Origin of the sequence: Virgibacillus proomii (genome assembly GCF_018916875.1) — a bacterium.
In the GTDB taxonomy this organism is placed as follows: domain Bacteria; phylum Bacillota; class Bacilli; order Bacillales; family Amphibacillaceae; genus Virgibacillus; species Virgibacillus proomii_B.
In genome coordinates, this window is sequence record NZ_JAHLNO010000012.1 from 1 (window position 1) to 54,576 (window position 54,576).

A 54,576-nucleotide genomic window follows, 5' to 3' on the forward strand; every position below is an offset into this window, starting at 1 on the left:
GGTTCGAGGTAGAAGCGTGGTGACACGTGAAGCTGACGAATACTAATCGATCGAGGACTTAACTAAATCAAAATGGGAAGATAGTCGTTGAATGATCTCTTATTTAGTTTTTAAGGTATCATCCACATTTTTTGATAAAAAGACTTGCTTTTTTTACGAAAACAATTATAATAAGGCTTGTGCCTATTTTTTAGAAACTCACAAAGACAGACAAAATCATAAGCATGTCTGGTAGCAATAGCGGAGAGGCCACACCTGTTTCCATACCGAACACAGAAGTTAAGCTCTCCAGCGCCGATGGTAGTTGGGGCTTTGCTCCTGCAAGAGTAGGACGCCGCCAGGCATTGTGATTCTTATTGGAATATTCCACAGTAGCTCAGTGGTAGAGCAATCGGCTGTTAACCGATCGGTCGTAGGTTCGAATCCTACCTGTGGAGCCAATGGAGAGCTGTCCGAGTTGGTCGAAGGAGCACGATTGGAAATCGTGTAGGCCGTTACCGCGGCCTCGAGGGTTCGAATCCCTCGCTCTCCGCCACTTGAAAAATATTTTCTCTGGCCCGTTGGTCAAGCGGTTAAGACACCGCCCTTTCACGGCGGTAACACGGGTTCGAATCCCGTACGGGTCACCAAATAAGGAGGATTAGCTCAGCTGGGAGAGCACTTGCCTTACAAGCAAGGGGTCGCAGGTTCGAGCCCTGCATCCTCCACCAGTAACGGTCACTTATATAACTTGAATGATAACTCATTTTTATGTAGACTAGTAGACAGAGACTTAAGAAATATCTCTTTTATAACATAGCAAAGCTATTTCATATCGCGGGGTGGAGCAGTCTGGTAGCTCGTTGGGCTCATAACCCAAAGGTCGCAGGTTCAAATCCTGTCCCCGCAACCAAATAAATTAGTATAAAATCATTACCACTATATTTAATTGGTCCGGTAGTTCAGTTGGTTAGAATGCCTGCCTGTCACGCAGGAGGTCGCGGGTTCGAGTCCCGTCCGGACCGCCACTATAAAGATGAATTGGTTTTCATACATAAAAGTTAATGGCTCGATAGCTCAGTCGGTAGAGCAAGGGACTGAAAATCCCTGTGTCGGCGGTTCGATTCCGTCTCGAGCCACCATTTGTATTTTATTATTTACACGGAGGGGTAGCGAAGTGGCTAAACGCGGCGGACTGTAAATCCGCTCCCTCAGGGTTCGGGAGTTCGAATCTCTCCCCCTCCACCATTTTGTTTTTAATATGTAGGGGTATAGTTTAATGGTAAAACGAAGGTCTCCAAAACCTTTGATGTGGGTTCGATTCCTACTACCCCTGCCATATATATACATGGCGGCCGTGGCGAAGTGGTTAACGCACCGGATTGTGGCTCCGGCATCCGTGGGTTCGATCCCCACCGGTCGCCCTTAGGGTAGATTGGGCCATAGCCAAGCGGTAAGGCATCGGGTTTTGATCCCGTGTATCCTAGGTTCGAATCCTAGTGGCCCAGCCATTTTGCGGAAGTAGTTCAGTGGTAGAACACCACCTTGCCAAGGTGGGGGTCGCGGGTTCGAATCCCGTCTTCCGCTCCAATTTTATATTTAATGGCGGTATAGCCAAGTGGTAAGGCAGAGGTCTGCAAAACCTTTATCACCGGTTCAAATCCGGTTACCGCCTCCAATCCGATTTGCCGGTGTGGCGGAATTGGCAGACGCGCGGGACTCAAAATCGTCGTTTGCATTCCGTTTACTATAAACGTTGCTATATCGGGCATTGTAGCGGAAATACATCGAAATTAACACATACATTGCGCAGGACTCGTTAGTTCGCACGAACTTTCGACTACCTGCGCTTTATTTTTGTACACAATTTGCGCGCACCCGAATCAAATCCGAGCGAACGGACGGAGGGAAAACCAATCAAATGGGACGTAGAAAAAACGTCATAGACGCGGATTTATTCGAGCGAGAGGTAAATATACCTAAGCAATTAGAAACGGACTATGACGCCTGTTTAAACGCCTTCATTAAGCGATGTAAAATAAGGAATCTTTCGGAAGATACCGTTAAGTATTATTGGCAGAAATTGACGTTATTCCGAGACTTGCTCGAACAACAACGCATTTCAACTGACCCGACGAAAATGTCGCTGGAGATAATTCAGAATAATATTATTTTATACTTAATGGATAACGGAAATTACAAAGCTTCGTCAATAAACGCGTTGTTACGGGCTGTTCGTGCGTTTTACAATTACTTGTACGAAAACGGAATGATCGAACACAATCCGGTACGAAAACTTGCACTCGTAAAGGCGCAAAAGAAGGTCATAGAAACGTTCTCACGCGACCAATTGCTGAGATTATTCGACCAACCGAACACGGCTACATTCACCGGATTTCGTGACTTGACGATGCTTCAATTATTCGTAGAGACAGGTATAAGGTTGCGAGAGATGTCGGACTTAATGGTCCGTGACATTCGATGGGAAGATGCCCAAATTCTCGTCAAAGGAAAAGGTGCAAAAGATCGGTTAGTGCCGTTTCAGCCGAAAATGCGAAGGCAATTAAGGAAATACGTTATGATAAGAGGCGACATTGCTTGCGATCATTTATTCGTTAACATCGACAACCATCCGTTGAGTAGAAGGCAAATTCAAGATCGCGTTAGGAAATACGGACGAATGGCGAACATTAAAAACGTGAGATGCAGTCCGCATACTTTACGACATACTTTCGCGAAGCTTTCCGTGCAAAATGGAGCAGATGTGTTTGCGTTACAGGCGGTGTTAGGACATGAAAGTCTCGACATGGTGCGTAATTACGTAAATTTATTTAGTAACGAGGTTGCGGACGCTCATCGGAAATTTAGTCCGTTAGAAAGTTTAATAAAAAGATAAATTTTGCCCTTGTAGATAATTTCTACGAGGGTTTTACTTTTATATGGAAATATTATCTACTAATTGGTACTATTATATTATAAATATCACATAATAAAGGGGAGTTAAATTTGAAGAGGATTCTAGTCCTATTAATATCGTTTACATTTGTAATCGTTTTAGCAGCTTGCGGTAATAAAGAAGAATCAACCGCAAAAGAGCAACCACCTGAAAAGGCGGAAAAAGTAGAAGTTAAAAATGAAAAGGAAGAAAAGAGCAGTGATACGGCAGAGTCTGAGTTTAATACCATAAAAATAAAAAGTATTGAGCAAATCGAGAGTGAGGACGGGGACTCTCAAATATTAACAATCGAAGTAGACTACACGAATAAGGACGAAGAGCCAGATGACTTGTACATGGCGTCACTGTACACTATTAAAGCTGAACAAGAAACTGATAAAACAGTGGAGGAATTAGAGGACGCATTAATGGAAGTCCCTGAAAGCTACAAACCGGAACTAGTTGAAATGTCACAGAAACAAGTAAAGCCCGGCGAAACTGTAACCGGAGTGCTTGCGTATGAGATATTGTATCCCGGAGAACCTGTTAAATTAACCGATTCGGGATTAGGCTTGGGAGAAAAACCTTTCGAAAAAATCATCGAAACATCTAAGTAGAATTTAAATAAACTAACGAAAAACCCTTGCGGAGAAGAAGTCTGCGAGGGTATTTTTATGTCTAAAATTAAATTCAGAAAATAAAAACATTAATTTAGATGTCCCAAATGTTATCAGCTAACGGGGAATGTATTGGTAGAGAGATGAAAAATTTATATAAAAGTACGCAACTGTGATGCGGGTTTTCGTTTATATAGACGATAGGTTAAAAATTAAATGTCCCAGTTTTTAGTGATTACCGGGCTATATAGAGTAGGGAGGGCAGAAAAAAGTAAAAATAAATGTCCCAAATTTTCATTTTTACGGTCTATATAAAGTAAAGGGATAAAAGATTAAAAAAAATTGTCCCACTTTATGACTTTCGGTAGGGAAGATAATAGTAGACGGAGAAAAATAAAATTAGTTGTCCCTAAATCTACTTTAACATGTATGTATCTTAATAGAGGGAGGTTGATATGCAAAATGACCGAAACAACCGAACAAAACTCCGAAAAGTTAATCGCACTCGAATCTCGTACAGAACACGACATCACTAACGGAAAGTCCGAGACGCAAATTTTTCTTAAGCTGTACGTATCCGCAGTAAAGCACGGACTACTCGCAGACTTAGGCGACAGCAACTGGCGAACTCTCTGCGTCATAGCTTCGTTTATGAACGAGAAAGGCGAATGCTACCCAACGCAAGCACAAATCGCAAAGGGTCTCGGAGTAAGCCGACAAGCTGCCGGAAAGCGAATTCGAAAGTTACTTGAATATCGATGGCAGGGACGTCCATTAGTTACGGCGGTGCAGGATAGAGCAAGAGACGGTACGTGGGATAATACGAGGTATACCGTGTTGCCGATAAGCCAAATTCGAATATTTGACGCTGAGCCGGAGGAGTTAACATAGCTATCCATGCAACCTGTAGTCACGTGGTCTGTAGCCACCATGGATGTAGGTTGCACTAACTAGAACCATGTTTTAACAAGAACTATTCTTTTAACAAGAAAAGATACCAGCGCTAAAAAATAGACGTAATTAAGTACCTTTTCGGAGTAAGTAAAAAAAAAAAGAAAAACCTACGTCCTTGAAAGAAAATCACTTTCAAGTCCGGGTCATGTAATACATTCCGAAAAATAACTACTATAAAGATACTTCGGAAAATGCTAACTAATAAAGGAGTGAGAAAGTTGAACGAAGTAAAGGAACAACCAAAGCAGGAGCTATCTTCTGACATAAACATAATAACAGCCGAAATAAATGCTTATAAACAAGTAGCTGGCGAAGCGATATTTGAAATAGGGAGGCGATTGAAACACGTAAAGGAAAATGACTTGGTTCATGGCGAGTTTAAGAAGTGGGTAGAAGTTAGTGCTGGAATACCTTATAGACAAGCTAACAGGTTTATGAAAGTTACAGATGAGCTTTCAGATTCAAATATGACGACGTCGTCACTTTTGGGCTTAAATGTGTTATACGAAATAGCCACGCTCCCACCTGAAGAACGCGACAAACCGCACACCACGTCAAAAGGCGAAACCAAAACGCCGGCTGAAATGACAGTCCGTGAGCTACGACAACTCAAAGCGGACTTAAAGCGGGCGGAAGAACAACGAAAGCAAGCACAACAACAAGCCGAACTCGAACGCAAGGAACGAGAGCGCCTCGAAGCATTGGCGGAAGAATATGCAACGAGAGAACCCGAAGTACGGACGGAATACGTTGAGCCGCCCGAACTCCGCGACCGTTCATTCGACACACCTTACGGAGTTAAGTTGCTGGACGACTTTTACAACGCTATGGACGAATTATCGGAATGGCAACGTAAATATGCGTGGATTACGTCAGACATTGAGCAGTTAAGGGCATTAGCGGAGGCTGACGAGGATATGCGTGATGAGTTCGAAAAGAATCGAAACATGTGGCGTACTTTAAGCGAGATATTTGACGGAGGTAGGAACAGCGGAATTATTGACGCTGAGATTATAGAAGTAAATTAAATAAGTCTAAGGGAGATGATTCAATGTTTGGTAGAAAGGAAATCGTAGGTGCAGTTAGTGACGTACAAAACGAAGTTATAGGAATGCGCGGGTTTGTCTCGGAAAGAGTTGACGAAAAGTTTTCGGAACTTGAGGAAGGTATTATTAATAAAATGGACGCAAGGTTAAAAGTCATGGAGCAGAGGCTTTTACGTTCAATAGGTAATTCTATAAGATTACAGCCTAGTAACGTTATAAAAGCAATTGACGAACGTGAAGAAAGTAGGGAAAGAATGCAGACTATCGGACAACTCAAACAACGCTTGTCTGAGGTATACTATAACGTTGAAAAATACCCTATGGTCGACAGCTACAATGGAAAATTACCAAAGCTGACAAAAGAAGGAACAAAAACGTATAGATTATTTTCTGATACTGTCGAGGGTATAGCTAAATTTAAAGGAGGGAAAACAGCAGCAAAAATAGCTAGACATGAAGTATATAAAAGATTTGCCAAGAAGTACGGAATAGACACTCCTAAGAAAACTATAGTAATGTTCCATGATGGTAAACAATCAAACTCTGTGTATTCATATTTATTTATAAATAACCATGTTACTAAATTTGTCGAGTTCTTAGAGTCTGAGTATATCGACAATAAGGAGGAACGTTAAATGAGCGAAAAAGTTAAATTACCAAAAGAAGTGGCGGAAGCAATCGAAAATTTACGTAATAAAGGATTTGCTAACAGCGATATTTTCGACGCTACCACATCTGTCCATGACCATATTGACGAAGTAGACGTCCTTTCTATGTACTTTAATGGTAATTCTGAACCATATTCTCAGCGAAGTTACGATGTGTTAATGGAAGCACTAGTCAACGGTTACGTAGTCAAGGAAACTCCGGAAAAGGTAACAATCCCGATCATCAGCGACAGCCATAACACGTACCAACCGAAAGGCTTATCGATTGAGCAGTATACCGAAAAAATCCGCTTATTTATAGAAGGAGATCGAAGTATATTCGTCAACGCCAACCAACTACGCAAAGCACTCGCAGTATTAAAGGAGGACGCATAACATGCCGTTAAATATCCGAATCAACGAAAACTACCGAATTACATCCGACAACTTCAACGTTATTTTACGCAAGCGAAAGCTCGTAGACCCAACGAAAGCACCGAACTGGCAGCAACGCAAAGCCAAAGTCGCTTCCCCGGAAATTACCGTAAAGTGGGAGGACGTCGGCTATTACCCGAAAATAGAGCAGGCGATTAACGCAGTCGTTGATAAAACGATACTCGATTCCGACGCAGAAACAATTCCGCAGTTGCTTGCCGAAATAAGCCAAATTAGACGGCAAATTAACGCAGTTCTAACGCAACATGACGAATAGTATTCAGAGGGAATAAAACGTCTTATGGCACGCCAAATTCAAGCGAAAATAACACGGAATTTATACGAGAGGAGACGAGGTAACTGATGATTTTTACCAGAAGGACTTTCGAAAAGGGTTATAACGAGGGTTATAACGTCGGATACGAAAGGGGAAAGTATGAAGCTGAAATTAAGTATTACCATGCAGGAGTTAAAGCAGGAAAAAGACAAATGTATCACGAAATGCGTAAAAAATATACAACGTATTTTAAGAATCAAGTAATTATGATTACTAGCGTAGAACTAGAATATAATTCAAGAGATAGCATAGAAGACATGTATACGATAGGAGTAGAACAACCTACGTTTCACGTTTACTTTACCGTCAAAGGGACGGAGACAGAAAACAGTATCAAACTTGTTTTCGATAATCCTAACGAAGTTACAATACAGTTGATACAAGACCGAATAGCTACTTATTTTATAACCGGATGAAGGAGCGAAGATGAATGCTAACGAAAAAACAACTCGAAGAGATAACGCAAAGGGCGAACAAGGCTACGGAAGGTAAATGGGATTGGGTTCCGGTAGTTGACGACGAAACGTTGTTTATTACTGGGGAGGACGGTAATGAAGCGGTAGCAGAAAATGTGTACACACCGCAGGACGCAATCTTCATCGCAAACTCCCGACAAGATGTACCTAATTTACTCGAACACATTTCGAAACAAGAGGCGGAGATTGAGCGGTTGATAAAACGAGAACAAGAGGCTACGGAACTACTGAGATTCGATACCGTGCTTATGGATAAATACGTAACGGAAATTAGTAAGTTGCGTGGACTATTGGAGAACGTTATAGAAAACGGACAATGCTCGACAATTGATAATATCATAAAGGAGTTGTAATAATGACGAATAAATATGAAATATGTTAGCGAAGTATTAACGGAGGTGCTACGTGATGGCGAAAAGGTGTACGACTGGATTGACGAAGCAACAGGCAAGGAGAGTGAACGGGTGTGACGAATAAACCAACCACGAAGGACTGGCGCAATTTACCGATAGAACGCTGGAACGTAACGACATTTACCGAATACTTAAAGGGGAAGCACCTCGAAATGTTCGGAATTGAATACGTACCTTACCGCGGTTGGGGCGCTGAACAAGGACAACTCGGAAACTTAATCGGTACGCGAGCGAAGCCACAAACGGAAGATAAAGCGTTAGTAAAACGGTTTATTGACGAATCCTTTGCGGAGTATCGCCCTAATCCGAAATATCCGGGCGTTAGTTTCGGCTGGTGCTGGACGTATAAGAAACCGACATGGCAACGGGTAAAGGCGGAGTATTTGGCGGAACAGAAAGCGGGCGAGCAGGCGGAAGAAGAAACGCGAGGCGACGCAAACAAGCTCGACATGGACGACGTGCTGGACTGGTTATAGGGGACGATATACAAACGAAAAGGGAGCGGGTAGAATGGCGAATAGTTATGCGGAAATGAACGTGAAGGAATTACTCGAATTGAACGAAAAGGTGACGAAGTATATCGCATATAAGGCGTATGAGGCGGGCGCTAAAGGGGACGAAGGTATTGGCGAGTTGTTCAGCGAGTGGAATTCGGAGGAGCGTGCGGTTGAAAAGCGAAGCATATTCGACCAGTGGGACGAAGAAGGCGAGAAAATCGACTATGATACGCAATTTAAACGAATACAGCAGGCGGAAAGAGATAGGATTGTTGCGGAGGCGAAGGCGAATATTCAGGAACTAACGAGATACGAATACGCACAGACCTTACAAGGCAGGAAGGGGATTTCACTAGGAGCACTAGTAGTCCGCGAAGAGTTCGTTATAAATAAAGAAAAGCGGACGGTAGTATGCTTACTTAAAGGTGCTGATTATTCGAAAGTATATGCAAGGGGAATCGCAAAATGCGCGCCCTCCGACTGCTTCAACGTACACATCGGAATGGCAATTGCGTTAAGACGAGCGTTAGGACTTTTCGTACCTGCCGAATACTTAAACGCGCCACAGCCGACGGAGGTGCGCGTGGGCGATAAGATACGGTTAAAACTGCGAAGTAGGTTTTTGAACGGAAATATCGAAACTGTAAGCGGGTTTTATCGTGAAAATAAGCCGTTGACATTAGAATCGCCCGGACATATTTATGAAGATCAGTACGAAATAATCGACGATTCCGACTCAACTCCGCCGGAAGAGGAGGACGAATAAATGCCGAGAAAAGCAAGCTTAAAAGGGATGACGTGGGGTTCGGACGGATTTGTACGTATAGCACAGTACGAAGAAAAGCGAGGAGAAGTTGCGGAAGCACTCGAACAGTTAGACAAAGCAGTTGGCGAGATTATAGGCTTACTGCCGGACATGAGCCACAAGGAACAAATGAAAGTCGGCGAGATTATCGAGCAATTAATATAAATCTAAGCGGAGGTGGATTGAATGAGAGAAATTAAACTAAGAGGTTACGCCGTTGAGGAAATGCTCGGTTCTCAATGGCTATACGGCACAGGAATACATGTAGTAACATTTACTCGACTAGAAAGGAGCGATAAAACTTGCGAAAGAAATGCCTACTAAACGAAGTAACGATGGAAGCCTGCACGCCACACTCCGCCTTGCACGTCGCATTCCACGGCACAAACGGAACGGGCGGACGACTAGGCGCAGCAAACGTGCAGGAAAGATACCGAAACATAACGTTAAACAACTCGCCTGCCCGCAAAGACCAACCCGAGCCTTACCGTTTTTTCGACGTATATGTAACTACATTTGCCCGACAGTTTGCTGAAGGCGATGGCACAATTAAGTCGCTGTATCTTTGGAGCGAAGAGCCGGGAACGGGAAAGACAGCTTCCGCTGTTGCGTTGTTGAATGCGTACCTACTAACGCACTTTGTCGGGAGTATCCAGCGCGGGTTGCAACCGGAACAGAGACCCGCCTATTTTCTCGACGCACACCAGTTGCAGACGGATTACAATATGTTCAACCGCCCGCGCGTACCAGACTCAATCGCCGAGCCTGCAAGTGTAAGGTATTACAACGCTATACAGCACGCTAAGCATACGGAGTTCGTTGTTATCGACGATTTAGCAACGCGTAGTACGAGCGAGGCGTTTGTGGCGGATTTGCATAGCGTGGTCAATGCGAGAGTCACGAGCGGTAAGCCTACGGTATATACATCGAATGTGCCCGTTGAAAAGCTTCCGTTGATTTTCGGAGAGCGGAGACTTGCTGATAGGATTGGCGATAAGAAACTATGCCAGACGGTATTTTTCGAGGGAGAATCGAAGAGAGGGGAGCGCGATTAATTGCGAAACAAACTATCGTTACTAACAGTCGGCAGTATAGTCAGTATAGCCGCAACCATCTATGTACTAGCGAAAGCAGGTAGCAAACGCACCGAAAATGATAATCGAACGAGTTGGACAAAAGAAGCTAGCGTTACAATTAAACGCAGAGGAAACCAGTATTTAATCGATACCCCTACGCCTAGATTTAACGAACCAATGTTCGAAGTCGGAGACGAAGTGTTGATATACAACCCGTACGAAGACGGATATTACGCGCAGTTCGATAACATATCGCCTACTGTATACGAAATAAGTGACGTCAGATTCGACGACAAGGAAGGCGTATATAGATACCGACTAGTAAACGACCCTCTTATCGATATGTACGGTAAGTGGATTTCCGAGGACTGGCTTAGTCTGCCGTTGCATACGACGTTTACCCGTGATCTAGGCGAGAAAACGTCGGAATACAATCACGCCAACCCTACGCCAGAAATGATTGAAGCAGAACGTAAGATTATCGAGAAGGTACTAGACGATCAGGCGTATAAGGGGACGGTCGACATGCTGCTTGATAAACTGAATGGCGGGAACGCGGAGGAAAGAAGCGAAGCTATGCGGAAATTATCGGAACTTACTACGAAGGAGGAAACGGAATGAACGTTAAAGACGAAATTTGCGAAACCCACGGACGGTTAAGATGCTGGGAATGCGCCTATATGTATGAACTCGAAAAAGTTAACCGTAAATACTGGCGGGCATTTCACGGAATTAAGGCGGAATTACTTATCGTAGAGGATAAGCTAAGGCAAGCATTAAACGACGATGAAACGGAAGAATTAATTACATACGAAAGCGGATTACGTAAAGCCATGAGGTTACTAGACGCAAAGGAGGAATAGCCGAATGCCAAACTTCGGAGAACAGTTTTTATCACGAGTACTTGACGATGGTACAACGCAAGCCATTCGCAATTACTCAATTGAACAACAAGACTTTGACACGCAAACGGAACGAGAGGTATTCGAATTTATCTCCAAGTATGCGCACGAAAACGGAGGAAAAGCACCGGACTACCGGACAGTAGTCGAACAGTTTCCCGACTTTTATTATCGGGAGGGGGTAACGGACAGGTATTCGTGGCTGGCTAAGCAAATTAAACAACAGTCGGCTAAGCGACAGTTTATGGAGTATATCAACAGCCCAGCCACACAAAAGAAATTTTCGGAAATGGACGGAAATATTTTCCTAGAGGACTTGCAAAATTTTGTCGAATCCATTAGAATAAGAACAGGTGTTCGTGATAAGGTAGGAACAAGCGTTAAAAAAGACACCGAGAAAATAAAGGAAGAATACTTTCGTAGGAAACGCGGAGAATCCTTTAAAATATGGCAGAGCAACTATTCGATAATCAATGACGTAGGCGGGGGGTATGTCTCGTCTAATATATACGTACCATATGGACGATCAGGACGAGGCAAGTCGGCAGTAACGTTGTACGAAGCGTTGTACCTAGCGGAACAGGGAGCAACTGTACTTATCTGGTCGATGGAAATGGGCTGGTACGAGGTAATGGTGCGGTTGTTCGTGTATATGTCCGCTAAAAAGGGCGTAACTAAAGCGGAAATTGACGGAGAAGTGTTCGAAGCGGGCTTTGAAGCGAGGGGAATACGTCAGGGCTCGCTTTCCGACGAGTTTGAGCGTGAATTCCTCGACTTTATCGACTATATATATACGGAGCTAGACGGCGACTTAATCGTACGTGGCGTAGATGACGAGGACTTTATGCGGAGAGACCTACGTCAATTGGAGTCGGAAATTGCGTTAAACGATGCGGACGTAGTCGTAATAGACCCGTTTTATTATCTCGACTACGAAAAAAATACCTCCCGAAAGACGGGCGGAGACGCCGAGGAAACTTCGAAAAAGTTACGTCGATTAGCCGGTCAAACAAAGACGGTTGTGTTTGCGATTACACAAGCCGAGGAAACAACCGAGGAAAAAGACGAAGATGGTACGCGAGAGGTTTCGTTGCCGGAGAGGGCTCACGTAAAGAAAACGAAGCAACTTCTCGAAGACGCGGCGATGTTAATTCCGATTGATACGAATCATAAAGAAGGACGTGGGCTAGTCGGTATTAACAAAGGACGAGACGGTGGTGAGGGCGAACAGTGCGAAATTACGTACTTGCCACAGATCGGAGTCATTCGGGAGTTGTCGGTAGATAACATAAACGTCAATTCCTTTACAAAACAATTTTAACCGAGGTAAACTCTTCCAAACTTTACCACTAGAAAGGGGTTACATAATGCCGATATTAAAAATAGGCGACGATGTAGCGGATGTGGATATACGTGAGGAACTCGAACAGTTCCCGTGGCATCGTCCGCGCTGGACTTCGGAAAAACTAATCGCAGCCAGCCCGTTTAGGTACGACCGCACGCCGTCCTTTTTCGTCAACCTAGACGGAGAATATGCCGGCACGTGGGCGGATTCAGGCGCTTACGATGCCGATTATGAATCGGGTAACTTCGTTAAGCTTCTGGCATTTTTGCGTGACGAGACCTACGAAGAAACAGCCGAATATTTACTCAGTACATACGGCTTAAATAGCGTAAATGCGGGCGATAATTTACGGTTACCTAAGTTGCACCTACCGAAGCAAAGAAAGCCTGTAGTGCTTGCGGAAACAACGCTAAAACCATACGCCTACAAGCATCCGTATTTAACTAAGCGTGGGATTTCCGAAAAGGTACAGCGCTTTATGGGTGTTGGATTTAGTCGGCAAGCCAACGCAATTACTTTACCGTGGAGGTACGCGAACGGCAAACTGGCTAACGTTAAATACCGTAAAACGCAAGGCAAGGCGTTTTGGTATCGGAAAGGTGCGGAGCCAGTACGACACCTCGTGTACGGCATCGATAAAGTATACCGACATGGCTTGTCGGAGGTATACATATGTGAGGCGGAGATTGACGTTATGTCGGTTTATACGGCGGGTAAGCCTGCGATTGCGATAGGTGGGGCGAGTATTAGCGATAAACAAATCGAGTTGATACGTAAGAGTCCGATTGAGCGGGTGATAATTGCTACAGACAGCGACAAGGCAGGCGAAAAGGTAAAGCGGCAGTTGATAGACGCGTTAAAAGGTGCGGTGGAATTGCGGGAGGTTCTTCCGTTTCCTAGCGGAGTTAAGGACGTTAATGAGGCGTTAGTTAGCGGAAATGTAGAGGCGATAAGAAAGACGAAGCCAGTTGGCTCCGTCCGGATATCGTATATTAATCTTTAATTATTTCGATAATATCGTCCAGAGTTACATTTAAATACTCACATATATTAACTAAATAATTAAGTTGAACACTTTTACCTGCAATTAACTGACGACACGAGTAATCGGTTATCAAACCCAACTCATATAGTTTATTATAAGATAGTCCTTTCTTTTCAAGAATTTTATCTAATTTATTGTAAGAGAAACTCATTTTACACAACCGTCCTTCTTAATAACTTTTAGTCACGGATAACTTCGACTACGTCTTCGATAGGTACGTCGAGGTATCGGCATATTTTTGCGATAGTCCTCAAAGAAACAGGCAGGTCAGACGTCAATTTAGTCCTAATTGTAGACGAGATTTTCAAATCACGGCATAAACTAGTTATGTTAATATCCATATCAACTAACAAATGCCTTAAAGGTTTATAAGAAATTATTTTTTCCAACACAAAGCACCTCCTATATTATAAGTATAATAGCATATATGAATAAATGCAATCTAAATGTTTACAAAAGTAAACTTTTAGATTATAATTAGGTCATGGATAAAAAATTAAAATTTATTGTCCCACTTTTTTAGTTTTTCGGGCGATATATAGTAGGAGGATGAAAAATGAATAATATTTTAGCAGTTTATGAGTGTGCATGGATTATTAATCGCATTTATGAAGTATCAGACAAGATAAGAAATAGGATTGTTGATCAGACGGCTTTTGAGAAAAAATGTATAGATAGGGTTGGGAGTTACATAAATAAAAGAGAAGAAAATAAACACCACCGACGATATATTGATAAAATGATAAGAGAAACAGCTTCATATTCTATTAAAGAACACTTTAAAAAAGAACATTATATGACATTTAGCGAGATTAGTAGAATGCTAAGTGAAGATAATTCAAAGGAAGATATTGAGTTTGAACCGCTGGACACGTTGGCAGATGTTGAGGCGGATGTATTAAATAAAGAGACGATCAACCTTTTGGCAGAAGGTGATCGTCAAAAAAAAGTAATCCTCGAAGCTTGGTCTTTAGGAAACACGAATAACTCTTTAATTTCCCGAGCATTGGCAGATGCTTTGGGAGGAAACCCTGAGAGCTACCGTAAATCCGTTAATCGCTTCAAAAAACGTTGTGCTGATCGGATTACGTATCTATCCGCAGCTATATGAAATTACAGGTCTTATAGTGTATTACTATTTATTTATAGACCTTTCTACATTATAAGACCTACTAATAATAAAGTCAATAAATGTAAAGGAGTTGTAATTTTTTGATAAATAAAACTAAAAACAAGCTCCGAGAAATTACAGTCGCTGACTTATTTATCTGGATATGTTTTCTTGCCATGCTTAGATTTCTTTACTATGCATTAATAATACATTAATAATTATACACTATTTAACATATTAGAACAACAAAAATTTACAAAAAAGAACGGAAATATAACGAAATAAAAGACGAAAGGACGACGAAAAATGAACGCAATAAACGACAGTACCACTGTACTGCCCGTATTACCTTCAATATCCGAACTAATCGCACGCTCTACGCCCGACTACGACTACAACGGAGCACTTAACGCAGACGAGGATGTAATGGACTACGTATTCTTACCGGCAACATTAAAGGCGGTGCGTTGCGGATGAAGGACGTACAAGGAGCTGGCGTACAGACAACGAAGCACGCACGAAAAAGGGCGGAACAACGCTTTGATATTCCATATAAGCAAACAGCAAGGTGGTTACGGCAAAAATTCGAACATGCTACGTACATAACCGATATGATCGACGACAGCGGAAATATAGCGAGATTGTTCGTTTCTAGCGGTGTATTACTGGCGGTAGATAAAGACGTCGATCGAATAATTACGGTAATGACGCCTAACTGGACGGGAGAAACTCGCACGAGGATGCGGAAGTTTGCCCGTCAAGAAATCACGAAAGAACAAACGAAAGAAAGACGTAGACTAAACGCAATCACCCGCCTACAGGCAGAAATTGAGATCGAGATAGGCGAGCTTAGGTTGCGATTACTGAAAACGAGAAGCCTACCGAAGAAACTAGCGATTCAAGGGCGGATAAAGGCGTTGAAAATGCGACTAGATGAATTGCCGCAGGAGGAACACGTGATTAAACGAAAGCGAGTAAGTGCGGTAAAGTCGTTGGCGCGAGTTTGGTAAAGCATACTCGCCCGCCCGTCGGAGGTTACGTAGCCCTGCGTTAGGTAGGCAGTTATATGATAACTGCGCGCTTAGTTGCTGCTTAATCGCCGACTAGGTTTCGCGGAGGAGTACGTAACTTGCGACGGGCGGGAAGCACGTCCGAAACAACGGAATATGCAGCGTTCAATCGGCAGCAAAGCTAGGCGGTTGAACGTATTGTAAGTTCCGGAAATAAAAATAAAATTAAACGAATAAGGAGCGAATGTTGAATGAGCGATATTTTAACGGGAGCAGACGCGTTAGGAGCGCTAAATGACGAAGGTGGAAACGAGAATAATTCGATTGATTTTACTAAGTTTTCGAGTGGTACGACACTGCTCGTAAAAGTAATCGGACAGGAAATAAACGGGACTGTAATCGGTGACTTCGCGATGTACTATAACTACGGAATCTTCAAGAAAGTTAATTCTTTTACTGCAAAGAATCCGAGCAAGAAATCAGCGAAAGGATATCCGATAGAAAACTTGACGCCGTGGGATAAGGCATGGAAATATCACGCAGACAAGTCGAAAGAATTTAACGATGAACACAGCAAAGAGGCGAATAAATACCGCGCCAAACAGAAGTTTATGTTCGGATTCATCGACATAGACTCCGGAAAACCAATCGTAGTTGACTTGACGAAAAATCAAGCCCAAGCCGTAAATAACGCAATTAAGAAATACGGGAACAAGCTCGACAAACTTGCGTTCGAACTTTCGAAAGAAGGAGCAAGCACAAACACGACGGTAAGTTTGACTCCGTACCTTGACGACTTAACAGCCGAACAACAGAAACACTTCGACAATGCACCGGAAAAGTTTGACGCCAAATTGTTCGAAAATATTTTGTATCAAGCGGACGACGATGAAATGATCGAGCTGTTAAAGCAAGCGGGATTTGACGTAAGTTTGATCGGATTAGAGGGCGGAGGAAATACCGACAGCAAGCAAGCGGAAAATGGTGGCGGCGAGCCGTTAGAGATTACAGACGAGGAATTACCCTTCTGACCTTCCGTTTGACGAGCGGAGGTTTCTGAGGAAAAGGAGGAGTCGAAGTTATGAAGGTTAAAGCTCGCATATTACAAGACTACTACCCTACGGAATTTATAGCGGATGGAGTCTGGCAGAAAGGGTATGTTATCGAAATCGATGAAGTTCGCGATCAAGTTAACATCGACTATTTGGTAGATACTGGAGTAATTGAAGTTATAAGAGAGGAGGAGTGGGGAGTTTGATATACGAAGTAGAAATCCATTTCGACAACAACCATATTAGCTATATTAGAATCTCGGATAATGAGCTAGAGGAATTGCAGGAAATTATTAACGACGATGTTTACGCTGATTTTATAGAATTTGACGATAAGTTTAATAAACAAACGTTCGCATTCAACCGCAAAAGAGTGCTTACATATATGTATAAAGAGCTAGAGGAGGAATACAAATAGTGGCGTACATAACCGAAACAGTGGGCGTCTACTCCGAACTGATCGCCGAAGCTGCGTTAATGGCAGCCGGCTATGTCGGAGTTGCTCGCCCAACCACACGAGAATATTACGACTTAATAGCGACCGACCGCATTAGTGGGAAGGACGTTAAATTCCAAGTTAAGACACTGAAGCGACGAGAAGATCGCGGAGATAACCTTGTACTTTTCGCTAAAAAAGGAGACGGGACTTGTTACACATCCGACGAAGCCATCGACTATTACGTTGGTGTGCTGGTGGATGACGGAATTACTCCTCGTGTGTTTCTTATCGAGAATCGGGGAATTAGCGAGTATTGGATGAAGGAAGAACGAGCACAAGAGCGATGGATAGAACTGCCGTTGGCGCTCGATCGTGGAACATTGACGGATGAAATCGTGCAGAGCACGGCATTAGAAATCGACAAGGAATTTCGAAAGGTCGGCGTGTAAAGAGGAGGCGTATAAGATGGCGACAGAAATCCCGAATTATGATCGGTGGAAACTGGCGGACGGAATCGGAATAGACGATCGAAAAGTAGTCGGAGAGTGTGCGAATTGCCTTGACGAGATTTACGAGGGCAGCGAGGTTTGGCGGGATATTAGCGGAGAATATGATGTTTGTTCGCTCGGGTGCTTAGCGCAGTTTACGAGTAAATATGAAATAGACATTGACGAGTTTGATAAAACAATTACGGAGGGAGACGATTAAATGGCGAAACTAGAGGGCGTAAAAGTACTCGACATGAAAGACGGAGAGGTAACGAAGGTTGAATACGAAGGTGCGGAATATGCGAGGGTTGACGGTGACGCAAATGTCGGTGATATTGCGTTATATAAAGGAAACCATATCCTGAATGCAACTACCGGAGCTTATTATCAAGTAATTAAAGGTAGATGGTTTCCGAAGACTGTAGTTCACGATGGGGGAGGTCAAAACTTTAGTATAATAGACCAATCCTACATATTCCGCAAGGTAAATTCCGATTCTTCCTCCACGCTAGACTCCCGCGTAACCAAACTCGAGCAGGACGTGGAAGAAATAAAGGCGAAACAACAAGTGGAAGAAGCCGAAGAAACTAGCCAAGAGGGTACGGAGTTAAAGTATAAGGTTGGCGATAAAGTACGAATTACAGCCGAAGGAACTCACGATTTTACGGAAGGGGATGTCGTTGAAATTTTCGAAGTTGATGACGATGCAGGAAACAGTCGACCATATAAGGCTCGTTATTTAAATGGCATAGAACCGTGGGACGGATGGGTTTTCGAAAATGAGGTCGAGCCTCTAACGCCGAAAGTGGGCGACAAGTTGCGCGTTGTAAATGCTATATATACGGACGGTGCGTATGATAACGGAGATGTACTGACTGTAGTACACATAGACAGTGCCGGAGATATTTACGTAAAAGAACACGACATAGTAATACTTCCGAGAGAAGTTGAAATCATGACGACAGCGGAAATAAAGGTGTGGGAGAAGGAGCAAAACGCAGAGTTCGCAAAGTTTTCGGAAGGTGACAAGGTGCGTTTAGTTTCGGGTGGCGGTAATTTTCCGTTGAAAGGGTACAAAGACGGAGAAGTGTACACAGTATATAAAGCTAAGTTCTACCATGAAAACGGTTATAGAGTACAGATTAAGGACGGAAAGGTAATGTTTGGTTACGCAACTCCCGACCAACTCGAAAAGATTTCGGAAAAAGAGGCAGTGGAAATCGAAAAGTGGGCGTCAATCGGACGTGAAGTTGACGAATTTAAGGCGGGAGATATTGCGGAGGTTGTACATAGCCCAAACGCATCTCCGGTAGGCACATTAGTCTCGATAACAAAAGTTGATGTAGAAGGTATATTAGCGATAGGCTGGTCTGTGCCACTCGGAAAGACACTCGACTATGCATACTATAAAGAGAACTTAAAACTAATCACACCGGTAGAACACCGATTTGACCGCGACTAACCGATAAACCAACTAACAAAACGTCACAACCACGAAAGGAGGTTCGTCCGCATTGGCGGAGAAAAATACGAATATTAAACTTACGTTAAATCTAACGCAGGAAAAAGGCGACGGGGAGAAAGCGCAGGCAAAAGCGAAAGGCAAGGCGCAAGCTAAGGAGGCAGCGAAGCGAAAGGCTTCCGCAAACGAAACAATCGAAGAAGCGTGGCAACGTATATTTGCGATGAAAAACTCGGAGAAGGACACCGAACGCCTGCGCAAAGTTAAGGCGTATATGGACGCAGGAGAGCTAGGACGTGAGCCAGTTCCGCAAGGCAAACGACAAGGCAAGTTTAGCAAGGCGGAGGCTTTGCGGTTGTATAAGACGATTGCGGAGCGGGAAAAGGCGAAGAAATTACGGGATTTAGTCGAGGGTACGCCGGAGAATTACGTACTAGTTACCGACAACGAATCAATATTACGGATGAAGTCGGACATAGAGTCGTCGGAACTGGTCGGATTTGACTGCGAGACTTTCGGGGAAGCGTTAGACCCTTGGCGTGGGGAAATGGCAGGATTTTCCGTAAGTACCGACACCACACACTATTACGTGCCGTTAAATCACGTTAACCACGAAGTAGACGACAAGGCTATCGTTAAATTTATCAAACCAACGTTAGAATCCGTAAAACTAGTAATGCATAACGCTCCGTTTGACTGCAAATGGATGTACGTTAAATACGGCGTCAACTTAATCGACAACCTATATGCAGACACACGAATCATGGCGATGTTGCTTGATGAAAACAGGTCGCACAGGCTAAAGGATTTAATGACGGATTGGTTGAAAGAGCCTTCCGACAACTTTGACGAATTATTCGGCAAGACGCCGTTTAACGAAATTGACTTAGATATTGCGCTAGTATATGCGGCAGGGGATACGGAAAAGACGCTGGAATTATATCGTTGGATGATTGGTCATTTCGAAAGACGAGGGGACTTGCGGAAGCTAAAGCGGTTGTTATTTGAGATAGAAATGCCAGTAGCTAGGACGTTTATTTGGTCGGACTTACGCGGGATTAGCTTCGACGTAGAAAAAGCGAAAGAGTTAGACTATAAGTTTGCAAAAGAAGAAGCACATTACAAGGCCGAAATTGACCGGATATTTGGCGAAGAAATCAACTTAAACTCTCCGGCACAATTGAAGCGCAAGTTGTTCGAGGATTTGAAGTTACCAGATATAGCGAACGGTTCAACAGGCGTTAAGGTACTAAAGAAACTAGAAAATAAGCACGAAGTCATTTCCTACATTTTAGAGTATAGGGGAGTAGGAAAACTACGTCAAGCGTTTACGGAAAAACTACCAAACGAAATTAAGACAGACGGAAAAATACACCCGTGGCACAATACGCTAGGTGCTGCGACGGGAAGGTTTACGTGTAAAGACCCAAACACGCAGCAAATTCCTGCAAAGCGACCGGAAGTACGAAAGCTGTTTGTCGCAGATAAAGGACGTATCCTAGTTTCGATGGACTTTTCGCAAATTGAATTGCGAGTGTTAGCGCACATGGCTGACGAAAAAGTGTTAATACACGCATTTCACGAAGGGCGAGACATTCACTCGACGACAGCAGCGATGATTTCCAACGGTAAATATACATACGAGGACATCGAAACTCACAAGGATGCTGATGGACATCCGTGTCAAAAGTTACGCAAACAGGCAAAGGTAGTTAACTTCGGTATTGTATACGGAATGAGCGCTAAAGGTTTGTCCGATACGTTAGGCATATCGAAAAAAGAGGCGCAGGAAATTATCAATAACTACTTTAAAGGTTATCCAGGAATATCGACATACATGAACGAACAGAAGCGGTTAGCGCGAAAGCAAGGATATGTACCGGACATTTTTGGAAGAAAACGAAGATTGCACGATTTCTATAAATCAAAAAATGACTTTGACCATTTTAGGGCGGATAGACAAGGCGGTAACTTTCCGATTCAAGCGTCTGCTGGTTCAATGCTAAAGAAAGCCATTGTTGACTTAGGTGAAGTGTTGCCGAAATATGATTCACACATTTTACTACAAGTACACGATGAACTACTCTTTGACTGTCCGGAAGACATAAGACGAGAAGCACTTTACGAAATAAGGGATACGATGACAAACGCAGTTGAACTAGTCGTACCAGTTAAATCAGATATTGAAATATATCCGCACAGATGGATGGAAAAAGTAGAAGAAAACGAATGGTTCACGAAACAAAACTTAGCGGAGGGGATTAATTGACAAACGAAACGTTAACAAAACAGCAGTACGCAACTAAAATAGCGAAAGATTTTCACGATTTCATGTCGGAGTTTCACTCGTTCAATCAGCCATATGACGACGCGATGGACGCTGATATTCACGAGAGGTATGCGAAGGTTCTGCGGCAGCAAGCACGTTGGGGGTATTTCGACTTCAAACGAAACCCCGACGGAATAGAGCGTCCATTCTTTGGACCGTCTAGCGCAGGTTATTCAGATAGAGAACTATACGAAAAGGCACGGGGTTCTAAACGAGACCAACCGAATTTTACCGAAAATCAACGTGACTGGATTGGATTAGGTTCACAAGTCGGCGATTACATACAACGGGAGATTTTACTGGCGGAGCGACACTACGAAAAGTTAACCGGCAAAAAGCCGAGATTCCGTTTTGAACGTCACGAAAATGGAAACCCACGTTACGAGCATTTTGACAAGAAAATGCACGAAATCGGACACAACGGACAACACTTCGCCTACTTCGGATTACCAGACGGCATCTTAACGTACACAACGGACGAAGGCGAGCAATTACGAGTAGGGCTTGAAGTAAAGTCGGTACAACAAAACTGGTCGAAGTTTAAGTCGATGGACTCGCCAAAGCCGGGGCACGTAGCGCAGACGGTAGCTTACTCGGATATGTACGACTTTGATTACGTTATTATCCTGTATGTGTTGACATATGGGCGAGGATGGTACGAAGATTTTAGTCGCCTGAAGCCATTCGGCTTGTACGTTTCGGAAACAGAACGACAGCAGCTACGTGACAGATGTGCGAATGCTACTAAACAAGCTAAAGCAGGCACACCGCCGAAAGTCGATTTATCTGAATGGAAATTTAACGACTACAAGACGGTAATCGCTACGAGTCTGTCAGAAAGTGAGCTTGCGGAATTAAAGGAGCAGGCGAAGTTGGCGCAACAATCAAGTTTACCTGCGTGGCAAAAGCGGAGTTATACAGAAGCGATTGACGAGATTATCGAGATTAGAACGAAAGAACTTGGAAAGGCGGGCGGTAAATAATGAAGCTGTTCCCGGATCATTTAGTGAGCGAAGGTTTAGCGGAAAGTCTAGTGATAAATAAAATATACAATATGGACTGCACCGAAGGTATGCGAATGATTCCGGATAACTCTATAGATCTAGTTATAGCTGACCCTCCTTATGGAATTAACTACTATTCTAATTGGTCTAAAGACAGTAACTACCGAAGCAGAGTGAGATCCGTGGGTGGAATAAGTAATGATAAAGAGAACAACACTGATTTTCTTTCGGAAGTGGTACAAGAATTAGATCGCGTACTAAAGCCAAATACACATATATACTGGTTTACTCGTTGGGATCGTGTAATGATACAGCAGCCAGTATTAGAGAATTACTTTAAAATAAAGAATTCAATTATATGGATGAAGAACAACTGGTCAATGGGAGACTTGCGGGGCGCATATGCTGGGCAGTATGAGAATATACTATTTGCACAAAAAGGTCACCGTACATTTAACGAGGTAGCCGGAAAGAAGCGGCACCCCGATATATTACAGTTTAATAGAGTACCTCCTAACAAGTTGAATCATTCGCATGAAAAGCCATTAGATTTAATTTCGTTTTTGATTGAAAAATCTTCTAATAGAGGCGAAACCATCCTAGACCCGTTTGTTGGATCTGGAACGACCGCGGTCGCCGCCTTGCATACGAACCGAAACTTCATCGGATTTGAATTAGACCCGGAATACGCGGTTACGGCTAACGAAAGGATAGCAGAAGCAAAGGCGGAGTTATGCGGAAGCGATAGAGGAAATCAAAGTTATTCGGAAAGGTGGTCGATAATTAATGGCGAAAAGAAAGTATAAAATCCCGTTTTACGAAGGTAATTTACAAAGTTACCCTTATATAGACGATGAATGGCGAGATAACTATGTCTTCGAAGGTACGCTCGAATATAAAACATACCACCGGGGTCGATCAAGCGTAACTATCGAATTTTCTGATTCAAAGGGTAATACATACGGAATGTTTGTTTCTGATTTTGACGACCTTGTGAACCGAAAAGGATTAAACGGAAAGAAAGTACACGGAAAATGGACGTTTGTTAAAAAAGGACAAAACTACGGAATAAGGCTGTGTGAAGATGACGAATAACCTACCCGCCCGAATCCTCGGATTAGACTTGTCGCTATCTCGTCCGGGCGCAGCGATAATCGACGTAGACAAACACGGCAAACCCAAAGTAATAGCTGTATCTAACGTAAAAACAGACGCCAATCAGACGTATGCTTTACGAGGGCGCATGATCGAAGCATGGCTACGATTGTTTGTCGCGGAACACAACACCAAACGTAAGCCCATTGCGGTTGTAGTTCGGGAAAAATACGCAGGTAAGTTCGGCCATGCTTCTATCTTCACCGCACACTCCGCAGCCGACCGAGTGCTTTCCGACTTTGGGCTTGCGGAGTTGGAGACGTCAAAGCCGATCGCACAGCAACGTGTAAAAAAGCTAGTCGTTGGAAAGGGACGAGCAGAAAAGGACGAAGTTGCGGAAGCGGTGTGCGAATGGACGGGATATGGCGGGGAATTTGCGAGTTCGGACGAGTCGGATGCGTGTGCTGTAGCGTTGGCATGGGCGATAGAAAATAAATTAATTAAAGGAGGCGATTAAATGCGGATTTTATACATTATAGGCGCAGTTGTATCAGCTTTAAATTTGTTAGATTTACAGCTAGGACACCAAGTTGGAGACTCTACTGTAGCAACATCGTTTCTAGTTAACATCTTATTGTTCGTAGCATTAATTATCGCACCAAATAAGGAGGACGATTAAATGGACGTTTTAATATTCATTTCTATGTTATCTGTAGCAGGACTTTCGACAGCTGTTATAGCGCAGGCTTTCGAAATCAAGAAATCAAGGAAGAAAATCGAACATTACAACGAAATAGAAACCGACGAAGGAACGATTGTATGTGTCGAATTTACTGACTGCGACACGCAGGTAGTTAAAGGAGTTAGAACGGTCAGTTCGGAGGACATGGGAATCACCTTACGAGCACCTAACGGAGATGTAGTAGCTACTATCAAACCCGAATTAGTTCGGGCGGTCTACGCCGAACATGCGGTAACAGCAGAGGAGGCTTCCGAATAAATGTCATACATAAAAGATGCTTTAGTCGTAATTTTGGCTGTAATACTAGCCGTAATTATTTTCGTGGGGGCTATAATCGTTACGGTAAGTGTTGGGTATTTTATCGGTATGGTTATCGCAATAATGCCGTTTGTTAGCGACTTGCTTATAAATGGGGTCGGAGTAACTAAGCAACAAATCCCGGTAATTACTGCGTGGATGGCGGTACTCAGACTCGTAGTTACAACCAGTATTAGCTTCAGAAACTGGAAGGAGTTGACGCTTAATGCGGATGACCACCGATAATCGCATCGAAACCTTACGTAAAATATACGCTGATCAAAGACGGGAATTTAACGAGATTAAACGCAAACAGGAGGACTTGTTAGAGCGTAGAGTCGAATTGGATAAGAAAGAACGTGAAGTACTACGCGGAATAATGGATACGGAAATAATGCTGGAAAGGTTCGGAATAATGGCGGAAAAGGACTACGAGGCTAATTTGCGGAAGGGGAGTCGAAATGCAGAAAAAGAACGTGGTTAAGCGTATGAAAGAAGTCGAAGAACCTGAGAGCGTAGAGATAACGTGTAATAAGTGCGGTAAAACAAAGACTGCCGTAATTATTGCGGAGAAATATGACTTCGTCAGGGATGAGTTTCACGAATTCTTAGCTACGTTTGGTTACGGCAGTAGTTTCGATTTAGAATATTGGAGTTTCGATCTGTGCGAAAATTGCTTAGTCGACATAGTTAAAACGTTTAAATACGTTCCAAAAGGCTTTCGTATTGACCAGCAATACCCACTTGTAAAAGACGAAAGCAAAGAACATCAAGCGCTGTTTGACGATTGGAAGAACGGCAAGGAGTGGGATGAGTTTAGATATAAATCAGATGACGAACTAAACAACTTACGAAATTTATTTGATGACGGTTATATTGACGAAGTAATAGCGAAAAGAAAGGAAGAAGGAGAAAACAATTGATTAAACAACGCAAACAGTCTGGACGTAAGCTCGACATTTACTACTACTCTATAACAGGAAATACCCGATCATTCGCCGAGCGGTTCACGCACCTAAGTAACGTTTACCGAATCCCGATTTCCGAAAACTACCCCACGCAGGAATTTATCGTATTTACTCCGACCTACAACTTCGGCGAAGTCCCTGCGCCAGTAAGTCGGTTTTTAGAAAAGTACAGCGAGTATTTAGTCGGTGTAGTTGCGTTTGGTAATCGGAATTGGGGAGGGTATTACGCTAAAGCAGGAGAATTGATCGCTAAGAAATTCAATGTTCCGTTACTAAAGCGAATTGAATTGCGTGGTACGGACAAGGATTACGAATTTATAAAGGGGCTGTTAAGTTGACAGACTTAAGCAAAACGCATATTGAGTTAAATAATGAAATTATGTTACGTGACGATAACGGAGTATTGCAATTCGACAAAGACAAAGAAGCGGTAAGGGCGTATTTTATCGACCACGTTAACAACCGAATGAAGTGGTTTCATTCGCTGGAAGAAAAGATAAAATTCCTCGTCGAATTTAACTACTACGACAAGCAATTAATCGATAAATACACAACGGACGAAGTTAAGCGAGTGTTCAAATACGCTTATTCGTTTAAATTTCGTTTTCCTTCGTACATGTCCGCGAAGAAGTTTTACGATAATTACGCACTTAAAACTAACGACAAACAGTTATACCTAGAACGGTACGAAGATCGTGTTAGTATTGTCGCTTTATACTTCGGAGATGGAGACGTTAATAAGGCGTTGGATTTCGCACATATTTTAATTACGCAACAGTACCAACCGGCAACCCCGACGTTTCTTAACGTTGGGAAAGCACGTAGAGGCGAGTTTGTTTCGTGTTTCCTGCTCGAATGTGGCGATAGTTTGAACGACATCAACATGATGAATTCTACTGCTCGACAGTTATCTAAAAAAGGCGGGGGAATCTCGATCAACTTATCTAAAACACGCGCTAAAGGTGAGTCGTTAATGGGGTACGAAAATGTAACTAGCGGAGTTGTTCCGATCATGAAAAACCTCGACCAGTCATTCCGCCATATTAATCAAGCTGGGCAACGTAACGGTTCGGGTAGTGTGTACCTAAACGTATTTCATGCGGATATTTATGATTTTTTAGACACAAAGAAAATAAGCGCAGATGAGGACGTAAGGGTAAAAACGCTTAGTATTGGCGTAGTTATACCGGACAAATTTATAGAACTAGCTCGTAAGAATAAGCCTGCTTACTTATTTTATCCGCATAACTTATACGAAGTTACCGGGAAATATCTCGATTTAATCGATTTTGAAGAAGAATACGAGGGTTTAATCAACAATCCGCAGATACGCAAGCAACGAATTGACCCTCGTAATCTATTAGAACGGATAGCAATTACGCAACTAGAGTCGGGTTATCCATACATAATGTTCGAGGGTAACGTTAATCGGGAACATGCTTTAAATAATCTCGGGAAGGTGACTTTTTCCAATTTATGTAGCGAAATTCTACAATATAGCGAGGTATCCGAATATACCGACTATGGCGAAGAAGATATACTCGGTCAAGATATTTCGTGCAATCTCGGCTCGCTAAACATAACGAACGTCATGAAACATAAGAACATCGAAGGTGCGGTCAAGCACGCAATAGACGCACTAACACGTATTTCCGACGAAACAGACATAAAAAACGCACCAGCCGTAAATAAAGCTAACGTAGAAATGAGTTCGGTCGGACTCGGCGCAATGAACCTTCACGGTTACTTAGCGCAGCAAGGAATTCCATATGAAAGCGACTTAGCAATCGAATTTGCAGACGTATTTTTCTCTATTGTTAATTACTGGACGTTGGTTAGGTCGATGGAAATTGCGAAAGAACGTCGCGAAGTATTCAAAGGATTTATCGGAAGTAAATACGACACAGGTGAGTACTTCGACGAATTTATACAACGTCCTGCCGAGATTAAGTCGGAAAGGATTGCGAAGTTATTTGACGGCATTTTCGTACCTAAATCGGAGGATTGGCGAAAGCTAAAAGCAGACGTGAAGGAAAACGGTCTTTACCATTCGTTAAATCTTAGCGACTTCCTATAGTAATGTAGGTCGAAAACGAGTTAAATTGCTGGGAAGCCTTAAAGACCTTAACACCACAACGTAGCTGGAAACGGCAGGCGTGATGGTAGGCGAAAGCCGGAAAAAAGTTTAGGTATGGTGTATGGCAAAACCTAACCACTAGTACAATAGGCGATCAGCAGCGAAACGCCGTGTAGGCGGACGTTCAACGACTATAATACTCGAACCCTCCGAAAGTAGAAAGGAAATGATGTTCGAGATAAGGGATTACTCTCATAGAAAATATGTCAATCTGATAGATACCGAGTGTTTACTGTGTTATAGGAAATTTAAAATACCCGCTAACAATAAAGGCAGGATTATCACGTGTTGCGACTACTGTTCATCTGTAATACTAAGTATGAAGAAAACGACAGGTAGTTATCACCAGTGTAAAATGTGCGATAAACCGGTATTTGTTACAGACAGGAAGCGTAGGAAAGTTAAAAGAATTTATTGCAGTAGAAAATGCGCTAATTTAGGTTGGAGTACTTACCATGAAAATAGAGGGACAGGGAAGAAGTATTACGGACCCAATTGGTTGAATCAGAGAAGAAAGTGCCGTAAGAGAGATGATTACAAATGCGCAGACTGTGGTATTTCCGAAGAAGATTACGGGAAAGAGATGTCCGTTCACCACATTAGACCATTCGTTTATTTTGCTAGCTACCAACAAGCTAATAAACTAGAAAATCTCGTGTCAGTGTGCGAAGACTGTCACAGAAAAAGACATAGTGGTGAAGAACATCCCTCTAAATTTGATATGAACTTAATTGTAGCAGATACAAAACCTAAAGTCAAAATAATGCAAAAGAAAAAGGCACAAAAAGTTTATGATTTGTTAATTACTACAGATAAAACCCTTGCGGAAATATCTAGGGAAACTGGACTTTCGTATGGAGGGGTCAGTAAAATATATCACGGAACACGCTGGAAAGAATTATACAATAAACCAGCAGTGCTAACAAATCCAAGAAGGTGCTCAAGAGACTAACTAAAATCTTTCGGAGGGTTATGGTATAGTCTACTCCCTAAAAATACAGCGAAAGCTGGGGTATAAAGGATAGACAAGCAATCGCACCTACGGGAAGTATTTCGTACGTACAATCGGCAACGGCGTCGGTAATGCCGATTATGGAGCGGATTGAAGATCGGCTGTATGGTGACAGCAAGACGTATTACCCTATGCCGGGGTTATCTCCGCAAACGTGGTTTTTATACAAAGAGGCGTATGATATGTCGATGTATAAAGTTATAGATCTAATAGCAACTATTCAACGCCATATCGATCAAGGAATTTCCTTTACGTTGTTTATCAAGGACTCAACGACAACTCGCGAATTAACTCGTATTCAAATGTACGCACACCACAAAGGAATCAAAACGCTGTATTACGTAAGGCAGAAAGATCAAGGCAACGAGGAGTGTGTTTCTTGTCAAATTTAAACGAAAATTTAACCGATATTATAACCGCAGCCAACTGGAACGAACCAGACGACGAATTCACGGAAATGTTCGCCTTGCAGAACCTCCGTCAATTCTGGCTTCCAGAAGAAATCTCGTTAACTAGCGACACTTTGACGTGGAAGTCGTTGTCCCAGCGAGAAAAGGACGCATACAAAAAAGTACTCGCAGGGTTAACGCTGCTCGATACGCTACAGGGAGATGTCGGAATGTCAAAAATAGCCGATCACATTCCCTCACATCAGCAAAAAGCGGTATTAACGTTTATGGGCGGTATGGAAAACCTCGTCCATGCACGGAGTTACTCGAATATCTTCTTGACGTTAGCTTCCTCAGAAGAAATTGAACAACTATTCGCTTGGGTTAACGACAATCAGTATTTACAGCGGAAAGGTAAAGTAATTGATGGTTATTATCGTAGCATCACGGGATATGACTTATCGTTATATAAAGCAATGGTTGCATCAGTTGCTTTAGAGTCGTTCTTATTTTACAGCGGGTTTTATTATCCGTTGTATATGGCAGGTCACGGAAAACTCATCGGCAGCGGCGAAATTATTAACTTAATTATTCGCGACGAGTCAATTCATGGTGTTTATGTTGGCTTATTGGCGCAAAAACTGCTCGAAAATTATCCGACAGAAACTCGAAAGGAAATGCGGAGCTTCACCGTCGATTTATTCAACGACCTGCTCGAAAATGAAATCGAATATACACGCGACGTGTACGCAGGGCTGGACGTAGAACAAGACGTTATCCAATTCGTTAAATACAACGCAAATAAGGCGTTAAATAACCTCGGATATGACGGTATTTACGAGGTTGACGAAGTAAACCCGATTGTTATTAACGGGTTAGACACGAAGTCCAAGTCGCACGACTTCTTTTCGACGAAAGGAAACTCGTATAAAAAGGCGTTAGTTGAGCCGATTAGGACGGAAGATTTTTATTTCGGCTAAGCAACTTGTAAATAAAACTTACAAGTTCGTAATTAACTGTATCACTTTCAAACATTTAGGAGGGATTTACGGATGAACAAGCAAAATCAACGCAAAGAAAAGTTCATCGAAGTTATGGCGTATATTATCGTAGGCACAGGCGTGGGGCTTATCGTGCTTACTGCCTTGGCATTGTTCGTAAGGTTCGTGTTGATTCCGTTGTTCAGCTAAATAAAACGTAGAGGAGACGGTTATATGACGAATAGAGAAACGTTGTTAAAAATTCTTAAAAACCTTAAAAATTTATCGTGGTCAACAATGGACGCACCATACCATGGAGTATCGGCAGAACAAGAATCGGCTATTTATTTTTCGATTAATAAAGCGTTAGAAGGTACGGGAATAACAGAGCAAGACGTTATAAATGGAGATTACTTAGAGTTGATTAACAAGGAGGATTAATATATGACGAAAGATAAATCGGAAAATATCCCGGAAAGTATTCCAATTAAACGAAATAGCGAAGAACAGGAGAAAGCGAAGGGAGCAACAAGGTGGGTTATCTCTAAAAAAGCATCATCGACGATCACCTTACCTAAAGGTCACGGAAATAACGGAGAATTAACCGTAGGCTTCAAGCGCCTATCCCCCGACGCTATTATCCCTACGAAAGCACACGCAACTGATTCCGGGTTTGACCTGTACGCAAGTGAGGACGTAATTATCGAGCCGGGCGAAACGGCGCTTGTGCCCACAGGAATCGCAGTACAGTTGCCTGAGGGTTGCGAGGCGCAAGTGAGACCGAAGTCGGGAATTACGAGCAAGACGAAACTTCGCGTACAATTAGGCACGGTAGATAACGGATATACCGGCGAGGTTAAGGTGATTGTCGATAATATTTCTAACTTAAGTTATGACTTACAGTCAGATGACCCATGGGTTATTCAATCATTAGGAGCAGACAGAAAAAGAATTACAGACGTGGCGGTATGTACTGATGGGGATTTAGTGGAGTTAGACATGCGGTTTCCTTTGGGGACAGCTTTAATAGAAAAAGGCGACAAAATCGCCCAGCTAGTCGTCCAGTATTTACCGCAAGTCACGGCGGTTGAGGTTGACGATTTAGGCGAGGAAACGGCCAGAGGCGTAGGCGGATTCGGGAGTACGGGCGTTAGACACGAAAAGGAGGCACGGGAACGTGAACGAAAGCGAACGCGAGTTAAGAGTGATAATGTACGAACAGGCGTTAAAGATAAACGAACTAGAGAACGAGATGGACGAAATGAAAGACAGACTCAACATGACGTCAATAGCAATAACAATAGGGTGCTTAACGATAGTGGTAATTATCGGGATGATGTTTCTAATGGAGTTAGTTCGCTAGGCACGTTCGAAGTTACTGCATATACCGCAGACTGTCAAGGATGTACCGGAACTACCAAGAGCGGACAAGACGTGAGCAACACGATATACTCCCAGGAAGGTTTGCGAGTGATTGCAGTAGACTCTAACGTAATTCCTTTAGGCAGTACGGTGGAATTATCGTTTAGTGGTGGGGAGACTGTACGAGCTAAAGCGATAGATACGGGAGGCGCAATTAAAGGTAGTCGGATTGATTTACTGATGGAAACGGAAGCAGAGGCGTTGGAGTTTGGTCGTCAGTCTGTAAACGTGAAAATAATTGATTAAAGGAGCGGATTATATGAAGCTACACTACATTATTGACGAAGAATTGAGCGGAAAACAAACGAAGGTTGAGCGGGAGTATGTCGAGGTTGACCGGGAAGCAGACGTTGGGGATTATTTCGTATCCCTTGATGATTTAATCGGTATTACTTACGGAACTATATACCGAGTCGAATCACTTACGAAGGATAAAATCCACGGACACAAAGGGCGTCGGTTCTTTGACGATGAAGGAAGATGGCGAGCTGTTTGGTCGCCTTATAAATATAAAACGTTAGAGCCAACGGGATACGTCCGCATCGACGGCAAGCGCTATAAACTAGCGGACAGACGGGCGGAGGTTGGCGAATCAGTAATGTACTTATACGAAGGTAAGTCCGACGGGGTCGTTACGAAAGTGACTGACGTAGGTGTACAGTGTGTAGACGTAGAACCTTATCGAGATGCTGACGAAGAAGGGAACGTCACTAGTCTATATCACGGATTTTATTACGTACTTGAGCCTGCTGAGGAATCGGAAGAAGAATCTCCGAAAACTACCGAGGACTTGGTCGCAAATCTAGCCGCAGAGGTCGCGAAACTAAAGCGGAGAGTCGAAGGGTTAACTCGTCTTACAGATACGCACCAATCTACAATAATGCAATTACTCGACCATGCCGACAGCAACCATAAAGATATCGTTAAGCAAGCGGAGGAGTTCGCAGACTTTAAACATAGCCCGTCGAAATGGGCGGAACAAAGCGATGTAATCGAATTAAACAAACGTGTTAGCGCGCTAGAATCAAACGTAGAAGCGTCTGGTAAAATCGTGGAGGTGTATGTAGGTGGTCGAAAATTTAACTAAGGCGGAGTTTTTCCGCCAAAAATTTGACGATGTGAAAGAGACTATGCCACTTGGATTAATTCGAGATTCCGCAGACGTTATTTTCGCAGGTTTGGTATACAACATAGCTTGCGGCAGTGACTCGTTAGCAGTCGAGCATTTACAGGAATTACGGGATTTGGTAGACGCATGGCTTACGGAAACAGGACGTAATAGCGACGGTTGGTCGCTGACTAATGACGTAAATGAGTATCGGAATAAAATACTGCGGGAGGGGTTTGCGGATGGAAACGAATAAAATAAGAGTCGTTAATGGGCGTTGGTGGTACGAAGATAAGGTCGGAAAAGTATTTAAGGTACTGCGTACAGAGATTATAGATAATAACGAAGATGAAGATGATTTATCTACGTATGAAACCTTAAGGATTCACGAGGTAATCGATCCTGACGATAGGGAAGTTTCGTACATATTGGATACAGATTGCGTAACAGTAAGCGGAGATCAAGGCGACGCAGTCCAGCACCCGTCCCACTACACGCACGGAAAATACGAAACGATTGACGTCATAGAGGACGTAACTAGTGGGTATGGCGATGGGTATATCGCTTATTGCGTCGGAAATGCGGTGAAGTACTTGTACCGTGCGCCGTTTAAGCACGAAAGCCCACTAGAGGACTTGCGGAAGGCAGCGAAATACATAGAGTTTGCGATTAAGCGGGCGGAGGGGGTTGAGTGACGGAACGTTTCTTAATCGACGACCAAGGACGTACTAATAAACGTTTAAAACCGTTACATATATCTCCTACAATACGGAGAGAAATGCATGGAAATGAGCCGAGAGTCGTAGAACCTGTCGGATGGCAATTGGCGGAGGATTACGACGAATATAAGACGAAAGGAGAACGATTATTGTCGAAAACTATCCCGTTTACTTACGTATCTTTATTCAGCGGTATAGGCGGATTCGAGCAGGCGTTAAATAAACTCGGAGGAACTTGCGTACTAGCTTCCGAGATTGATAAATTTGCGAATCAAGCTTATGAGGTATTATACGGTCACAAAACGGTAGGAGATATAACAAAAGTGTTGGCAAAAGATGTTCCTGATCATGATGTATTGGTCGGGGGATTTCCTTGCCAAGCGTTTAGTGTTGCTGGCAAACGTGGAGGATTTGACGATGCAAGAGGGACATTATTTTTTGAAATGGCACGAATAGCTGACGAAAAGAAACCGAAAATAGTCCTCGCAGAAAACGTAAAAGGATTAGTCGGACACGATAAAGGTAAGACGTTTGATACGATTATTAAAACGCTCAATGACATCGGATATCGTGTAGACTTCAACGTATTAAACTCTAAATATTTCGGAGTGCCGCAGAATAGAGAGCGGATTTTTCTCGTAGGTATTCGAGAGGATTTAATCGAGAATGAACCGTGGACTGACGTTAAAGGAACGACTGTTGTTCCGAAAGGAAAGCGAAGGATTAGCGGTTATGAAGATGTAAAGACATTTAATTTTGATTGGCCCACGCAGACGGAAGTTACGACTAGGTTACGGGACGTTTTAGAGCCAGAAGTCGACGAGAAGTATTATTTAAGCGAGGAAAAGACGGCAAAGTTGATTGCGCAGTTACACGTAAAATACCCGATAGATAGAGACGGAGAGGTGAGCGGAATTTGTACGGACTCCAATATTTCCCCTACCGTGGACGCAAGTTACGCAAAGGGTATGGGTCCGAGCGACATACCGTTAAATAGACATCGACGCACACACGTGGCAGAGCCACAAATGGTCGGGCACTGTGACATTAAAGGACATGACGCACTCCGCCGAGTCTACTCGGCGGAGGGTGTATCGCCAACCCTTACGACAATGGGTGGAGGACATAGGCAGCCGAAGATTGCGGAAGCTACGGAAGTACGTCCAGTCCTCACGCCAGACCGTCTTAACAAGCGCCAAAACGGACGCAGGTTTAAGGACGACGGCGAAGAATCATTCACGCTTACGGCGCAAGACAGGCATGGGGTTGCTTTTTCGAGAGGGGAGTATCTTAGTGACAAGAAAAAGGAAAGAGACACCTTTGAAATACTGCGAAAGTTGCGGGAAGAAGCTGGAGAGGAAACGTTGGTCGAATGGGAATCTAGAATCGATGCTTCATTTCAAACGAAGGAAGTTTTGCGATGTGATCTGCATGTCGGAGGGGTTTTCGGGGAGGCAGATTTCGAAAGACCCGAGTTGGACGACAGCGCACAAAAGAGCGAGAGACTTGAAGAATGCGGAGAAATGCGAGAAGTGTGGATCAACGAAGAATCTGGACGTACACCACAAAGACTCGAATTGGAAAAACAACTCGCTGGAAAACTTAGAAGTATTATGTCGTGGATGCCACATTCGAACTCACAGGAAAAAGACTTGCAAAATTTGTGGGAATCCGCACAAGGGTCTAGGATATTGCAACAAACATTACATCAGATTCAAGAAGTATGGAGACCCGATGTACAAAAAGCGAGGTACAGAATAAGAAAACTCACACCGTTAGAAACATGGCGACTGCAAGGATTTCCAGACAAAGCGCACGAAGCAGTCAAGCAAGCAGGCATCAGCGACTCACAACGTTACAAAATGGCGGGGAATGCTGTCACGGTTAACGTAATTGAGGCGTTGGGTAAACGACTTATTTCGTACTTGCAAGCCGAAAAATAAAGATATTACCGTCCGAGCTACCTCGATCATACGCAAACTCATATGGAGCATTTTCTGGCGAATACGCATACTCCTTCGCAAACCTGCGTGCCGACAAATAATAACGCTTATCTACAACGTATTGGGCTGTACTTGCATGGACGTCGGCGTTGATTAAGTGTGCGCTAGGTTTGACGATGGCTAGGGCACGTTCAGCCGGATTATATGCGATGGATAAACGATGGTATGGCTTAATATCGAGTAGCTTGCGGGTAGTTGCGTTTAGGTAAAAACGGCGTTGCTTATCCAGCGTAATAAATGGCGCTCCGTCGGAAGGGACGAATTCAAATCCGGATAGCAAGTCGGTAGCAGCTTCAATAGCTTCGGACATATTAACACTCCGTTCAATTTAAGATAAATATATTTTAACGCACCAAAAACGATAAGTCAACGCAAAAGAAAGGGAGTCGGTATATTGTTTAAAGATAATAAAGATTTTTATCCTACACCAAAAGCGTTGTTTTATAAATTGATGAATGGTACTAGATATATAAGCGGTAGAATTTTAGAGCCGTCCGCCGGAAAAGGTGACTTGATTCGTTACATAAAAGAATTAAACCGTAATGTAAAAATAGACGCAATAGAAAAGGACAGTCGATTATCAGGCTTACTAATGAGCGAAGGAATTAACGTCGTATGGGACGACTTTCTCACATATGAAACGTATAAAGAATACGACCTTATCGTAATGAATCCGCCATTTAGTAACGGAGTAGATCACGTACTAAAAGCGCTAGAATTGGCGGAAGCGCAAATCAGTTCCTGCGAAATATACGCAATCTTGAACAAAGAAACGCTCGACAACGCTTATTCTAGTAAACGGCAAGAGTTATTACGCAAGCTAAACGATTATGATGCCGAAATTAGATACGTAAAGGACGCTTTTACTTCCGCCGAACGAAAAACGGACGTAGAGATTGCATTAATTAACGTTGTAATCGTAAATAAAGGCGAAGGTAAGTCGATATATGATAGTATTCCGTTTATTAAGCGGAGCGAGAACGAGCCTAACGAGTTGGAAACGGCACTATCTACATATGTTAAAAGTAACGAAGTCCGGGCGAAAATTAACGATATAGAACGGTTGGTGCTTGAGTACGAAAAGGCGTGCGAGGTTGCTAAAACGGCGTTCAAGGTTATGCGTAATAAGTCCTCTCTGTTTAGTTATTTTGGTAAAGTAAACAAGAAAGACGGGGAAATTGGTTCTCCTTTTACATATGTGACTAAAAAAGGATATACCGCAGAGGATTTAAACAATGAACTAGACAGTTTAAGGCGGATTTATTGGGAATTAATTTTAGATACAGGCGAATTTAAAGCTTTATTAACAAACGAGTCAAGACAGAAGTTAAATCGCCAATTAGAAGCAGCAAACGAAATGGAGATAAATATAACAAACATTAAAACGTTGTTAACTGCTCTAGGCGCAAACCGAGAAGAAATGTTAATCGACTCTATTATTTCAATATTTAAGCGTATTACGAGATACCACATGAACCAATATTCGACTAATATTCACTACTACGACGGCTGGAAAACAAACAACGCCTACAAAATCAACAAAAAGATCATCATTCCGATACAACGAGGCGGTTTTGACGAGTGGGATTATCGAGAGGATTTCAGCTTATTGTGTTTGGACGTCAGGGAGTTTATCGAGGACATAGTAAAGGCATTCCAGTTAATCGACCATTCCGTGTCAAACGAATTTACTTACGTAGCTAGAGGAGAGTTTGAAAACGACTTACTGCGGTTTAAAATGTTTAACAACGGTAATATCCACGTTTGGTTTAATCGTCTTGACTTGCTAAACAAGCTTAATTACATATGCGGCAGTCACCTCGCTTGGATTCCGTCCGATGACGAAGTAAAAACGAACAAAAAGGCGCGGGAGTTTGTCGTTAAGGAGTTCGGTGACGGCGTTTTGTCGAGCGGGCTTATCGTTGGCGGAGGTGTTGCGTAGTGGGAATGACGTACAAAGAACGCCTACAAGACGACTACAACCGCCTATGCACGCAAGTAAGAGCCGGAGAACTCCCGCAACCTGCCCGTAACCAAGCGATAGACGAGACTGTTAGCGCCTACGTCCTAGCGCAGGATGCGGAGTTTGAGCGGAAGGGAGACCGAGCTCCAATTGCGTTTAGGGATGCGAACATGCTCGATCGATTCGCAAATTTAATCCTACACGAAGATTTAACGTGGAGTCATCCGGATAAAATGAGTATCGTAGAGTATCCGGTAATGAGCGACGCTCAGGAACGGAGGAGAGCCGAAAAGGCAACGTTACATAGCGAACTAGAATATAAAGACCGGCAGGCAAACGGTAGGGTTAAGCGAAGTTATACCGACAACCAAGGCGGAATGCGTGTAAGTAATAATCGGATACCGTTTCCGGTGGCTGACGATGTTTACGAGAGGGAATCCGTAGGAATGGACGTGCTTACGTTGTTGGATAACGCAGGATTGACGACTAGGCAACGGGAAGCGGTCGAGCTAGTTTATTTCGAGGGATTGACGCAGGAGCAGGCGGCTGAGCGGATGGGACTAAGCCATAAACGTATAGTCGGTATTTACATAGAGCATGCGTTAATGAAAATAAAGAAAATTGCATAAAAATACGCCTACTCCTTTAGTGGGGTAGGCTTTATTTGCGTGTTATTAGTCATCTTTATGCATAGTCAATACTTTAAAGTCATATCCAATATACTCAATGTCCTCTTTAGATATTATTTTCCCTTCTTCCGGGCGGCCTTTAGCCCGAAAAGGCTGTTATCGAGGAAACTCCTATTGAATTTGAAAAAGCGGATGCGGTAGAAAAAAGAAGCTTGCGGGGATTAACCATTGGAATAATTGGCGGAAACCGATCTGAACAGGCTGAGCAAATAACAGAGTGTGATATATTAACTTATGGAGGTACTGACCAAGGTCGTGAGTTTGATGCTTTGTTAAACGAGTCTGATGAGTTGGTTATATTAACCAAATTTGTCTCGCATGCGGCGATGTGGAAAGCCAAAGCACACGCCATTACAGAGGGAAAGCCTATACATTATACTAAATCAATTAACATACATCGTATCTTAGATGAGATAAAATAATTAAAGCCCGGCTTAGCAGGCTTTAATTATTTTAAACAACTTCTTAGTTAGTCACTACCTGGATTCAATTAATTACTAAGTGCTTTTTGCTCGCTATAATAAGCATGTAAGTATTGTGGACTAAGTTCTTGATTATTAAATTCCGATTCGTCCATATCTGCCAAAATTTCTTGGAATTTATTTAGCAGTTCCATTTCTCTTGCTTGAAACTTAGGGGCATATTCCATAATTTCGGCGTGAATCCTTTCGAAGGAGTAGGCTGGCTTTTTACTAAAACGCGCCATATGCTTTTGCGCTATAGTTGGTTTACCGCCCTCAAATACTCTACCGCTAATTACGTTGGCGATTGCCAACAACTTGCCAAACTTTTGATCTCTATTCATTTTAAATCCTCCTATTATAATGTAACTGAATACTGCATGTCCGACGTATCTATCCGTAATGGTTGCTCTTTGTTTATGTCGGTTGGGGAATAAAGCGTTATGTATATGTCATACTGGGTAGCAAATAAAACCATTTCGTGACCTTTAGGGATGATAATGTCTTCATCTTTTCCATAACCTAACAGCTTCGTTGCTTTAACGTCTTTTGTAAATTTGATACTTTGATACATCTTTTCCATTTTTGTTTCCTCCTAAGATTTTTTATATGTCGTCCCCTGTTGTTAATACTAATATACCATTAACGTAACGACATGTCAATACATTTTAAGAATCTTTTTTATGTTTTTCTACGTATTCAGAAATCCATCTGCGTACTAGCGCGGAAGGGTTTTGAACGTTTTCCTCAGCGGTTTTTTTGAATTGTTCTCTTAACTCTTCTTCGATTCTGATATTGAAATTTACTTTCTTCATAAACTAATCCTCCAAATATGGTTTGTGTTATTTTTTCCTCAGTCTGTTTCCATGCTTGGATAGCAGAACTTAAATACATACGGATTTTGGTACCCAGAAAGTTTCGGACGAAAGAAACTTATTCCCTTTTTCGAAAATGTGCATTTCTACAAGGTGTGCTTTTTTAGTTGATCTTTTAATATATAGAGGGGATTCGTTATTCTGTTGAACCATGCTTTCATGTCCCCAAGTTTTTCGTATAAACCATAGGTCAAAACTAAGGATGTCACCGCCTTTTTTAGCCAAAAGTTCTTTATGCATTCTCCAAGCTATTCTCATCGCTTCGGCGATGTAATCAGTCGCTTTACCTCCGAAACGTTTTACTCCTTTACGTGCTAACATCCATGCATTTTGCATCACCACTTTGTTTGTCATTTTGATTTCCTCCCGTTTGTTTATCTTAATTACATTATAACCTTAATGTAACGACAAGTCAATACATAAAACGAAACTTTTTTAACTTATTTTTGCTCACTTTTTCCCGTTTAGTTGTCTATATAAACGCCAGAAAAACGAATATATAACGAGGAAACGCCGTACAGACTTAATGTTTTACCTGTGTGGCTTTTCTATTGCTTAAAATAGCAAAAGTACATCGAAAAGGGGACGATTACATGACTGACAAGGCGGCTGATACAGCGCGCGAAGTAACGGCGGAAAATTGGGGCAAGCACATCGACATTGACGAAACACTAACCGGACTAAAGGCGGTACAACGCGAAGCACGTAAAGCAACGCAGGCTTTGCGTGAGTTGCAGGAGGAGCAGGAACAAACGGACAGTATGAAAATAGATTTCGACAGCCTTAAGGACGCGCTAAAGTCATACGTAGAAACGCAAAACAAATACGGAGGTTATCACGACATTAGCTTCGACGAAGTATTCGAGATATTAAGCGGATATAACGACGGTAATTGGCGTATTAGTGATCGCATTATACACGCGACAACAAAGACGGCTGAAAACGGGGAATTAACGTACGGTGACGATCAATTCGTGATTGTACGGTTTACTAATCGCGGAGGTGAGGCGGACTAATGGGCGAATTAATTACGTTGGAAAAGGCATCGGAGATATTGCTTAATAAGCTTAATAAAGGCGCGATACCCAGCGACAAGTGGGAGCATTTACAGTGGAAAATTTACGAGTGGGGTTGTAAAGCGGAATTAAAAGGCATTCCGAGCGACTAAAGGGTTAAACTGCACCTATTGGAATAACTAGTCAACTAAAGGAGCGTATGTAAATGGAAAAGTATTTTTACTGTTATTCAACAACGCTAATGCACTTCTTGAAAGCAAGTGGATTTAAATACGAATATAAGACGTCCCACAATCGTACAGGAAAGCGTATGTGGGTCTTTTTGCGTACAGACAACTTAAAGCGTGCGCTGGACGAATACGATGCTAGAAAGGCGCAGGCAAAGTCACAAGGGCGTATCTAAGTCGCAAATTAGTTAACGGAAATTAATCTAGTAAACGGAGGAATTAATTATGGGTAAAAAAGGAATGCGTAATTTCACGCCGATTGATAACGATGTAAAGCGTGTATTCTTCGCGCCGGATACCGATTTAGATTACGGAGACTTCGCAGTTTACGTATACATCGCAATGCATGTCCGAGTAAAGGACGGAGATTTAAAAGGGCTTGCTTATCCGACGAAGAAACGTATGCAGTCGGATTTATCGATTGGTCGCCGAAAACTATCGGAGGCTATCGAAAAATTAGTACGCTACGGATTTATAATTGCGGTTAAAGTGCCAAATAAATACGGAGGTAAGCCGTTGTTGCATTACCGTTTGTCGGACGAGTGGAAGAAGGAAGACAAGGAAGAAGTCGAGGTAAACGAAGATGCGAACGAAAATGTAAGCGAAGAATTAAGCGGGGAGATGCGAGACATTATCGACTGGCTGTGACGAAGAGAAACACTTTAGCGTAGCAAAGGGTCATTTGACCGTTTGCAATCGTCTATATGACCGTTTGCAAATGTACATCTGATACATATTAAGTATATTGATATATAAGTATATTGATTAATAAGAAGATAGATAAAGACAAAAGCTTCTGCGCTAACGCGCAGGGTCAGCTTATATCGAAAATTAATTAATATATAAAAGATACTTCGGAAAATAATAAGTACATAAGTGATGTATTTAAACGAAAGGAGACGACAATATGACGAATCGAATGCAAATCAGTTCTGCAATTAGACCAGTATTAAACGGTATTATTCTACAAGATACAACGGACTTGGTAATAGACGGAAACAAAGCGTTAATAATGTTAGTACCTTCGGAGAATAACATATCTTTATTAGATGATGTAATACGTAGCGCTTGGAATGTCCAGTTCGATGTAGCGATAGGTAGTACGGATAAGTGCGAAGGAGTCGTTAACCTACGAGTGTATGATCGATGTAATGTTCGGATTAACAAAGCGTCTGGTGGTATGGACGAATATACGGCTATCGAGTTACTTGTCGAAGAAGTGAAAGAAGGCGAATAAAACGCAGGATTTAGGACGGTAGAATAAACGAAGTACTAGGCGGAGATATACGTAATTACTTAGTTTATCTCGACGGAATTACTCGAATGTATTTTCATCTGTATTTTCCGGCAATTGTAAACGGGAATTATCCCGGTATTTTTCGACTGCATTTTTTCGGAATTATTTAGCGAGATTATCCCGGAAATTATGGGCAGAATTATTTCGAGGATTATTCGCTATTTAATGAAGGAATTATTTCGGAATGTATCGGAGTTAATTATCCGATTATTTTCGGAGGTTATTTTGTGCGGGTGAATTACGTCGTGTCAGAGCGATTATAAGACGTTTATGGACGTTTACCCATTCGGATATATTTCGCCATTATGTGGCTGTATTATCGGGGTTATTTGGCGTGGATTATTGCGGGATTATGTGCGGAGTTTATTCGATTGGGTACGTTAGGAGAGTACGTTAGGTAGTGCGATAGTAACGCTAAAAGATCGGGCAACGCGTTCACGAGACGAGGAGGTCGAAAACTTTCAGCGTCATTTATGCATCCAATCATACGATAAAACGAACGACAGCACGCACAAATCCCGTCAAATCAACGCTTGCATAAATGGTGTATAAAGCGGAAGAAGAGCGCGGAGGGAGAACGCAGTGTTGACAACTATACTTACTTTTCGTTAGTAGACATAAGATATATTATCAGAAGTTGTTTCGTATTTATATTCGCTTAAATGTATAACGAAAACAGGGGCGGGGTGGCTCGTTTTGTTTACCGCTTGCCTGACCTCCGCAATTTTCTTACAAAATTTTAAACTTCGGAAGTATACACGGTGATTATATCAGAATTACAGTCGATAGGACAAGCGAAAGTAACCCGAGATAACAGACGCATGTATTTAAGCTAATTTGACCGTGTCGTGACGGATTTGCGACGAATTCAATACGAAACTACCTACGCAAGCCAAAACGGCTCACACGCGCTGAAAACTTGCGCCAGCTAAGCCAGAAAGGAGGTGCTTGCGAATGGCTAACCGAAATCACTACAATTTCGACGAATCGAAGTTTAAACCGAAGCAACGAGAAGCCGCCATGCTTTTAGTTGAGCGGGAATTTGCTGACCCAAAGGAACGGAAAACTAAAGGCGAAATTGCGGACGAACTAAAAATGACCCGTCAAGGCTTACATAAATGGGAGACTCGCGACGACAACTTTATCGCGTATAAAAACTACCTCGCCAACAAGATGATGACGTCAAGCCTTCCGATGGTATTTGCGAGGATACTCGAAGGCATCGACAAGGAAAAGAACACGAAAATGACAGAGCTATATTTGAAACGTTTAGGCGAGCTTGACACGAAGTCCGAACTTACACTTAAAGACGGTAGGGACGGAGAACAGACGCTAGACGAACGCAGAGCAGCGTTGTTGGCTCGTTTAGGCGAAGAAGCAGAAGGTGACGCGGAAGGAGACGACGAGGAGTAATGGCGTATATAAATGGCGAATGGCTAACGTATCCCGAACGCCAAAATCTAATCAACGACCTAACGGAAGAAAAACGCCTCCTAACGCAGTTAATTAAACGAAAAAAAGCGGTAACAAGCGATTTTGACCGGCTAGAGAACATCCTAGACGAATTAAAGCGGCTAAACCGAATACACAAAGGAGAATACGACGTCCTCTATTTCGGGATGACGTACTTTTCCGAGGATGGAAACCCCGATAACCCCGACAATCTAATTCCGGAAGGGGTTAACGTACATAATTCGGCAGAATTTCATAAACGGTTATGCGAAATGTTGGACGAGGTTACAAAGGGACTCGCAAATAGGCATATCGCTTGGGCGTGTCCCAGACAGCACGCAAAAACAGCGTGGCTATCGAATATATTCCTTATACATCAAATCGTCTATAGGCTGCGGAAATACATTGTTCTATTTTCTGAGACTACCGATGTAGCAGGCGACTTTATTACATGGGGACGATACCAATTAAAGTTAAACGAAAAGCTCCGAGAAGACTTCGGAGAGCTTTTGGACGTTAAACCGTCCATGAACGAATTGGACAACAAGTACGAATATATTACGTCTTCCGGAACAAAAGTGGAAGCGAAAGGTCTTGGAACGCAAACTAGAGGGTTGAGATTCGGTATAATAATTGCCGCCTAGCTTGGCAACAAGTTAGTGAGAAGCGCGGAATTAAGCGGGGAAGCTGCGACGCCGACCCGAACCGAAGGCGAAAGCCAGGGGCAACGCATAGGACTTGAAATAACAGTCCCACGAGGCCGCGCCGTCCTACAAGGACGAAAATATATGCTGAACTACGTCGAAGAAGAAGACATAGAAGGACGGATAAAAAGCCGTTCGATAACAATTTGAATACTCGACCAGACCTTTTCATCCTCGACGATTTAGAGTCGAAGGAATCTACTAATACTCCGGAACTTATCGAAAAATCTAAGTCTTGGTTCCGCGAAGAAATGTTGCCTGCGATGGCTAAAAATGGAATCTGCATTTATTTAGGTACGATCTTATGTTATGGTTCGCTGTTACATTATGTCATCGAAGAAAGACGGGACTTTAAAAGCGAAAAGTTCGCAGCGGTTGAGTCTTTTGCGGAGAATGAAACGCTTTGGGAGAAGTGGCGGGAGATTTACAGGAGCGACAACAAAGATGCAGCCGACAAGGCGAGGGAGTTTTACGTAGCTAACGAAGATGCGATGTTAGAAGGCGTTAAAATATTGTGGCCGGGATATTGGTCTTACTACGAACTTATTGTTATCCGAGAAGAAAACGGAATAAAAGCGTTTAATCAAGAGTATCAAAACAATCCGACAGACGAGGAAAGGCAAATATTTAAACTCAGCCAATTCACGTGGGTAAATAGTGAAGACATAAAAGATAAGAAATTTAAATATTTTGCTGGTATAGATATTGCGATGGGAAAAGAAAAAGGGGACTACTCCGTTATAGCAACGATAGCTAGAAACATAGAAACAGGGCGCTGTTATCTGGTTGACGCATACATGGCAAGAATACACCCCGACGTACTAATTGACAAAGTTGTCGAGTACACAGAACGTTACCAGTACGAATACATAGCGGTTGAGGCTCAGATGGCGCAAGAGTTTATCGCCGATAAATTGACGGAGCGACTAGTCACCAGAGGTTACCCAGCACATACACGTATAAAACAGGTCAAACAACGTACTAGAAAAGCATTACGAATCGAAGGAATGTTGCCTGACATACAAAACGGAAAATTACGGTTTCACAATCGCTTTAAGAATAGCGCTGAATTTAGCCAATTTGAAATGTACCCGATGCACAAACATGACGACTTTCCCGACGCAGTGCAAATGGCATACTCAGTGGCACAGCAAACAAACCGTAAGAAAGCCGGGAGTGTCGGTACATATCGATACTAACTAAACTAACGATGTAAAAACGAAAGGAGGCGGCAACTATCACAACAGATCCAAATTTACTTAACGGATTAATTTTTAAACATCCGATGCAATACGCACTAGGCGAAAAAGAGTTCCAGCGAATTGTGGACGAATTAAAGCTGTACGAGCGCTATTACGGCGATCGGGATACGTGGACTGATTACGAAGTCCCTCCCGAACTAGATTACAAACCCACCGAACTATCGATCAATTATTTACGTAAGATGGTCGACACAATTGCGGCGTGGCAATTCGAAAGAGAGCCGAAAGTATCTGCGCCTCCCGAAATAGTAGACGACCCCGTCACGACTCAACTACACGGAACAGAGCCGAGCGCAGAGCAACAAGCGGCTAATGATCGTGCTAAGTCGAAAGAAAAGCTACTGTCGACCATATGGAAAGAAAATAGGATGCACGAAAAGTTATTAGCTGCCGCAAAAGACCGAGCAATAACGAGAACGGGCGTGTTTGCCCGGTTACATTACGATACTAGACGAGGAGCAATCCGGATACTATTCCACCCCTCAACCGAAGTTATTCCGGTACATAACGAATGGGACGTCGATCAGTTAGAAGAAGTACACTTTATTGCTTACTTAGACGAAGAAGAGACGAAACTTTGGAAGCTGTCGTACTACCTCGTCTGGAAAGGCGACGAGGAATCTGGTTATTATGATTGCGAAATAGAGGAAGCGATATACAACGAGGAATTAAATGTTATTGATACTCGGGTAACTCGCCAATCTATGGGGCTCGATTTTATTCCGGTTGTCCATATTCCAACCGACAAACTAACCGGAGCGTTACAAGGCACCTCCGAATTAGAAAAGATGATCGGAGTATCTGATGAAATTAACAAGAAATTATCGGACTACAGCGATGCATTGCGGTTTGAAATGTTTGCGATTATGTTACTAAAAAATGTAGACGAAGACCCTAAAAACCCTCTACGTGTAAGTCCGGGAGCGAAGTGGAATTTAGGTGACGGCGACAAGGAAATCGGTGAACCTCATGCAGAGCGAATAGAATCTGGCTTTAAATTTAAGGAAGCAATAGAAACGTACCTTGACCGGATGTACAAAGCGCTACATGAACTGTCCGAAGTACCGATCGTAAATACGTCTGAACTAAAAACAGGCGGAATTAACGAGGTTGCTATGCAACTTATGTTTTCGTCTATCATTTCGAAAACGCAACGGTCGTGGGTTATATGGCAATCGAGATTACAAACGTTAAACGAATATATTTTACGATATATGCAAGCCCGACAAGAGCATCCGAGATTTAAGTATGATCGAGAGTTGTTGACGGAAGTCGGAGACGACTACACAAACGAAATTATATTTAACCTACCACTTCCAAAAGATCGCATGGCATTAGTTACACAGTTAAGTAATGAAATAGCTAGTAACATGGAATCCATTAAAGGAGCTATTAAACGTAGTGGTAAAGAGAACGCAGAAGCTAAGCTAATGGAGATACTAGCCGAGCGAGAAATGATGCGGGAAAGGAAAGTAAAAAACGAAGACCCGTATCTAGAACAAGCGGAACAAACAGAACGACCCGGCAGACAGGAAGTAAAAACTTAGGATTTGTCCGAAATGACATTAAACTATGCAGGTTTACACTCGTGTCGAACACGTTAAAAACGAGTTTATGGAGGTATTTAATATGAAGATGAATTTACAATATTTTGCTGATAGCAACGACAATCCAGAAGAAACACCAAATAGTGAAGGAGCACCGAATAACCCGTCTGCGGAGACGAAAAACCCCGAACAGGTGCATGAACCACAACAACCTTCGAACACTATTCCGTATGAGCGATTCAAGGAAGTAAATGACGCTTATAAGTCGTTTAAGTCTTTGGGCTATAACTCAGCAGATGAACTTAAAGCGCAACTGGACGAATTGAAAACGCTAAAACAAGCGGAAGAAGAACGTAAAAAAGCAGAAATGGATGAGGTCGAACGGCTGCAAGCGGAAAAAGAGGAAGCTGCGCAAAAGGCGCAAGAAGCTGAAGAGCAGGCAAGAAAAGCAAAAGAAGCAGCGAACAACCGAATCCTCAATACGGAAATCAAATCGGTAGCTAGGGCGTTAAATGCAAATGACCCTAACGATGTACTTGCTTTGTTAGATAAGTCGCAAATTGAGATGGACGAAGAAGGAAACGTGACTGGCGTAGAGGAGGCTGTGACAGCGTTTAAGGAAAGTAAACCGTGGTTATTTAAGCAAGCAATCGGGGCGGATGCAAAAGGCGGAAGTAATCCTAACACCAACCCTACAGTAGACGAGATCGCGGCGAAGGAAAAAGAGTTGTCGGAAGCACAGGCGGAAGCATTAAAGGATAAACGCCATTCTGGCAAGGTGACACGGATTTTTAACGAATTAAAGGAATTGAAAAAGAAAAACAAATAAAACTCGGAATCAGTCGCTACTAAAGCGGCTTTTTTAATTACAAAAACACAAAACAAAGGGGAAATTAAATTATGGCAGTAGCACAGACTTATGATTTTCAACAACAAATTAGGGATATGCAGGCTAATGTAGACGTAATCCTACAGAAAGCGCCGGTACTTTTCGGTCTAATCGGCACAGGCGACCGACTAACTCAAACTAAGTTTGAGTGGCAGAATGATTATTTAAATAGCGATACCGCGATTGTAAAAACAAAAGCTGCGGCAGACGCAACCACAGTAGAAGTCGAGAAAGGAGACGCTGATAAGTTTGCGGTAAACGCACTTGTACAAAACGGACTTGAAGTATTCCGTGTAACTGCGATTGACGAGGATAACAACACGATTACGGTACAACGTGGTTACGACACAACCACACCGGAAGCTATTGAAGTTGGCGGAGAATTAAAAATCATTTCACGTCCACGTCCAGAAGGCGAGGATACATTCCGCAAGAACGAAATTAATGACCGTATTGTGTCGTTTAACTACTCGCAAATCTTTTCTCGTTATGCATCTGTATCTCGTACACAACAAATGGTAAGTACATACGGAGTTTCAGATGAATTGGATTATCAAGTTAACCTACGATTGGAAGAGATGATCCGAGAAATGAACAACTCGTTAATTTACGGACGTAAGTACGCAGGGTCAGGACAGCAACCACGTACATCAGGAGGTTTGTTTGCGTTTGCGCAAGAGCAAGGAGCGTTTAGCAAGGATTTTGGCGGGGAGGAAATAGACGCTAAAAGGCTGAACGATGGGATCGAGGAAGCATTTAAACGTGGTGGAGGCGTGAATACGATCTTATGTGCTCCTAACGTATCTCGCCAAGTAACTGCATTAGCGGGTGATACTATCCGCACTACTCGTACTGATAATCAAACAGGGCATCAGATCATGTCGTTTATGTCTGATTTACCGGGCGGAGCAGTTACTAACGTAGTAGTTGACTTGAACATGCCTAAAGACCGTGCATTACTACTTAACATCGATAACATCAAAGCACGTTACTTGACTGGCGTTTACGACCAAGACGCTACTCTAGCAGGAGGAGACTACTTCTCCCGTGTCCTACGTGCGGAATTAGGGTGGGAAATTAAGAACGCAAAAGAATCGATGGTTATTCTTTCTAATATTTCAAAAACAATTAACTAATTCATGGCGTCTTTATTGACGTCTATTAAACGAAAGGAGAGCGATATTTTTGGCACTGACAGAAAACGAAGTTAAACGGATTAACGTGTCCATGCCCGTAGCCAACGATTTAAAAATAGGCGACATATTAAAGCAATTACAAGAGTCCACTGGCGGAGAGGTTACGGTGACTTGGGCGGACGTTAAAAACAAGCCTTCGGAATTTGCACCGTCTGCACATACGCATGTAATCGCAGATGTTAAAGATCTACAGGCGGGTCTGGACAGTAAATTAGAATCCGTAAAAATAGACGATGTCGCAGGCTTACAAGCAGAGTTAAACAGCAAATTAGAGTCGGTAGCTGTAGCTGACGTATCTGGACTCAAAGCCGAATTAGACGGTATTAAATCACGTTTGGATGCGTTAGAAGGCGGAGGTGCGTAATTGATGGCGGATAAAGCAATCTTTGAGACGTTACCAAACTACGAATATACAAGAGACGGTTTTCACATCGTTTTTAACGGCGAAGGTTTGTACGTAACTAACAACGCAAGCCACATCGCCGTTTTAGAGAAAGCCAAGCCGTTTATTAAACGCATTGATGACGGACAGCAGGCGGGGGAAGAAGAGTCCTACCCGGAACACGTAGGCGGGGGAATGTACGTACTATCTAATGGCGAAAAGGTAAAAGGTAAAAAAGCAGCAGAACAAGCGGAGTCTACGTTAGAAAAATAACGAAGGAGGGTGACGCTACATGTCGGATAAATTAACCGTAACTAAACGCTTACAGTCTCGTTTATCGAAAGTACCGGGCGTCACGTCGGATGACATCGACATGTGGGTCGCTGAATCCGTCGCAGAGTCCGGCTTTACCGAGGAAGACAACGCTAACGCCGTGTTTTACCTTGCGTTATATAACGCCTATAGTACAATCGCTTCGGACGCTGCTCGGTATTTTTCGTATGGCGACCGGGACGAAGTTGTAGATAAAACGAAAGTATTTAAGAATTATATAGAACTTGCGAAGGAAGCCCGACTCAACTACCGAAAAGCTAAAAAAGAAGGCGAAGGAACGTCGTTTAGTGCATATCAAACGCATGCCGGAAGGGCTGACGGCCGATGAACAGCGAAATCGAACGCAAGATAGACAATGTCCTACAGGAAGCGTATGACGAGCACGAACGTAATCAGCAACGCCAAATTAACTATGTCCTATCCGAAATTGACCGAACTAGACTCGATCTAATTGATTTACTAACGGAATACGCGAAACAGGATAATACAATCAGTAAAGCGCGAATACATACGTTACTGGGTGAATTAGACGAGATAGAGCGGAAAATACGAGACTACGGGTTAAAGGCGTTAGATACCGTGATTGACGACACAGCGTCAAAAGCGATACAAACCGGAGTTGCTGCGTTAGGGTTGTTAGCGGTAGTTAAGGCGTTGTCTAGTCGGAGAGAACGTCAATTAGCTAGGAATGTGGTTGATTCTGTTTTTGGACGATTTAAAGACGAAAATATAATCGACCTATCTGACCGTATGTGGACGTTGGCTGGGGACTATAATGCGGAGTTGAGACGAGTATTACAAGCGGGGATTATACAAGGTAAGTCAGTTAATCAACTAGTCGCAGACGTCCGAAAAGTATACGAAGCAGAAACGTGGAAGATTGAAACAATCGTAATCACCGAAACTAACACGGCACATCGAGTAGGGATTGCAAAGGCGGCAGAAGCGTCCGAAGTCGTTAAGGCGATAAAAATAATCGACCATCCCGGACACAAGCGACATGACCAGCACGAGTGCTACCGTCTTGCTCGACAAAACCCTTACGGTTGGGGCGATGGAGTATACCGTCCACAGGATACGTATATCTATTCGCCCCATCCTCGGTGTCGTGCTTCGTTTAGGTACGTACTTAAGGACGAATACCTAACCGGAGGTGAGTCGTAAATGTTAAACAAATATGACATCGACTTAATCAAAGAAACCCGACGAGAAATTACGGAACACCGTGAGTCCGATATTACGTTTATTGGCGAAAAGAGAACCGGAGAGCATCCGATTACAGGCGAGCCTATTACGTCGGAAATATCCGAGAAAACTGTCGCGGTAGTTTACGAAATCACCTCAGCGTTTAAATTTGATCGTGAGTTGTCCGAAGGTATGGACGTACAAAACGGCGACTTATGGATTGACGTAGATTTACGAGACATGGCGGGGTTTAGTCCAGACGAGGTTAAGTCGGTTAAGTACGAAGGAGTTACCTACACGGTCATGTCGTCTGACTCCGTGGGACTGGGCGAAGATAATCGCGTGCAAATAATCGGAAGGCGGACGAGTTAACATGGCGAGATTTAACGTAAAAGTGACGGGTATCAAACGTACAATACGAAGTAAATTAACCGACCGCAACTTAGCGCAAGATGTCGATCAAATTACAGAGGCTTACGCAAGGAAAATCGCAAACGATGCGGCAGAAAAAGCGCCTATTCTTACGGGGTTACTAAAAAACTCGCTGCCTAACGGAGTGGAACGAAGCGCAATAGGCGAGTGGCAAATCGTAGCAATGACGGACTATACGTTGGTGCAAGAATACACGCACCAGACGAAGAAAGGGTTCGTCCGTAAAGCCGTATGGGATAACAAGGAAGGGTATCGAAAAGCGGTAGAGCAGCGGGCGAAACGGAGGTAGGCTAATGGTGAAAGCTACGCAATTAGGCGTTGGTTATTCGATTGGGCAAAAAATTGAGCAGGAACTCGGCGTTAAAACCGTGCTTAAATATGATGGCATAAAACTTCCGACTGAAAAGCCGTTTATCCTTGTCGAGCAGATGCAGAATAACCATACGCAGATATCGAAATTACGAGAGGCGATACAGACGACTTTTCGTTTCCAAATCGGAATATATGCAGAAACACAGGCGCAGAGGTCATCGATGCAGGATAAGCTTCGGGATCTCTTTTTATTTGCGCAATTTCCGTTGTATGACGATATGGGAGCGGAAACTGGCGTCTTTTTTGACGTTGGTTTAACGAATGAGGTTCCGATTGATGCGGATGATTTGTCAGACAAAACGAATATGCACCGACTTTATTTTGACGTAGAGGTTGCACAGATTTATCACAAAAATAGAACGGAAAATTAACGAGGGGGAAACGCTTTATGGCAGTAGAATTTAAGGGAGAAGAATTTCTTTACTTGATTGAAATTCCTGCAGAAGGAGAAAATCCTTTAGAATTAGTTAGACTATGGAACCAAACAAGTGGATCAAGAACAATAGAGGCTGCGTCCGTAGACTTGGCAACTAAGGATAAGAGCGGGTCAGATTACGGGACAGTTACTGAGTCTGTATCGGTTGAAGGGATTAGAACGGAAGGAGACAGGGCTTATGAATACATTGAGGAATCTATACGAGACAAGCGACTGGTTAAAATCCACCGACTAAATAAGAGAGATTTATCGACAGAGTCCGGATATTACATGTTATCTAATCTCGAGGATTCTTCGTCAGTAGACGAGTACGCAACTTATTCAGTGGAAGCTACGTTAAACGGAAAAATTAAGAAAGATACTGTTACGGAAATACCAGAAGGAGCACCAGACGAAGGACAGGTTACGCCTGAACAGCCTCAAGGTATAGGGGCAGCCGTTATCGGTGAGTCACTGAAAATTGGCTAATATAAGGAGGTAAATTATGGCGAAATCAAAAGACGAGTTAAAAACCGTTTTTGTAACGGGCGCAGTACCAACACAACAAGATTTCCATGATTTGATCGATGTTGCAGGGATTAAAGGAGATCCCGGGGTTGCGGGTAAGTCAGCATATCAAGTTGCTGTTGATAACGGATTTAAAGGTACAGAACAAGAATGGTTGGCATCTTTAAAGGGACCGAAAGGCGATTCTGTAAAAGGTAAAGACGGCGTTGGAGTTGCAGATATCACATCCGACGGAACTACTATTACGTTTGAAATGACGAACGGGACTACGAAAGAGATTCCGTTTCCTTCCACAGGCGGACAGTAAACCGCCTTTTTCTTTATTTATAAATTAAATTTAAATACGAAAAGGAGCGAGTCATATTGGCTAACGAAAAAGTAACGATGTTTGAAGTTAACGGAAAAGATTACGAGGTTAAGTTAAATTTAAAAAGTATTAAATATTTGAACGGGCTTACAAAAGAAGGGGCTTACGGCTTACTTGGACGTGTGCTAATGGGCGATGTAGGGACGTTTGAAGATATTATTTATGCTGGATTATTTCATACCGGGGAAAACTTTAAGAAAACAGACATCCAAAAAGCAATTGATAAAAAGATCGAACTTGAAGAAATCGACCTTAATTACATACATAAAACAGGTTACGAGTTGGTAGCAAACCATTTTTTCTACAAAACGACACTAGACAAGATGTTAGCGAAAGAACCGGAAGCGAAGAAACAAATCGAGGAACTAATGAAGTAAGTAAACCATTCCTCGTCGACACCGAAGAATGCGTACGACACGGCTGGCGTTTCCTCGGCTTAAAGCCGGAAGAAGTACTTGCTTTAACTTACCGCGAATTCGTAATCCTATGCGAAGAACAAACTGAACGAATGCACGACGAAAATGAACGTGAAGCACTTTACGCAATCATGTACGCTGCAGCATCGCGAGGCAAAGGTAAGAAAGGCGAATTGCCGAAGGTTGAGGACTTATATCCACGCCCGGGAACGGAAGAACGGAAACAGCAAGAAATGCGCGACATGGTCGAGGAAAAGAAGCGTACCGACGAGTGGCTTAAGCGTTTAGACTTATCGGTTCTTACTCAGCAGAGCGGCAAATAAACGAATCAAACACGTCACAAGAACGAAGGGAGGTACGCTTATTGATAGGAGACGTTTTAGTCCGAATTGGTGCGGATATATCCGATTACCAGCGTAATTTGCAACGTGCAACAGGGTCGTTGGAGCAATTCGGGAGCAATATGAGCCAATTCGGTTCTACGGTGGCAGGGGCGTTTGCGGCGGTTGGAGCTGCGTCTGCTGCCGGAATTGGCTTTGCGGTTAAACAAGCGTCAGACTTCGAAAGTGCGTTCGCCGGCGTCAGAAAAACGGTGGACGCAACAGAAGCAGAATACGCAAGTCTGTCGAAAGAAATCCGGAACATGGCTAAAGAAATCCCGGCAAGTGCGGGAGAAATTGCTAAGGTCGCCGAAATCGCCGGACAGTTAGGCATAGAGAAAAAACACCTTATGGACTTTACCAGAACGATGATCGACTTAGGTGTATCAACTAATATGAGCGCCGAAGAAGCTGCGACGGCACTAGCTAGATTTGCGAATATTACCGGGATGTCTATGCGGGATATTGATAGGCTGGGAAGTACAATTGTAGCACTCGGTAATAATTTGGCTACAACTGAATCAGAAATCACCAATATGGCTCTACGTCTAGCAGGTGCAGGTAACCAGATTGGATTAACAGAAGCGGAAATTATGTCCTTTGCGGCGGCATTGTCATCTGTCGGAATCGAGGCAGAAATGGGCGGTAGCGCGTTTTCTCGAGTGATGCTGAATATGAATACGGCGGTAATGGAAGGTAGCGATAACCTTAATAGATTTGCTAAGGTAGCTGGAATGTCTGCCGGAGAATTTGCCACTGCGTTTGAAAAGGACGCTGCGGGGGCGATACTCGCATTTATAAAAGGGTTAGGCGAGATGTCGGACGAAGGGGCGAACACTGCGCAAATACTGGACGACCTTGGCTTAGGTGAGATACGCGTTAGAGACTCATTAATGCGTGCGGCAGGTGCGT

Annotated in this window: 78 protein-coding genes, 13 tRNA genes, 1 rRNA gene and 1 pseudogene (1 of these 93 only partly in view); 86 read left to right on the forward strand and 7 right to left on the reverse strand. The window is 43.0% G+C overall.

The features are described from left to right. Window positions 1-227: 227 nt before the first annotated feature. From rrf to KQI21_RS05195, 31 genes are all read left to right on the forward strand, one after another. A 5S ribosomal RNA gene (gene rrf, locus KQI21_RS05045) occupies window positions 228-343 on the forward strand. 22 nt (window positions 344-365) lie between these two features. Beyond that, a tRNA-Asn gene (locus KQI21_RS05050) sits at window positions 366-440 on the forward strand. Window positions 441-442: 2 nt separating this feature from the next. Next, window positions 443-535: transfer RNA gene (locus KQI21_RS05055), tRNA-Ser, on the forward strand. Between the two features lie 19 nt (window positions 536-554). Further along, window positions 555-629 (forward strand) — tRNA-Glu (locus KQI21_RS05060). A 5-nt stretch (window positions 630-634) separates the two neighbouring features. After that, window positions 635-710, forward strand: a tRNA-Val gene (locus KQI21_RS05065). A 105-nt stretch (window positions 711-815) separates the two neighbouring features. Then, window positions 816-892: transfer RNA gene (locus tag KQI21_RS05070), tRNA-Met, on the forward strand. Window positions 893-930: 38 nt separating this feature from the next. Then, window positions 931-1,007, forward strand: a tRNA-Asp gene (locus KQI21_RS05075). Window positions 1,008-1,045: 38 nt separating this feature from the next. Further along, window positions 1,046-1,121 (forward strand) — tRNA-Phe (locus KQI21_RS05080). A 21-nt stretch (window positions 1,122-1,142) separates the two neighbouring features. Further along, window positions 1,143-1,227 (forward strand) — tRNA-Tyr (locus KQI21_RS05085). Between the two features lie 17 nt (window positions 1,228-1,244). Continuing rightward, window positions 1,245-1,318 (forward strand) — tRNA-Trp (locus KQI21_RS05090). A gap of 12 nt (window positions 1,319-1,330) precedes the next feature. Next, window positions 1,331-1,403: transfer RNA gene (locus tag KQI21_RS05095), tRNA-His, on the forward strand. A 12-nt stretch (window positions 1,404-1,415) separates the two neighbouring features. Further along, window positions 1,416-1,490, forward strand: a tRNA-Gln gene (locus tag KQI21_RS05100). Between the two features lie 4 nt (window positions 1,491-1,494). Continuing rightward, a tRNA-Gly gene (locus tag KQI21_RS05105) sits at window positions 1,495-1,569 on the forward strand. Window positions 1,570-1,583: 14 nt separating this feature from the next. Next, a tRNA-Cys gene (locus KQI21_RS05110) sits at window positions 1,584-1,657 on the forward strand. Between the two features lie 243 nt (window positions 1,658-1,900). Further along, window positions 1,901-2,875, forward strand: coding sequence for a tyrosine-type recombinase/integrase (locus KQI21_RS05115; RefSeq protein WP_216482949.1), 975 nt, complete (start codon window positions 1,901-1,903; stop codon window positions 2,873-2,875). 110 nt (window positions 2,876-2,985) lie between these two features. Further along, a complete protein-coding gene (locus KQI21_RS05120; protein ID WP_216482951.1) occupies window positions 2,986-3,531 on the forward strand; it encodes a DUF5067 domain-containing protein in 546 nt (181 codons plus the stop codon). A gap of 462 nt (window positions 3,532-3,993) precedes the next feature. Beyond that, a complete protein-coding gene (locus tag KQI21_RS05125; RefSeq protein WP_216482953.1) occupies window positions 3,994-4,422 on the forward strand; it encodes a helix-turn-helix domain-containing protein in 429 nt (142 codons plus the stop codon). Between the two features lie 281 nt (window positions 4,423-4,703). After that, a complete protein-coding gene (locus tag KQI21_RS05130; protein WP_253291306.1) occupies window positions 4,704-5,513 on the forward strand; it encodes a DUF3102 domain-containing protein in 810 nt (269 codons plus the stop codon). 23 nt (window positions 5,514-5,536) lie between these two features. Then, entirely contained in the window at window positions 5,537-6,166 is a 630-nt protein-coding gene (locus KQI21_RS05135) for a hypothetical protein (protein WP_216482955.1), read from the forward strand. After that, entirely contained in the window at window positions 6,167-6,574 is a 408-nt protein-coding gene (locus KQI21_RS05140; RefSeq protein ID WP_216482957.1) for a hypothetical protein, read from the forward strand. It begins immediately after the preceding gene. Window position 6,575: 1 nt separating this feature from the next. Beyond that, a complete protein-coding gene (locus tag KQI21_RS05145) occupies window positions 6,576-6,890 on the forward strand; it encodes a hypothetical protein (RefSeq protein ID WP_216482959.1) in 315 nt (104 codons plus the stop codon). 86 nt (window positions 6,891-6,976) lie between these two features. Beyond that, window positions 6,977-7,366 (forward strand): hypothetical protein, encoded by a 390-nt coding sequence (locus tag KQI21_RS05150; RefSeq protein ID WP_216482961.1) that lies wholly within the window; start codon window positions 6,977-6,979, stop codon window positions 7,364-7,366. Between the two features lie 14 nt (window positions 7,367-7,380). Then, entirely contained in the window at window positions 7,381-7,779 is a 399-nt protein-coding gene (locus KQI21_RS05155) for a hypothetical protein (protein ID WP_216482963.1), read from the forward strand. A gap of 113 nt (window positions 7,780-7,892) precedes the next feature. Continuing rightward, entirely contained in the window at window positions 7,893-8,315 is a 423-nt protein-coding gene (locus KQI21_RS05160) for a hypothetical protein (RefSeq protein WP_216482964.1), read from the forward strand. A gap of 34 nt (window positions 8,316-8,349) precedes the next feature. Next, window positions 8,350-9,102, forward strand: a complete 753-nt coding sequence (locus tag KQI21_RS05165; protein WP_216482966.1) for a hypothetical protein — start codon at window positions 8,350-8,352, stop codon at window positions 9,100-9,102. After that, entirely contained in the window at window positions 9,103-9,306 is a 204-nt protein-coding gene (locus tag KQI21_RS05170) for a hypothetical protein (protein ID WP_216482967.1), read from the forward strand. 137 nt (window positions 9,307-9,443) lie between these two features. Beyond that, the gene (locus KQI21_RS05175; protein WP_253291307.1) at window positions 9,444-10,196 is read left to right on the forward strand and encodes a P-loop NTPase family protein; all 753 of its coding nucleotides are present in this window, start codon (window positions 9,444-9,446) and stop codon (window positions 10,194-10,196) included. Next, window positions 10,197-10,838: a hypothetical protein gene (locus KQI21_RS05180; protein ID WP_216482968.1), complete on the forward strand. Its 642-nt coding sequence runs from the start codon at window positions 10,197-10,199 to the stop codon at window positions 10,836-10,838. Next, window positions 10,835-11,080 carry a hypothetical protein gene (locus tag KQI21_RS05185; protein ID WP_216482969.1) on the forward strand — a complete coding sequence of 82 codons (246 nt, stop codon included), beginning with the start codon at window positions 10,835-10,837 and terminating at the stop codon, window positions 11,078-11,080. Before KQI21_RS05180 ends, KQI21_RS05185 begins: the two co-directional genes overlap by 4 nt. Before the next feature lie 4 nt (window positions 11,081-11,084). Next, window positions 11,085-12,440: a DnaB-like helicase C-terminal domain-containing protein gene (locus KQI21_RS05190; RefSeq protein WP_216482971.1), complete on the forward strand. Its 1,356-nt coding sequence runs from the start codon at window positions 11,085-11,087 to the stop codon at window positions 12,438-12,440. A 46-nt stretch (window positions 12,441-12,486) separates the two neighbouring features. Then, the gene (locus KQI21_RS05195; protein WP_216482973.1) at window positions 12,487-13,467 is read left to right on the forward strand and encodes a toprim domain-containing protein; all 981 of its coding nucleotides are present in this window, start codon (window positions 12,487-12,489) and stop codon (window positions 13,465-13,467) included. Here the strand turns inward: KQI21_RS05195 and KQI21_RS16690 are convergent. Together KQI21_RS16690 and KQI21_RS05205 are read right to left on the reverse strand one after the other, a co-directional pair. Further along, complete coding sequence (locus KQI21_RS16690; RefSeq protein ID WP_216482975.1) at window positions 13,457-13,660, reverse strand: helix-turn-helix domain-containing protein; 204 nt, start codon at window positions 13,658-13,660, stop codon at window positions 13,457-13,459. The genes KQI21_RS05195 and KQI21_RS16690 overlap by 11 nt on opposite strands. Before the next feature lie 28 nt (window positions 13,661-13,688). Beyond that, the gene (locus KQI21_RS05205) at window positions 13,689-13,901 is read right to left on the reverse strand and encodes a helix-turn-helix domain-containing protein (protein ID WP_309245505.1); all 213 of its coding nucleotides are present in this window, start codon (window positions 13,899-13,901) and stop codon (window positions 13,689-13,691) included. 164 nt (window positions 13,902-14,065) lie between these two features. On the opposite strand from KQI21_RS05205, the gene KQI21_RS05210 reads away from it, so the two are divergent. The 29 genes and pseudogenes from KQI21_RS05210 (at window position 14,066) to dcm (ending at window position 35,216) form a co-directional block, all read left to right on the forward strand. Continuing rightward, a complete protein-coding gene (locus KQI21_RS05210; RefSeq protein WP_216482977.1) occupies window positions 14,066-14,620 on the forward strand; it encodes a hypothetical protein in 555 nt (184 codons plus the stop codon). Window positions 14,621-15,093: 473 nt separating this feature from the next. Next, complete coding sequence (locus tag KQI21_RS05215) at window positions 15,094-15,630, forward strand: hypothetical protein (protein ID WP_216482979.1); 537 nt, start codon at window positions 15,094-15,096, stop codon at window positions 15,628-15,630. Between the two features lie 251 nt (window positions 15,631-15,881). Further along, window positions 15,882-16,661 carry a hypothetical protein gene (locus KQI21_RS05220; RefSeq protein ID WP_216482981.1) on the forward strand — a complete coding sequence of 260 codons (780 nt, stop codon included), beginning with the start codon at window positions 15,882-15,884 and terminating at the stop codon, window positions 16,659-16,661. 50 nt (window positions 16,662-16,711) lie between these two features. Beyond that, a complete protein-coding gene (locus KQI21_RS05225; protein ID WP_216482983.1) occupies window positions 16,712-16,888 on the forward strand; it encodes a hypothetical protein in 177 nt (58 codons plus the stop codon). Window positions 16,889-17,099: 211 nt separating this feature from the next. Then, window positions 17,100-17,570, forward strand: coding sequence for a hypothetical protein (locus tag KQI21_RS05230; protein WP_216482984.1), 471 nt, complete (start codon window positions 17,100-17,102; stop codon window positions 17,568-17,570). Window positions 17,571-17,586: 16 nt separating this feature from the next. Beyond that, a complete protein-coding gene (locus KQI21_RS05235) occupies window positions 17,587-17,829 on the forward strand; it encodes a hypothetical protein (RefSeq protein WP_216482986.1) in 243 nt (80 codons plus the stop codon). Further along, window positions 17,830-19,071 carry a hypothetical protein gene (locus KQI21_RS05240; RefSeq protein WP_216482988.1) on the forward strand — a complete coding sequence of 414 codons (1,242 nt, stop codon included), beginning with the start codon at window positions 17,830-17,832 and terminating at the stop codon, window positions 19,069-19,071. 52 nt (window positions 19,072-19,123) lie between these two features. Further along, window positions 19,124-21,340 carry a DNA polymerase gene (locus tag KQI21_RS05245; RefSeq protein WP_253291308.1) on the forward strand — a complete coding sequence of 739 codons (2,217 nt, stop codon included), beginning with the start codon at window positions 19,124-19,126 and terminating at the stop codon, window positions 21,338-21,340. Beyond that, window positions 21,337-22,383: a hypothetical protein gene (locus KQI21_RS05250; RefSeq protein ID WP_216482990.1), complete on the forward strand. Its 1,047-nt coding sequence runs from the start codon at window positions 21,337-21,339 to the stop codon at window positions 22,381-22,383. The genes KQI21_RS05245 and KQI21_RS05250 overlap by 4 nt, the downstream gene beginning before the upstream one ends. Next, on the forward strand, window positions 22,383-23,210 hold the full coding sequence (locus KQI21_RS05255) for a DNA-methyltransferase (RefSeq protein ID WP_216482991.1): 828 nt from the start codon (window positions 22,383-22,385) through the stop codon (window positions 23,208-23,210). The genes KQI21_RS05250 and KQI21_RS05255 overlap by 1 nt, the downstream gene beginning before the upstream one ends. After that, the gene (locus KQI21_RS05260) at window positions 23,191-23,499 is read left to right on the forward strand and encodes a hypothetical protein (protein WP_216482992.1); all 309 of its coding nucleotides are present in this window, start codon (window positions 23,191-23,193) and stop codon (window positions 23,497-23,499) included. The genes KQI21_RS05255 and KQI21_RS05260 overlap by 20 nt, the downstream gene beginning before the upstream one ends. Continuing rightward, complete coding sequence (locus tag KQI21_RS05265) at window positions 23,489-24,016, forward strand: crossover junction endodeoxyribonuclease RuvC (protein WP_216482994.1); 528 nt, start codon at window positions 23,489-23,491, stop codon at window positions 24,014-24,016. Before KQI21_RS05260 ends, KQI21_RS05265 begins: the two co-directional genes overlap by 11 nt. Then, on the forward strand, window positions 24,017-24,178 hold the full coding sequence (locus tag KQI21_RS05270; protein WP_216482995.1) for a hypothetical protein: 162 nt from the start codon (window positions 24,017-24,019) through the stop codon (window positions 24,176-24,178). Then, entirely contained in the window at window positions 24,179-24,499 is a 321-nt protein-coding gene (locus KQI21_RS05275; RefSeq protein WP_216482996.1) for a hypothetical protein, read from the forward strand. Window positions 24,500-24,532: 33 nt separating this feature from the next. Next, on the forward strand, window positions 24,533-24,784 hold the full coding sequence (locus KQI21_RS05280) for a hypothetical protein (protein WP_216482997.1): 252 nt from the start codon (window positions 24,533-24,535) through the stop codon (window positions 24,782-24,784). Then, the gene (locus KQI21_RS05285; RefSeq protein WP_216482999.1) at window positions 24,765-25,022 is read left to right on the forward strand and encodes a hypothetical protein; all 258 of its coding nucleotides are present in this window, start codon (window positions 24,765-24,767) and stop codon (window positions 25,020-25,022) included. Before KQI21_RS05280 ends, KQI21_RS05285 begins: the two co-directional genes overlap by 20 nt. Further along, window positions 25,000-25,461 (forward strand): hypothetical protein, encoded by a 462-nt coding sequence (locus tag KQI21_RS05290; RefSeq protein WP_216483001.1) that lies wholly within the window; start codon window positions 25,000-25,002, stop codon window positions 25,459-25,461. The genes KQI21_RS05285 and KQI21_RS05290 overlap by 23 nt, the downstream gene beginning before the upstream one ends. After that, a complete protein-coding gene (nrdI, locus tag KQI21_RS05295) occupies window positions 25,458-25,844 on the forward strand; it encodes a class Ib ribonucleoside-diphosphate reductase assembly flavoprotein NrdI (protein WP_216483003.1) in 387 nt (128 codons plus the stop codon). The genes KQI21_RS05290 and nrdI overlap by 4 nt, the downstream gene beginning before the upstream one ends. Continuing rightward, on the forward strand, window positions 25,841-27,583 hold the full coding sequence (gene nrdE / locus KQI21_RS05300; RefSeq protein ID WP_373687628.1) for a class 1b ribonucleoside-diphosphate reductase subunit alpha: 1,743 nt from the start codon (window positions 25,841-25,843) through the stop codon (window positions 27,581-27,583). Before nrdI ends, nrdE begins: the two co-directional genes overlap by 4 nt. 559 nt (window positions 27,584-28,142) lie before the next feature. Further along, entirely contained in the window at window positions 28,143-28,595 is a 453-nt protein-coding gene (locus KQI21_RS16010; RefSeq protein WP_253291309.1) for an HNH endonuclease, read from the forward strand. 71 nt (window positions 28,596-28,666) lie between these two features. Continuing rightward, window positions 28,667-29,047: pseudogene (locus tag KQI21_RS05310) on the forward strand (ribonucleotide reductase barrel domain-containing protein); the annotation flags it as partial. Continuing rightward, the gene (gene nrdF / locus KQI21_RS05315) at window positions 29,035-30,024 is read left to right on the forward strand and encodes a class 1b ribonucleoside-diphosphate reductase subunit beta (protein ID WP_216483006.1); all 990 of its coding nucleotides are present in this window, start codon (window positions 29,035-29,037) and stop codon (window positions 30,022-30,024) included. The pseudogene KQI21_RS05310 and the gene nrdF, both read left to right, overlap by 13 nt. A 72-nt stretch (window positions 30,025-30,096) precedes the next feature. Then, the gene (locus tag KQI21_RS05320; protein WP_216483008.1) at window positions 30,097-30,234 is read left to right on the forward strand and encodes a hypothetical protein; all 138 of its coding nucleotides are present in this window, start codon (window positions 30,097-30,099) and stop codon (window positions 30,232-30,234) included. 24 nt (window positions 30,235-30,258) lie between these two features. Then, entirely contained in the window at window positions 30,259-30,465 is a 207-nt protein-coding gene (locus tag KQI21_RS05325; RefSeq protein ID WP_216483010.1) for a hypothetical protein, read from the forward strand. A gap of 3 nt (window positions 30,466-30,468) precedes the next feature. Continuing rightward, on the forward strand, window positions 30,469-31,692 hold the full coding sequence (locus KQI21_RS16490) for a 3D domain-containing protein (protein ID WP_309245506.1): 1,224 nt from the start codon (window positions 30,469-30,471) through the stop codon (window positions 31,690-31,692). Between the two features lie 13 nt (window positions 31,693-31,705). Then, window positions 31,706-32,533: a hypothetical protein gene (locus KQI21_RS05340; RefSeq protein WP_216483012.1), complete on the forward strand. Its 828-nt coding sequence runs from the start codon at window positions 31,706-31,708 to the stop codon at window positions 32,531-32,533. 43 nt (window positions 32,534-32,576) lie between these two features. After that, window positions 32,577-32,810 carry a hypothetical protein gene (locus KQI21_RS05345; RefSeq protein ID WP_216483013.1) on the forward strand — a complete coding sequence of 78 codons (234 nt, stop codon included), beginning with the start codon at window positions 32,577-32,579 and terminating at the stop codon, window positions 32,808-32,810. Then, a complete protein-coding gene (locus tag KQI21_RS05350) occupies window positions 32,797-33,249 on the forward strand; it encodes a DUF3310 domain-containing protein (RefSeq protein ID WP_216483015.1) in 453 nt (150 codons plus the stop codon). Before KQI21_RS05345 ends, KQI21_RS05350 begins: the two co-directional genes overlap by 14 nt. Continuing rightward, entirely contained in the window at window positions 33,246-35,216 is a 1,971-nt protein-coding gene (dcm, locus tag KQI21_RS17050; RefSeq protein WP_216483017.1) for a DNA (cytosine-5-)-methyltransferase, read from the forward strand. Before KQI21_RS05350 ends, dcm begins: the two co-directional genes overlap by 4 nt. Here dcm and KQI21_RS05360 read toward each other — a convergent pair. Further along, window positions 35,188-35,586: a hypothetical protein gene (locus tag KQI21_RS05360; RefSeq protein WP_216483021.1), complete on the reverse strand. Its 399-nt coding sequence runs from the start codon at window positions 35,584-35,586 to the stop codon at window positions 35,188-35,190. The two genes, dcm and KQI21_RS05360, sit on opposite strands and share 29 nt — an antisense overlap. A gap of 84 nt (window positions 35,587-35,670) precedes the next feature. Between KQI21_RS05360 and KQI21_RS05365 the strand changes: the two genes are divergently transcribed. From KQI21_RS05365 to KQI21_RS05375, 3 genes are all read left to right on the forward strand, one after another. Next, a complete protein-coding gene (locus KQI21_RS05365; protein ID WP_216483022.1) occupies window positions 35,671-37,218 on the forward strand; it encodes a DUF4942 domain-containing protein in 1,548 nt (515 codons plus the stop codon). Between the two features lie 191 nt (window positions 37,219-37,409). Beyond that, window positions 37,410-37,868 carry a sigma factor-like helix-turn-helix DNA-binding protein gene (locus KQI21_RS05370; RefSeq protein ID WP_216483023.1) on the forward strand — a complete coding sequence of 153 codons (459 nt, stop codon included), beginning with the start codon at window positions 37,410-37,412 and terminating at the stop codon, window positions 37,866-37,868. Between the two features lie 212 nt (window positions 37,869-38,080). Next, complete coding sequence (locus KQI21_RS05375; protein ID WP_216483025.1) at window positions 38,081-38,350, forward strand: DUF2325 domain-containing protein; 270 nt, start codon at window positions 38,081-38,083, stop codon at window positions 38,348-38,350. A 68-nt stretch (window positions 38,351-38,418) separates the two neighbouring features. Here KQI21_RS05375 and KQI21_RS05380 read toward each other — a convergent pair whose 3' ends face one another. From KQI21_RS05380 to KQI21_RS05395, 4 genes are all read right to left on the reverse strand, one after another. Next, window positions 38,419-38,733 carry a type I-C CRISPR-associated protein Cas8c/Csd1 gene (locus tag KQI21_RS05380; protein ID WP_216483027.1) on the reverse strand — a complete coding sequence of 105 codons (315 nt, stop codon included), beginning with the start codon at window positions 38,731-38,733 and terminating at the stop codon, window positions 38,419-38,421. A 14-nt stretch (window positions 38,734-38,747) separates the two neighbouring features. Next, the gene (locus KQI21_RS05385; RefSeq protein WP_216483029.1) at window positions 38,748-38,972 is read right to left on the reverse strand and encodes a hypothetical protein; all 225 of its coding nucleotides are present in this window, start codon (window positions 38,970-38,972) and stop codon (window positions 38,748-38,750) included. 85 nt (window positions 38,973-39,057) lie between these two features. Continuing rightward, window positions 39,058-39,204 (reverse strand): ribbon-helix-helix protein, CopG family, encoded by a 147-nt coding sequence (locus KQI21_RS05390; RefSeq protein WP_216483031.1) that lies wholly within the window; start codon window positions 39,202-39,204, stop codon window positions 39,058-39,060. A gap of 69 nt (window positions 39,205-39,273) precedes the next feature. Further along, window positions 39,274-39,618 (reverse strand): hypothetical protein, encoded by a 345-nt coding sequence (locus tag KQI21_RS05395; RefSeq protein ID WP_216483034.1) that lies wholly within the window; start codon window positions 39,616-39,618, stop codon window positions 39,274-39,276. Between the two features lie 239 nt (window positions 39,619-39,857). Here KQI21_RS05395 and KQI21_RS05400 point away from each other — a divergent pair, with 239 nt between their 5' ends. From KQI21_RS05400 to KQI21_RS05510, 23 genes are all read left to right on the forward strand, one after another. Continuing rightward, window positions 39,858-40,280 carry a hypothetical protein gene (locus KQI21_RS05400; RefSeq protein ID WP_216483035.1) on the forward strand — a complete coding sequence of 141 codons (423 nt, stop codon included), beginning with the start codon at window positions 39,858-39,860 and terminating at the stop codon, window positions 40,278-40,280. Beyond that, window positions 40,280-40,432: a hypothetical protein gene (locus KQI21_RS05405; protein ID WP_216483036.1), complete on the forward strand. Its 153-nt coding sequence runs from the start codon at window positions 40,280-40,282 to the stop codon at window positions 40,430-40,432. The genes KQI21_RS05400 and KQI21_RS05405 overlap by 1 nt, the downstream gene beginning before the upstream one ends. Before the next feature lie 53 nt (window positions 40,433-40,485). Continuing rightward, window positions 40,486-40,683 carry a DUF5659 domain-containing protein gene (locus KQI21_RS05410; protein ID WP_216483037.1) on the forward strand — a complete coding sequence of 66 codons (198 nt, stop codon included), beginning with the start codon at window positions 40,486-40,488 and terminating at the stop codon, window positions 40,681-40,683. Window positions 40,684-40,747: 64 nt separating this feature from the next. Continuing rightward, complete coding sequence (locus KQI21_RS05415) at window positions 40,748-41,155, forward strand: helix-turn-helix domain-containing protein (RefSeq protein ID WP_216483038.1); 408 nt, start codon at window positions 40,748-40,750, stop codon at window positions 41,153-41,155. 259 nt (window positions 41,156-41,414) lie between these two features. After that, on the forward strand, window positions 41,415-41,744 hold the full coding sequence (locus tag KQI21_RS05420; protein ID WP_216483039.1) for a hypothetical protein: 330 nt from the start codon (window positions 41,415-41,417) through the stop codon (window positions 41,742-41,744). A gap of 1,014 nt (window positions 41,745-42,758) precedes the next feature. Further along, window positions 42,759-43,217, forward strand: a complete 459-nt coding sequence (locus tag KQI21_RS05425; protein WP_216483040.1) for a phBC6A51 family helix-turn-helix protein — start codon at window positions 42,759-42,761, stop codon at window positions 43,215-43,217. Further along, window positions 43,217-43,900: a hypothetical protein gene (locus KQI21_RS05430; protein WP_216483041.1), complete on the forward strand. Its 684-nt coding sequence runs from the start codon at window positions 43,217-43,219 to the stop codon at window positions 43,898-43,900. Before KQI21_RS05425 ends, KQI21_RS05430 begins: the two co-directional genes overlap by 1 nt. Before the next feature lie 206 nt (window positions 43,901-44,106). After that, a complete protein-coding gene (gene terL / locus KQI21_RS05435; protein ID WP_216483042.1) occupies window positions 44,107-45,159 on the forward strand; it encodes a phage terminase large subunit in 1,053 nt (350 codons plus the stop codon). 125 nt (window positions 45,160-45,284) lie between these two features. Next, the gene (locus tag KQI21_RS05440) at window positions 45,285-46,769 is read left to right on the forward strand and encodes a phage portal protein (protein WP_309245507.1); all 1,485 of its coding nucleotides are present in this window, start codon (window positions 45,285-45,287) and stop codon (window positions 46,767-46,769) included. Window positions 46,770-46,851: 82 nt separating this feature from the next. Continuing rightward, window positions 46,852-47,598: a phage scaffolding protein gene (locus tag KQI21_RS05445; protein WP_253291310.1), complete on the forward strand. Its 747-nt coding sequence runs from the start codon at window positions 46,852-46,854 to the stop codon at window positions 47,596-47,598. 71 nt (window positions 47,599-47,669) lie between these two features. Further along, entirely contained in the window at window positions 47,670-48,794 is a 1,125-nt protein-coding gene (locus KQI21_RS05450; RefSeq protein WP_216483044.1) for an SU10 major capsid protein, read from the forward strand. Window positions 48,795-48,843: 49 nt separating this feature from the next. Continuing rightward, on the forward strand, window positions 48,844-49,218 hold the full coding sequence (locus KQI21_RS05455) for a phage tail fiber repeat family protein (RefSeq protein WP_216483045.1): 375 nt from the start codon (window positions 48,844-48,846) through the stop codon (window positions 49,216-49,218). A 3-nt stretch (window positions 49,219-49,221) separates the two neighbouring features. Then, on the forward strand, window positions 49,222-49,509 hold the full coding sequence (locus KQI21_RS05460) for a hypothetical protein (protein WP_216483046.1): 288 nt from the start codon (window positions 49,222-49,224) through the stop codon (window positions 49,507-49,509). A gap of 19 nt (window positions 49,510-49,528) precedes the next feature. Continuing rightward, entirely contained in the window at window positions 49,529-49,897 is a 369-nt protein-coding gene (locus KQI21_RS05465) for a hypothetical protein (RefSeq protein ID WP_216483047.1), read from the forward strand. Next, window positions 49,894-50,733 (forward strand): putative phage head morphogenesis protein, encoded by an 840-nt coding sequence (locus KQI21_RS05470; protein WP_216483048.1) that lies wholly within the window; start codon window positions 49,894-49,896, stop codon window positions 50,731-50,733. The genes KQI21_RS05465 and KQI21_RS05470 overlap by 4 nt, the downstream gene beginning before the upstream one ends. Then, window positions 50,734-51,126: a hypothetical protein gene (locus tag KQI21_RS05475; protein WP_216483049.1), complete on the forward strand. Its 393-nt coding sequence runs from the start codon at window positions 50,734-50,736 to the stop codon at window positions 51,124-51,126. Between the two features lies 1 nt (window position 51,127). After that, on the forward strand, window positions 51,128-51,475 hold the full coding sequence (locus KQI21_RS05480; RefSeq protein ID WP_077297488.1) for a hypothetical protein: 348 nt from the start codon (window positions 51,128-51,130) through the stop codon (window positions 51,473-51,475). 4 nt (window positions 51,476-51,479) lie between these two features. After that, window positions 51,480-51,929: a hypothetical protein gene (locus KQI21_RS05485; RefSeq protein WP_216483050.1), complete on the forward strand. Its 450-nt coding sequence runs from the start codon at window positions 51,480-51,482 to the stop codon at window positions 51,927-51,929. A 17-nt stretch (window positions 51,930-51,946) separates the two neighbouring features. Then, entirely contained in the window at window positions 51,947-52,462 is a 516-nt protein-coding gene (locus KQI21_RS05490) for a phage major tail protein, TP901-1 family (RefSeq protein ID WP_216483051.1), read from the forward strand. A 16-nt stretch (window positions 52,463-52,478) separates the two neighbouring features. Then, entirely contained in the window at window positions 52,479-52,808 is a 330-nt protein-coding gene (locus KQI21_RS05495; protein WP_253291311.1) for a collagen-like protein, read from the forward strand. 56 nt (window positions 52,809-52,864) lie between these two features. Then, the gene (locus KQI21_RS05500) at window positions 52,865-53,245 is read left to right on the forward strand and encodes a tail assembly chaperone (RefSeq protein ID WP_216483052.1); all 381 of its coding nucleotides are present in this window, start codon (window positions 52,865-52,867) and stop codon (window positions 53,243-53,245) included. Window positions 53,246-53,376: 131 nt separating this feature from the next. Beyond that, the gene (locus KQI21_RS05505) at window positions 53,377-53,607 is read left to right on the forward strand and encodes a hypothetical protein (protein ID WP_216483053.1); all 231 of its coding nucleotides are present in this window, start codon (window positions 53,377-53,379) and stop codon (window positions 53,605-53,607) included. 140 nt (window positions 53,608-53,747) lie between these two features. Continuing rightward, a protein-coding gene (locus KQI21_RS05510; RefSeq protein ID WP_216483072.1) for a phage tail tape measure protein crosses the window boundary here: on the forward strand, window positions 53,748-54,576 show its start. Its footprint extends 2,861 nt past the window's final position; 829 of the gene's 3,690 nt are visible here — the first part of the coding sequence; it begins with the start codon at window positions 53,748-53,750; its stop codon lies off the right edge, out of view.

Coding starts and splice junctions, on each gene's coding strand:
- KQI21_RS05115 (WP_216482949.1), top strand. CDS start 1,901: ATGGGACGTAGAAAAAACGTCATAGACGCGGATTTATTCGAGCGAGAG.
- KQI21_RS05125 (WP_216482953.1), top strand. CDS start 3,994: ATGACCGAAACAACCGAACAAAACTCCGAAAAGTTAATCGCACTCGAA.
- KQI21_RS05135 (WP_216482955.1), top strand. CDS start 5,537: ATGTTTGGTAGAAAGGAAATCGTAGGTGCAGTTAGTGACGTACAAAAC.
- KQI21_RS05140 (WP_216482957.1), top strand. CDS start 6,167: ATGAGCGAAAAAGTTAAATTACCAAAAGAAGTGGCGGAAGCAATCGAA.
- KQI21_RS05145 (WP_216482959.1), top strand. CDS start 6,576: ATGCCGTTAAATATCCGAATCAACGAAAACTACCGAATTACATCCGAC.
- KQI21_RS05150 (WP_216482961.1), top strand. CDS start 6,977: ATGATTTTTACCAGAAGGACTTTCGAAAAGGGTTATAACGAGGGTTAT.
- KQI21_RS05155 (WP_216482963.1), top strand. CDS start 7,381: ATGCTAACGAAAAAACAACTCGAAGAGATAACGCAAAGGGCGAACAAG.
- KQI21_RS05165 (WP_216482966.1), top strand. CDS start 8,350: ATGGCGAATAGTTATGCGGAAATGAACGTGAAGGAATTACTCGAATTG.
- KQI21_RS05170 (WP_216482967.1), top strand. CDS start 9,103: ATGCCGAGAAAAGCAAGCTTAAAAGGGATGACGTGGGGTTCGGACGGA.
- KQI21_RS05185 (WP_216482969.1), top strand. CDS start 10,835: ATGAACGTTAAAGACGAAATTTGCGAAACCCACGGACGGTTAAGATGC.
- KQI21_RS05190 (WP_216482971.1), top strand. CDS start 11,085: ATGCCAAACTTCGGAGAACAGTTTTTATCACGAGTACTTGACGATGGT.
- KQI21_RS05195 (WP_216482973.1), top strand. CDS start 12,487: ATGCCGATATTAAAAATAGGCGACGATGTAGCGGATGTGGATATACGT.
- KQI21_RS16690 (WP_216482975.1), bottom strand. CDS start 13,660: ATGAGTTTCTCTTACAATAAATTAGATAAAATTCTTGAAAAGAAAGGA.
- KQI21_RS05210 (WP_216482977.1), top strand. CDS start 14,066: ATGAATAATATTTTAGCAGTTTATGAGTGTGCATGGATTATTAATCGC.
- KQI21_RS05215 (WP_216482979.1), top strand. CDS start 15,094: ATGAAGGACGTACAAGGAGCTGGCGTACAGACAACGAAGCACGCACGA.
- KQI21_RS05220 (WP_216482981.1), top strand. CDS start 15,882: ATGAGCGATATTTTAACGGGAGCAGACGCGTTAGGAGCGCTAAATGAC.
- KQI21_RS05225 (WP_216482983.1), top strand. CDS start 16,712: ATGAAGGTTAAAGCTCGCATATTACAAGACTACTACCCTACGGAATTT.
- KQI21_RS05235 (WP_216482986.1), top strand. CDS start 17,587: ATGGCGACAGAAATCCCGAATTATGATCGGTGGAAACTGGCGGACGGA.
- KQI21_RS05240 (WP_216482988.1), top strand. CDS start 17,830: ATGGCGAAACTAGAGGGCGTAAAAGTACTCGACATGAAAGACGGAGAG.
- KQI21_RS05255 (WP_216482991.1), top strand. CDS start 22,383: ATGAAGCTGTTCCCGGATCATTTAGTGAGCGAAGGTTTAGCGGAAAGT.
- KQI21_RS05260 (WP_216482992.1), top strand. CDS start 23,191: ATGGCGAAAAGAAAGTATAAAATCCCGTTTTACGAAGGTAATTTACAA.
- KQI21_RS05265 (WP_216482994.1), top strand. CDS start 23,489: ATGACGAATAACCTACCCGCCCGAATCCTCGGATTAGACTTGTCGCTA.
- KQI21_RS05270 (WP_216482995.1), top strand. CDS start 24,017: ATGCGGATTTTATACATTATAGGCGCAGTTGTATCAGCTTTAAATTTG.
- KQI21_RS05275 (WP_216482996.1), top strand. CDS start 24,179: ATGGACGTTTTAATATTCATTTCTATGTTATCTGTAGCAGGACTTTCG.
- KQI21_RS05285 (WP_216482999.1), top strand. CDS start 24,765: ATGCGGATGACCACCGATAATCGCATCGAAACCTTACGTAAAATATAC.
- KQI21_RS05290 (WP_216483001.1), top strand. CDS start 25,000: ATGCAGAAAAAGAACGTGGTTAAGCGTATGAAAGAAGTCGAAGAACCT.
- KQI21_RS05320 (WP_216483008.1), top strand. CDS start 30,097: ATGAACAAGCAAAATCAACGCAAAGAAAAGTTCATCGAAGTTATGGCG.
- KQI21_RS05325 (WP_216483010.1), top strand. CDS start 30,259: ATGACGAATAGAGAAACGTTGTTAAAAATTCTTAAAAACCTTAAAAAT.
- KQI21_RS16490 (WP_309245506.1), top strand. CDS start 30,469: ATGACGAAAGATAAATCGGAAAATATCCCGGAAAGTATTCCAATTAAA.
- KQI21_RS05340 (WP_216483012.1), top strand. CDS start 31,706: ATGAAGCTACACTACATTATTGACGAAGAATTGAGCGGAAAACAAACG.
- KQI21_RS05345 (WP_216483013.1), top strand. CDS start 32,577: ATGCCACTTGGATTAATTCGAGATTCCGCAGACGTTATTTTCGCAGGT.
- KQI21_RS05350 (WP_216483015.1), top strand. CDS start 32,797: ATGGAAACGAATAAAATAAGAGTCGTTAATGGGCGTTGGTGGTACGAA.
- KQI21_RS05360 (WP_216483021.1), bottom strand. CDS start 35,586: ATGTCCGAAGCTATTGAAGCTGCTACCGACTTGCTATCCGGATTTGAA.
- KQI21_RS05370 (WP_216483023.1), top strand. CDS start 37,410: ATGCTCGATCGATTCGCAAATTTAATCCTACACGAAGATTTAACGTGG.
- KQI21_RS05380 (WP_216483027.1), bottom strand. CDS start 38,733: ATGAATAGAGATCAAAAGTTTGGCAAGTTGTTGGCAATCGCCAACGTA.
- KQI21_RS05385 (WP_216483029.1), bottom strand. CDS start 38,972: ATGGAAAAGATGTATCAAAGTATCAAATTTACAAAAGACGTTAAAGCA.
- KQI21_RS05390 (WP_216483031.1), bottom strand. CDS start 39,204: ATGAAGAAAGTAAATTTCAATATCAGAATCGAAGAAGAGTTAAGAGAA.
- KQI21_RS05395 (WP_216483034.1), bottom strand. CDS start 39,618: ATGACAAACAAAGTGGTGATGCAAAATGCATGGATGTTAGCACGTAAA.
- KQI21_RS05400 (WP_216483035.1), top strand. CDS start 39,858: ATGACTGACAAGGCGGCTGATACAGCGCGCGAAGTAACGGCGGAAAAT.
- KQI21_RS05405 (WP_216483036.1), top strand. CDS start 40,280: ATGGGCGAATTAATTACGTTGGAAAAGGCATCGGAGATATTGCTTAAT.
- KQI21_RS05410 (WP_216483037.1), top strand. CDS start 40,486: ATGGAAAAGTATTTTTACTGTTATTCAACAACGCTAATGCACTTCTTG.
- KQI21_RS05415 (WP_216483038.1), top strand. CDS start 40,748: ATGCGTAATTTCACGCCGATTGATAACGATGTAAAGCGTGTATTCTTC.
- KQI21_RS05420 (WP_216483039.1), top strand. CDS start 41,415: ATGACGAATCGAATGCAAATCAGTTCTGCAATTAGACCAGTATTAAAC.
- KQI21_RS05425 (WP_216483040.1), top strand. CDS start 42,759: ATGGCTAACCGAAATCACTACAATTTCGACGAATCGAAGTTTAAACCG.
- KQI21_RS05430 (WP_216483041.1), top strand. CDS start 43,217: ATGGCGTATATAAATGGCGAATGGCTAACGTATCCCGAACGCCAAAAT.
- KQI21_RS05445 (WP_253291310.1), top strand. CDS start 46,852: ATGAAGATGAATTTACAATATTTTGCTGATAGCAACGACAATCCAGAA.
- KQI21_RS05450 (WP_216483044.1), top strand. CDS start 47,670: ATGGCAGTAGCACAGACTTATGATTTTCAACAACAAATTAGGGATATG.
- KQI21_RS05460 (WP_216483046.1), top strand. CDS start 49,222: ATGGCGGATAAAGCAATCTTTGAGACGTTACCAAACTACGAATATACA.
- KQI21_RS05465 (WP_216483047.1), top strand. CDS start 49,529: ATGTCGGATAAATTAACCGTAACTAAACGCTTACAGTCTCGTTTATCG.
- KQI21_RS05470 (WP_216483048.1), top strand. CDS start 49,894: ATGAACAGCGAAATCGAACGCAAGATAGACAATGTCCTACAGGAAGCG.
- KQI21_RS05475 (WP_216483049.1), top strand. CDS start 50,734: ATGTTAAACAAATATGACATCGACTTAATCAAAGAAACCCGACGAGAA.
- KQI21_RS05480 (WP_077297488.1), top strand. CDS start 51,128: ATGGCGAGATTTAACGTAAAAGTGACGGGTATCAAACGTACAATACGA.
- KQI21_RS05485 (WP_216483050.1), top strand. CDS start 51,480: ATGGTGAAAGCTACGCAATTAGGCGTTGGTTATTCGATTGGGCAAAAA.
- KQI21_RS05490 (WP_216483051.1), top strand. CDS start 51,947: ATGGCAGTAGAATTTAAGGGAGAAGAATTTCTTTACTTGATTGAAATT.
- KQI21_RS05495 (WP_253291311.1), top strand. CDS start 52,479: ATGGCGAAATCAAAAGACGAGTTAAAAACCGTTTTTGTAACGGGCGCA.
- KQI21_RS05505 (WP_216483053.1), top strand. CDS start 53,377: ATGCACGACGAAAATGAACGTGAAGCACTTTACGCAATCATGTACGCT.